This is a genomic window from Giesbergeria anulus (genome assembly GCF_900111115.1).
GTDB classification, from domain to species: domain Bacteria; phylum Pseudomonadota; class Gammaproteobacteria; order Burkholderiales; family Burkholderiaceae_C; genus Simplicispira; species Simplicispira anulus.
In genome coordinates, this window is the sequence record NZ_FOGD01000002.1 from 1 (window position 1) to 57,671 (window position 57,671).

The 57,671-nt window shown below is 56.5% G+C and carries 49 protein-coding genes and 3 tRNA genes (1 of these 52 running past the window's edge); 31 read left to right on the top strand and 21 right to left on the bottom strand.

Features of this window, described 5'->3' with window-relative positions:
* The 3 genes from BMX55_RS03910 to BMX55_RS03920 all read left to right on the top strand — a co-directional run.
* A partial coding sequence (locus BMX55_RS03910) for a transposase (RefSeq protein ID WP_091453231.1) occupies window positions 1–580 on the top strand: 580 nt, incomplete at its 5' end.
* A 53-nt stretch (window positions 581–633) separates the two neighbouring features.
* Window positions 634–1,170 carry a DUF2867 domain-containing protein gene (locus BMX55_RS03915; RefSeq protein WP_091453236.1) on the top strand — a complete coding sequence of 179 codons (537 nt, stop codon included), beginning with the start codon at window positions 634–636 and terminating at the stop codon, window positions 1,168–1,170.
* A gap of 69 nt (window positions 1,171–1,239) precedes the next feature.
* Window positions 1,240–1,671, top strand: a complete 432-nt coding sequence (locus BMX55_RS03920) for a GNAT family N-acetyltransferase (RefSeq protein WP_091453238.1) — start codon at window positions 1,240–1,242, stop codon at window positions 1,669–1,671.
* A 49-nt stretch (window positions 1,672–1,720) separates the two neighbouring features.
* Here the strand turns inward: BMX55_RS03920 and BMX55_RS03925 are convergent, their stop codons facing one another.
* The 6 genes from BMX55_RS03925 to BMX55_RS03950 form a co-directional block, all read right to left on the bottom strand.
* On the bottom strand, window positions 1,721–2,248 hold the full coding sequence (locus BMX55_RS03925) for a disulfide bond formation protein B (protein ID WP_091454776.1): 528 nt from the start codon (window positions 2,246–2,248) through the stop codon (window positions 1,721–1,723).
* 46 nt (window positions 2,249–2,294) lie between these two features.
* A complete protein-coding gene (locus tag BMX55_RS03930) occupies window positions 2,295–3,419 on the bottom strand; it encodes a sulfate/molybdate ABC transporter ATP-binding protein (protein WP_091453240.1) in 1,125 nt (374 codons plus the stop codon).
* A 13-nt stretch (window positions 3,420–3,432) separates the two neighbouring features.
* Window positions 3,433–4,347: a sulfate ABC transporter permease subunit CysW gene (cysW, locus tag BMX55_RS03935; protein WP_091453242.1), complete on the bottom strand. Its 915-nt coding sequence runs from the start codon at window positions 4,345–4,347 to the stop codon at window positions 3,433–3,435.
* Window positions 4,344–5,237, bottom strand: a complete 894-nt coding sequence (gene cysT, locus BMX55_RS03940) for a sulfate ABC transporter permease subunit CysT (protein WP_091453245.1) — start codon at window positions 5,235–5,237, stop codon at window positions 4,344–4,346. Before cysT ends, cysW begins: the two co-directional genes overlap by 4 nt.
* Window positions 5,238–5,240: 3 nt before the next feature.
* On the bottom strand, window positions 5,241–6,245 hold the full coding sequence (locus BMX55_RS03945; protein WP_091453248.1) for a sulfate ABC transporter substrate-binding protein: 1,005 nt from the start codon (window positions 6,243–6,245) through the stop codon (window positions 5,241–5,243).
* Window positions 6,246–6,363: 118 nt separating this feature from the next.
* A complete protein-coding gene (locus tag BMX55_RS03950) occupies window positions 6,364–6,936 on the bottom strand; it encodes an RBBP9/YdeN family alpha/beta hydrolase (RefSeq protein ID WP_091453251.1) in 573 nt (190 codons plus the stop codon).
* A gap of 176 nt (window positions 6,937–7,112) precedes the next feature.
* On the opposite strand from BMX55_RS03950, the gene BMX55_RS03955 reads away from it, so the two are divergent.
* The 4 genes from BMX55_RS03955 to BMX55_RS03970 all read left to right on the top strand — a co-directional run bounded on the left by BMX55_RS03955 (window position 7,113) and on the right by BMX55_RS03970 (window position 13,665).
* Window positions 7,113–7,352 carry a hypothetical protein gene (locus BMX55_RS03955; RefSeq protein WP_091453253.1) on the top strand — a complete coding sequence of 80 codons (240 nt, stop codon included), beginning with the start codon at window positions 7,113–7,115 and terminating at the stop codon, window positions 7,350–7,352.
* A gap of 3 nt (window positions 7,353–7,355) precedes the next feature.
* The gene (gene tadA, locus BMX55_RS03960; RefSeq protein ID WP_091453256.1) at window positions 7,356–8,516 is read left to right on the top strand and encodes a tRNA adenosine(34) deaminase TadA; all 1,161 of its coding nucleotides are present in this window, start codon (window positions 7,356–7,358) and stop codon (window positions 8,514–8,516) included.
* A gap of 129 nt (window positions 8,517–8,645) precedes the next feature.
* Window positions 8,646–12,617 carry an ATP-dependent RNA helicase HrpA gene (hrpA, locus tag BMX55_RS03965; protein WP_245751307.1) on the top strand — a complete coding sequence of 1,324 codons (3,972 nt, stop codon included), beginning with the start codon at window positions 8,646–8,648 and terminating at the stop codon, window positions 12,615–12,617.
* Between the two features lie 64 nt (window positions 12,618–12,681).
* Window positions 12,682–13,665 carry a Bug family tripartite tricarboxylate transporter substrate binding protein gene (locus BMX55_RS03970; RefSeq protein ID WP_177172816.1) on the top strand — a complete coding sequence of 328 codons (984 nt, stop codon included), beginning with the start codon at window positions 12,682–12,684 and terminating at the stop codon, window positions 13,663–13,665.
* Between the two features lie 46 nt (window positions 13,666–13,711).
* Here BMX55_RS03970 and BMX55_RS03975 read toward each other — a convergent pair whose 3' ends face one another.
* Window positions 13,712–15,127 (bottom strand): short-chain fatty acyl-CoA regulator family protein, encoded by a 1,416-nt coding sequence (locus BMX55_RS03975; RefSeq protein WP_091453262.1) that lies wholly within the window; start codon window positions 15,125–15,127, stop codon window positions 13,712–13,714.
* 151 nt (window positions 15,128–15,278) lie between these two features.
* On the opposite strand from BMX55_RS03975, the gene prpC reads away from it, so the two are divergent.
* From prpC to BMX55_RS04025, 12 genes are all read left to right on the top strand, one after another.
* Entirely contained in the window at window positions 15,279–16,439 is a 1,161-nt protein-coding gene (gene prpC / locus BMX55_RS03980; RefSeq protein ID WP_091453266.1) for a bifunctional 2-methylcitrate synthase/citrate synthase, read from the top strand.
* A 17-nt stretch (window positions 16,440–16,456) separates the two neighbouring features.
* Window positions 16,457–19,084, top strand: coding sequence for a Fe/S-dependent 2-methylisocitrate dehydratase AcnD (acnD, locus tag BMX55_RS03985; protein WP_091453269.1), 2,628 nt, complete (start codon window positions 16,457–16,459; stop codon window positions 19,082–19,084).
* Window position 19,085: 1 nt separating this feature from the next.
* A complete protein-coding gene (prpF, locus tag BMX55_RS03990; protein WP_091453272.1) occupies window positions 19,086–20,282 on the top strand; it encodes a 2-methylaconitate cis-trans isomerase PrpF in 1,197 nt (398 codons plus the stop codon).
* 14 nt (window positions 20,283–20,296) lie between these two features.
* Complete coding sequence (locus BMX55_RS03995) at window positions 20,297–21,157, top strand: isocitrate lyase/PEP mutase family protein (RefSeq protein ID WP_091453275.1); 861 nt, start codon at window positions 20,297–20,299, stop codon at window positions 21,155–21,157.
* A 27-nt stretch (window positions 21,158–21,184) separates the two neighbouring features.
* The gene (locus BMX55_RS04000; RefSeq protein ID WP_091453280.1) at window positions 21,185–21,607 is read left to right on the top strand and encodes a GntR family transcriptional regulator; all 423 of its coding nucleotides are present in this window, start codon (window positions 21,185–21,187) and stop codon (window positions 21,605–21,607) included.
* A gap of 219 nt (window positions 21,608–21,826) precedes the next feature.
* The gene (locus tag BMX55_RS04005) at window positions 21,827–23,071 is read left to right on the top strand and encodes a sensor histidine kinase (RefSeq protein ID WP_177172817.1); all 1,245 of its coding nucleotides are present in this window, start codon (window positions 21,827–21,829) and stop codon (window positions 23,069–23,071) included.
* A gap of 7 nt (window positions 23,072–23,078) precedes the next feature.
* A complete protein-coding gene (locus BMX55_RS04010) occupies window positions 23,079–23,609 on the top strand; it encodes a response regulator transcription factor (protein ID WP_091453287.1) in 531 nt (176 codons plus the stop codon).
* Window positions 23,610–23,702: 93 nt separating this feature from the next.
* Window positions 23,703–24,614, top strand: a complete 912-nt coding sequence (locus tag BMX55_RS04015) for an FAD:protein FMN transferase (RefSeq protein WP_091453291.1) — start codon at window positions 23,703–23,705, stop codon at window positions 24,612–24,614.
* 137 nt (window positions 24,615–24,751) lie between these two features.
* Window positions 24,752–25,459, top strand: a complete 708-nt coding sequence (locus BMX55_RS16085) for a hypothetical protein (RefSeq protein WP_143059572.1) — start codon at window positions 24,752–24,754, stop codon at window positions 25,457–25,459.
* A 17-nt stretch (window positions 25,460–25,476) separates the two neighbouring features.
* Window positions 25,477–25,923, top strand: coding sequence for a hypothetical protein (locus BMX55_RS16090; RefSeq protein WP_143059573.1), 447 nt, complete (start codon window positions 25,477–25,479; stop codon window positions 25,921–25,923).
* A 103-nt stretch (window positions 25,924–26,026) separates the two neighbouring features.
* A complete protein-coding gene (locus BMX55_RS16905) occupies window positions 26,027–26,137 on the top strand; it encodes a DUF4266 domain-containing protein (protein ID WP_218144458.1) in 111 nt (36 codons plus the stop codon).
* Window positions 26,124–28,778, top strand: coding sequence for a DUF3570 domain-containing protein (locus BMX55_RS04025; protein ID WP_177172818.1), 2,655 nt, complete (start codon window positions 26,124–26,126; stop codon window positions 28,776–28,778). The genes BMX55_RS16905 and BMX55_RS04025 overlap by 14 nt, the downstream gene beginning before the upstream one ends.
* 12 nt (window positions 28,779–28,790) lie before the next feature.
* Here BMX55_RS04025 and BMX55_RS04030 read toward each other — a convergent pair whose 3' ends face one another.
* Window positions 28,791–29,315 carry a TlpA family protein disulfide reductase gene (locus BMX55_RS04030; protein ID WP_091453302.1) on the bottom strand — a complete coding sequence of 175 codons (525 nt, stop codon included), beginning with the start codon at window positions 29,313–29,315 and terminating at the stop codon, window positions 28,791–28,793.
* 33 nt (window positions 29,316–29,348) lie between these two features.
* Window positions 29,349–30,257, bottom strand: coding sequence for a LysR family transcriptional regulator (locus tag BMX55_RS04035; RefSeq protein ID WP_091453305.1), 909 nt, complete (start codon window positions 30,255–30,257; stop codon window positions 29,349–29,351).
* A 101-nt stretch (window positions 30,258–30,358) separates the two neighbouring features.
* On the opposite strand from BMX55_RS04035, the gene metE reads away from it, so the two are divergent.
* Window positions 30,359–32,650 (top strand): 5-methyltetrahydropteroyltriglutamate--homocysteine S-methyltransferase, encoded by a 2,292-nt coding sequence (metE, locus tag BMX55_RS04040; protein WP_091453308.1) that lies wholly within the window; start codon window positions 30,359–30,361, stop codon window positions 32,648–32,650.
* A 24-nt stretch (window positions 32,651–32,674) separates the two neighbouring features.
* Here metE and BMX55_RS04045 read toward each other — a convergent pair whose 3' ends face one another.
* The 6 genes from BMX55_RS04045 to BMX55_RS04070 form a co-directional block, all read right to left on the bottom strand.
* Entirely contained in the window at window positions 32,675–32,875 is a 201-nt protein-coding gene (locus tag BMX55_RS04045; RefSeq protein WP_091453312.1) for a hypothetical protein, read from the bottom strand.
* A gap of 46 nt (window positions 32,876–32,921) precedes the next feature.
* The gene (locus BMX55_RS04050) at window positions 32,922–34,805 is read right to left on the bottom strand and encodes a GGDEF domain-containing protein (RefSeq protein WP_091453315.1); all 1,884 of its coding nucleotides are present in this window, start codon (window positions 34,803–34,805) and stop codon (window positions 32,922–32,924) included.
* An 80-nt stretch (window positions 34,806–34,885) separates the two neighbouring features.
* The gene (gene argG, locus BMX55_RS04055) at window positions 34,886–36,226 is read right to left on the bottom strand and encodes an argininosuccinate synthase (protein WP_091453318.1); all 1,341 of its coding nucleotides are present in this window, start codon (window positions 36,224–36,226) and stop codon (window positions 34,886–34,888) included.
* A gap of 29 nt (window positions 36,227–36,255) precedes the next feature.
* Window positions 36,256–36,573 (bottom strand): pyrimidine/purine nucleoside phosphorylase, encoded by a 318-nt coding sequence (gene ppnP, locus BMX55_RS04060; RefSeq protein ID WP_091453322.1) that lies wholly within the window; start codon window positions 36,571–36,573, stop codon window positions 36,256–36,258.
* Between the two features lie 90 nt (window positions 36,574–36,663).
* A complete protein-coding gene (locus BMX55_RS04065) occupies window positions 36,664–37,344 on the bottom strand; it encodes a glycine zipper 2TM domain-containing protein (RefSeq protein WP_091453325.1) in 681 nt (226 codons plus the stop codon).
* A gap of 88 nt (window positions 37,345–37,432) precedes the next feature.
* Window positions 37,433–37,804 carry an ArsC family reductase gene (locus tag BMX55_RS04070; RefSeq protein ID WP_091454782.1) on the bottom strand — a complete coding sequence of 124 codons (372 nt, stop codon included), beginning with the start codon at window positions 37,802–37,804 and terminating at the stop codon, window positions 37,433–37,435.
* 47 nt (window positions 37,805–37,851) lie between these two features.
* Here BMX55_RS04070 and folC point away from each other — a divergent pair, with 47 nt between their 5' ends.
* The 9 genes from folC to BMX55_RS04115 all read left to right on the top strand — a co-directional run bounded on the left by folC (window position 37,852) and on the right by BMX55_RS04115 (window position 45,292).
* The gene (gene folC / locus BMX55_RS04075) at window positions 37,852–39,177 is read left to right on the top strand and encodes a bifunctional tetrahydrofolate synthase/dihydrofolate synthase (RefSeq protein ID WP_091453328.1); all 1,326 of its coding nucleotides are present in this window, start codon (window positions 37,852–37,854) and stop codon (window positions 39,175–39,177) included.
* A 24-nt stretch (window positions 39,178–39,201) separates the two neighbouring features.
* Complete coding sequence (locus BMX55_RS04080; protein WP_091453331.1) at window positions 39,202–40,152, top strand: SPOR domain-containing protein; 951 nt, start codon at window positions 39,202–39,204, stop codon at window positions 40,150–40,152.
* A gap of 11 nt (window positions 40,153–40,163) precedes the next feature.
* Complete coding sequence (locus BMX55_RS04085) at window positions 40,164–40,655, top strand: CvpA family protein (protein ID WP_091453335.1); 492 nt, start codon at window positions 40,164–40,166, stop codon at window positions 40,653–40,655.
* A gap of 89 nt (window positions 40,656–40,744) precedes the next feature.
* Window positions 40,745–42,250, top strand: a complete 1,506-nt coding sequence (gene purF, locus BMX55_RS04090; RefSeq protein WP_091453337.1) for an amidophosphoribosyltransferase — start codon at window positions 40,745–40,747, stop codon at window positions 42,248–42,250.
* A gap of 36 nt (window positions 42,251–42,286) precedes the next feature.
* Complete coding sequence (locus tag BMX55_RS04095; protein ID WP_091453341.1) at window positions 42,287–43,495, top strand: O-succinylhomoserine sulfhydrylase; 1,209 nt, start codon at window positions 42,287–42,289, stop codon at window positions 43,493–43,495.
* Window positions 43,495–44,919: a glutamate--tRNA ligase gene (gltX, locus tag BMX55_RS04100; RefSeq protein WP_091453344.1), complete on the top strand. Its 1,425-nt coding sequence runs from the start codon at window positions 43,495–43,497 to the stop codon at window positions 44,917–44,919. Before BMX55_RS04095 ends, gltX begins: the two co-directional genes overlap by 1 nt.
* Window positions 44,920–44,982: 63 nt before the next feature.
* Window positions 44,983–45,058, top strand: a tRNA-Ala gene (locus tag BMX55_RS04105).
* Between the two features lie 31 nt (window positions 45,059–45,089).
* Window positions 45,090–45,165, top strand: a tRNA-Glu gene (locus tag BMX55_RS04110).
* Window positions 45,166–45,215: 50 nt separating this feature from the next.
* Window positions 45,216–45,292 (top strand) — tRNA-Asp (locus tag BMX55_RS04115).
* Between the two features lie 113 nt (window positions 45,293–45,405).
* On the opposite strand, the gene BMX55_RS04120 is transcribed toward BMX55_RS04115, so the two are convergent.
* The 5 genes from BMX55_RS04120 to ettA all read right to left on the bottom strand — a co-directional run bounded on the left by BMX55_RS04120 (window position 45,406) and on the right by ettA (window position 51,987).
* Window positions 45,406–46,167 (bottom strand): 3-hydroxyacyl-CoA dehydrogenase, encoded by a 762-nt coding sequence (locus BMX55_RS04120; protein WP_091453347.1) that lies wholly within the window; start codon window positions 46,165–46,167, stop codon window positions 45,406–45,408.
* Between the two features lie 128 nt (window positions 46,168–46,295).
* The gene (locus BMX55_RS04125) at window positions 46,296–47,348 is read right to left on the bottom strand and encodes an extracellular solute-binding protein (RefSeq protein ID WP_091453351.1); all 1,053 of its coding nucleotides are present in this window, start codon (window positions 47,346–47,348) and stop codon (window positions 46,296–46,298) included.
* Window positions 47,349–47,516: 168 nt separating this feature from the next.
* Entirely contained in the window at window positions 47,517–48,065 is a 549-nt protein-coding gene (locus BMX55_RS04130; RefSeq protein WP_091453354.1) for a phasin family protein, read from the bottom strand.
* A 203-nt stretch (window positions 48,066–48,268) separates the two neighbouring features.
* A complete protein-coding gene (locus BMX55_RS04135; RefSeq protein ID WP_091453357.1) occupies window positions 48,269–50,278 on the bottom strand; it encodes a DUF1631 family protein in 2,010 nt (669 codons plus the stop codon).
* Between the two features lie 47 nt (window positions 50,279–50,325).
* Complete coding sequence (gene ettA / locus BMX55_RS04140) at window positions 50,326–51,987, bottom strand: energy-dependent translational throttle protein EttA (protein WP_091453360.1); 1,662 nt, start codon at window positions 51,985–51,987, stop codon at window positions 50,326–50,328.
* A gap of 246 nt (window positions 51,988–52,233) precedes the next feature.
* Between ettA and BMX55_RS04145 the strand changes: the two genes are divergently transcribed.
* A complete protein-coding gene (locus BMX55_RS04145) occupies window positions 52,234–53,991 on the top strand; it encodes a DEAD/DEAH box helicase (RefSeq protein ID WP_091453363.1) in 1,758 nt (585 codons plus the stop codon).
* 144 nt (window positions 53,992–54,135) lie between these two features.
* On the top strand, window positions 54,136–55,893 hold the full coding sequence (locus tag BMX55_RS04150; RefSeq protein ID WP_245751271.1) for a M14 family metallopeptidase: 1,758 nt from the start codon (window positions 54,136–54,138) through the stop codon (window positions 55,891–55,893).
* Window positions 55,894–55,956: 63 nt separating this feature from the next.
* On the opposite strand, the gene BMX55_RS04155 is transcribed toward BMX55_RS04150, so the two are convergent.
* Window positions 55,957–57,671, bottom strand: partial view of an arginine/lysine/ornithine decarboxylase gene (locus BMX55_RS04155; RefSeq protein ID WP_091454785.1) — the 3' portion only. It continues 577 nt past the right edge of the window; only the last 1,715 of its 2,292 coding nucleotides appear in the window; its start codon lies off the right edge, out of view; it ends in the stop codon at window positions 55,957–55,959.

Genomic DNA, 57,671 nt, shown 5'->3' on the forward strand with positions numbered 1-57,671 from the left:
CTCGGATCTACGCTCCATCATTGGCGTCGCCCAAGGTAGACAAGGCCAGCCCAGCGCCGTGATTCTGGACGGACGCACTTTGCAGTCGAGCTGTGAGAGTGGCCCTCGGGCCGGTTATGACGGCTACAAGCGCAGGCGTGGCAGCAAGGTACATATGGCAGTCGATACGTTGGGGCATTTGCTGGCTTTGCATGTGACACCTGCCGATGAGCAAGAGCGTGCGCAGGTGCAGGTGCTGTGTGAAGCCGTGCAAGAGGTCACTGGGGAGACGGTGAAGTTAGCGTGGGCTGATCAGGGCTATACAGGGGAGAAGGCCCGCAGTGATGCCCAAACGCATGGTGTGCAGTTGGAAGTGGTCAAGTTGCCAGAGGCGAAGAAGGGCTTTGTACTGCTGCCTAGGAGCTGGGTGGTCGAGCACAGCTTTGGATGGCTGGCGAGGTTTCGCCGGTTGGCCAGGGACTACGAGCGGTTGCCACAGGTGTTGGGTGGGTTGCACTTTCTGGTCTTTGTAATACTGATGCTGCCAGCAGCGACCCGGATATTGGCTACCGCTGGGAGTTCACAACACGCTCTAACCTAGTAGTCAAGCCGACCCACCTTCGGCAGACAGCTTACTTTCAACGTTAGACTGCAATGAAACCACGCGCCATACTCTCCGATGTACCTCCAGAAAGTGCAATCAATGCACGACTATCCGGTGCATATTTTCACGATTCCTACGTTATTTCTGTTCACGACACTACGCCCACGGCACTCAACTATTTTTTAACTGCTCTGGCAAATACCCCATCTTGGGTTAATTTGCTCATGACGTTGCGAAACAAGATCGTTCGATTTTTCGGCTTAAAGGATCTTGGTGATCTCGGAAATTTGAATCTCTCAAAACCAGCGTCAACTTATACGTCAGGTGATCGTGTCGGCATCTTTACACTTATTTCCAATTCACCTAATGAGGCACTGCTTGGAGATCGCGACAAACATCTGGATGTTGTGCTGTCTGTCTACAAAAATCCGCTTGATCGAAGCGGCATTCAGTCCATCTCAGTGACAACAGTGGTTCATATCCATAATCTGTGGGGGCGGATTTATATGTTTCCGGTCACGCCACTGCACAGACTCATTGCACCAGCAGTGCTCAATCGCATCATAGATGGAAAAAATTCGGTTTAACGCCATGCTCTAACAAACAGCTTGCAGTTACTACTTGCTTTATTTCATTAGGTTTCATAGGAGCACACCGTGCCGCTCATTTGGTCACATTCAATCGAAGACATCGACTGGAATGAACTTGCTGCCCTTTACCATTCCGCACCTCTCAGAAATAAAAATCCGAGTGGGCTAAAGACAGCATTCACGAACAGCATTTTCAAATGTTTCGTCTACGAAGATGGAAAACTAATTGGCGCAGGGAGAGCACTGGCTGATGGAGCCGACTGCTCATACATCTGCGACGTCGCGCTGCTTCCCAGCCATCAAGGTCTTGGCCTTGGAAAGCAGATCGTTGCCAAACTGCTGGAGTTATCCAGAGGGCACAAGAAGATTATTCTTTACTCGGTACCCGGCAAGGAGTCGTTTTACCAGAAGCTGGGGTTTAAACGCATGAGTACTGCAATGGCTATCTTTGAAAACCAAGCTGGGGCGCTGGAGCAAGGGTATATCAATGAAACCTAGCCTTGCGCTCTAAGGGATGCTGTGCCAAAGAGCGGCGCAGCGTCCCTGATTAAGAAGCCGTAACGCGGCTATTGCGGCGCAGCAAGGCCACGAGCAGCGCCGTCAATACCACGCTGAAGCTGGCAAAAGCCACAAATGACCAGTTGGCAATGGAGCCGCCCAAAAATGTCCAGTCGATGGCGGTGCAATCGCCGGAGCCTCGGAAAATCATGGGCAAGGCGCGGCTGATGGGGTAGTTTTCGATCATGCCGTAAAAGTCGCGGCCACAGGTGGCTACCTCTGGGGGATACCATTGCAACCAGCTTTGGCGCGCAGCGGTAAAGGCTCCAAAATCAGCGGCCAGCAAGCCCGCCACCGACCAGCCCATCTGCCAGCCTCGGCCCTCACGCAAGCTGGCGATGCCGGTGGTGATAGCCACCAGCAGCAGCGCATAGCGTTGCACGATACACATCGGGCAAGGCTCCAGCCCTAAGCCATGCTGCAAATAAGCACCAAAAGCGAGCATAGCCACACAGGTGGCTGCCGTTAGCAGCAGCACGCGGCGGGAAAGCCCAGCCAAGCAGTTCAAAAATACCATATCCATCCTTGTGGCTGCCACTGGGCCGCCCAGCATGGCAGCAAACTCAGATATTGGCAGCTTGATCTAGAAAAACACGCGCACGCCGGGGAGTGACCACCAGCGTCTCGCCTTCACGCAGGCCCATCTCTTTGAACTGTTGCGCTGGGATTTGCGCTTCAATCAAGGCTTCGGGGGCTGCATTGTCTGCGGGTTTGGCATCGTCCACCGGAATAAGTTCCAGCCGGGCAATCGGCCCGACCACAATGGCCCGGCTTAGTTGCGCCACAATGCCCCGTGGGCGGCCCTGCGCATCCAGCCCAGCGCCAACGGCGTAACGCTCCACATCCAAATCATGTGGCCGCACATAGGCAAACGCCTTGGCATTTTGCGCCGCGCTGTGCTCTGGTGAATCGAGTTCCATGCCCTCCAAATGCACCAGCCCCTCATGGGCGCGGCCATGAAACAGGTTCACATCGCCCAAAAAGCCATAGACAAACGGACTCGCAGGGTGCTCCCAGACTTCTTGCGGCGAGCCGCTTTGTTCGATTTTTCCTTGGTTAATCACCACCACGCGGTCAGCCACTTCTAGCGCTTCTTCTTGGTCGTGCGTCACAAAGATGCTGGTGACGTGCAGCTCATCGTGCAGGCGGCGCAGCCAGCGGCGCAATTCTTTGCGCACCTTGGCATCGAGGGCACCAAAAGGCTCATCAAGCAGCAGCACCTTGGGTTCTACCGCCAAAGCACGGGCCAGAGCAATACGCTGGCGTTGGCCGCCAGAGAGCTGCGAGGGGTAGCGGTCGGCAATCCAATCGAGTTGCACCAGCTTAAGCAGATCGGTGACTTTTTTCTTGATCTGCGCTTCGCTGGGGCGCTCGTTGCGTGGCTTGACGCGCAGGCCAAAGGCGACGTTCTCAAACACCGTCATGTGCCGAAACAGCGCATAGTGCTGGAACACAAAGCCCACGCCCCGGTCGCGCACATGGACATCGGTGGTGTCTTCACCCGAAAAATGGATGGTGCCAACATCGGGCGTTTCTAGCCCGGCAATGATGCGCAGCAAAGTGGTTTTGCCACAACCTGACGGCCCCAGCAGGGCGATCAGCTCGCCGGACTCGATGTCTAAGCTGACGTCGCGCAGGGCTTGAAAGGTGCCAAACTGCTTGCTGATATTGCGGATTTCAATGCTCATGGTGGGTTCTCTTTCAGCGCGCCGTCGGGGCTGTGGCCGGTGTGGGCCGCTCAGGGGGCAGTTCTGCCGCTGCTTTCATGGCCTGCTCGTTGCGCCATTCGGCCACGGATTTGATGACCAAGGTAATCAACGCCAGCAGCGCCAGCAGGGAGGCCGCAGCAAAGGCCGCTACCGATTGGTACTCGTTGTACAAAATTTCAACATGCAAGGGCAGGGTGTTGGTCTGGCCCCGGATATGGCCCGAGACCACCGATACCGCGCCAAACTCGCCCATGGCACGGGCATTGCACAAAATCACGCCATACAGCAGCCCCCATTTGATGTTGGGCAGGGTGACATACCAAAAGGTCTGCCAGCCGCTGGCCCCCAGCACAATGGCGGCTTGCTCTTCATCGTTGCCTTGGGCCTGCATCAGCGGGATCAACTCGCGGGCAATGAACGGGAAGGTGACAAAGATGGTCGCCAACACAATGCCCGGCACCGCAAAGATGATTTTGATATCGTGCTCTTGCAACCACGGGCCAATCCAGCCTTGGGCACCAAACATCAGCACATAGACCAGCCCGGCCACCACCGGCGAGACTGAAAACGGCAGATCGACCAGCGTGGTTAAAAACGCCTTGCCTTTGAATTCGTACTTGGCAATGCACCACGCTGCCGCGACGCCAAACACCAAATTGAGCGGGAGGGCAATGGCCGCTGCAATCAAAGTGAGCTTAATGGCTGACCAGGCATCCGGCTCGGTCAGGCCCGCAAAATAGGCACCAAAGCCTTTGCGCAGGGCTTCGGTAAACACTGCCGCCAACGGCAACACCAAAAACAGCAGCACAAAGGCCAGCGCCACGCTGATGAGCGTATAGCGCACCCAAGCGGCTTCGGTGGTGCCCGCCTTGGCGCGGCGCACGGTACGGGTAGGGGCGGCACTCATGCGGGGGCTCCGGCGTGGCGGCGCTGCCAAGCTTGCAGCGCATTGATAACGAGCAACAAGGTGAACGAGATGACCAACATCACCACCGCCACGGCGGTGGCACCAGCGTAGTCGTACTGCTCTAGCTTACCGATGATGATGAGCGGCGTGATCTCCGAGATCATGGGCATATTGCCTGCAATAAAGATCACGGAACCATATTCCCCTACTGCACGGGCAAAGGCCATGGCAAAGCCGGTCATCAGCGCTGGGGTCACGGTGGGCAAAATCACTTTGTAAAAAATCTGCCAGCGCGTAGCACCCAGACTGGTGGCGGCTTCTTCGAGTTCTTTTTCTGCGTCTTCGAGCACCGGCTGCACGGTACGCACAACAAACGGCAGGCCAATAAAGATCAGTGCAATCACAATACCTGCCGGTTTGAAGGCCAACTGGATACCCAGTGGCTCCAGATACTGGCCCACCCAGCCATTGCCTGCCAACAGCGCTGTGAGCGAGATACCCGCCACCGCCGTGGGCAGGGCAAAAGGCAAATCAACCAGCGCATCGACGATTTTTTTACCCGGAAACGGGTAGCGCACCAGCACCCAAGCAATCAGCAGGCCAAACACCAGATTGACCAGTGCCGCCAGCAGCGAAGCCCCAAAGGTGAGCTGGTAAGAGGCCACAACGCGGGGCGAACTGATGGCTTCCCAAAATTGGGGCCAAGTGAGGGTGAAGGTTTTGAACAGCAGCGCCGACAGCGGGATCAGCACAATGATGCTGAGATAAAAAAGTGTGTAGCCTAGGGTCAGGCCAAAGCCGGGCAGCACCCGTTTGGCTTTGCCAGATGTACGGCGGGGCGCAGCAGCCCCCGCCGCACCCAGCGGTGCGGAAGACGTGGCAGTGTTCATAGCTTATTTAGCGCCGGGCGTGTAGAGCTTGTCGAACTGGCCGCCGTCGTTAAAGTGGACTTTTTGCGCTTCACCCAAAGAGCCAAAATACTTGGCTACCGTGAACTGCTTGAGCGGCTTGAACGTGGTGGCGTGCTTTTTAAGCACGGTTTCAGAGCGGGGGCGCAGCGCGTGTTTGGCGGCGATTTCTTGCGCTTCGTCTGAGTAGAGATAGTTCAGATAGGCTTTAGCCACATCGCCCGTGCCCTTCTTGGCTACCGTGCGCTCGACGACAGCCACTGGGTTTTCTGCAACGATACTGGCGGATGGGTAAACGGCATCCACCTTGCCCGCACCAAACTCGCGGTCAATGGACAGCACTTCGGATTCAAAGGTGATGAGCACATCGCCAATGTTGCGTTGCAAGAAAATGGCCGTAGCATCGCGCCCGCCCTTACCCAGCACCGGCACGTTTTTATACAGTTTGCTCACAAACTCCGCCGCTTGGGCATCGGTGCCGCCCTTTTCACGCACGGCACCCCAAGCAGCCAGATAGGCATAGCGGCCATTGCCGCCGGTTTTGGGGTTGACCACAATCACTTGCACACCGGGCTTGGTCAGGTCATCCCAATCTTTGATATTTTTGGGGTTGCCATTGCGCACCAAAAACAGCATGGTGGAGGTGGTGGGCGAGGCATCGTGCGGAAATTTTTTCGCCCAGTCTTTGGCTACGACGCCATTGGCGGCCAGAAACTCGATGTCAGTCGTGGTGTTCATGGTGACGACATCAGCGGCCAAACCATCGTTCACCGCCCGCGCTTGGGCGCTAGAGCCACCGTGGGCTTGGTCAATTTTGACGTCCTTGCCGGTGGTTTTTTTGTAGTGGGCCACAAAGGCCGGGTTGTAGTCTTTGTAAAACTCGCGTGCTACATCGTACGAGGCGTTGAGCAGCGTTGTCTGTGCCGAGGCCATGCCACCGACCGCCAGCGCGGCTGCCGCCAAAAGGGACTTGAGTTGGAAAGAGGTCATGGTTGCACTCACAGGAAAAACAAAACAGACAAGATGGCACGATTTTGCCGCAGCCACCCTCAAAACCAAAAGAACATATTCTTGTTAATTTATCTATCAAAAAGAATATAAAGGATGCTTACCCACACGCAGTGGACACCGCAGAGCTACCGCCCCAATCGAGCTCTCCGGTGAGCGATTGCAACAAGGCCATGCCCAACGGCCACTCGCCATAACCCGACTCAATGTTGATATGACCCGCGTTTTGCAGGCGCACAAACTCGCTACCCCAAGCACGGGCATAGGCACCGGCCAAACGAATCGGGCAGTAGGGATCGTTGCTGCTAGCCACCACAATGCTGCGGTAGGGCAGTGGCGCATAGGGCACCGGGGCAAAATCGCTCAAGATAGCACGCCGCTCTGGATCAGCTGGGGCCACCAACAACGCCCCACGCACCCGTGCTGCGGCTTCGGCCCCGATATGGATGCTGGCGATGCAGCCTAGGCTGTGCGCTACCAGCACTACCGGATGCGGTGCGGCCAGCACGGTTTTTTCTAGTTGCCCGACCCACGCCGTGCGCGATGGGGTGATCCAGTCGTCTTGCACCACACGCGAGGCACCATCCAAGCGCTGCGCCCACAGGGTTTGCCAATGGCCGGGGCCTGAGTCGCGCCAGCCCGGAACGATGATGGTGGAGGTACGGGAAGTCACGCTTGCAGTCTCGGGAAGGTTGCCATATGGTTGATTCTGCGGCGCACTCTTTAAAACCCAAAAGAATATATTTCTCTTAATTCATACTTAAAAAATCTAACACCAGCCGCAGCAGACCCACACAGCAACCGCTGCCGTTAGGGCGGCTAGGATGTCTCATCTCAAAAATTTGAACTATGCGTACCCTTTTTACTATCGTGGCCTTGGTGCTGGCGCTGGCCGTGGTTGGCTTGCTGGCACGTCAGCAGTTGTCCGGCTCCCACAGCGCCGTATCCGGGTTGCCCACTGCACCCGGCGTCGCCCCTGGTGCCAATATGGGCCATGCTGCGCCACCCGCCCAACAGGTGCAGCAAGTCAAGCAGACCGTCGATGCGCTGATGCAGCAGCCCCGCGTCCTACCCGACGACACCAAATAAACCATGCAAGCACCTGATGACGCCTACTGGATGCGGCTAGCGCTAGAGCAGGCGCAAGCCGCTGCGCAGGCGGGCGAGGTACCAGTGGGGGCGGTGGTGGTGCGGGCGGGCCAGTTGATTGCCACCGGGCGCAATGGGCCGGTGGCGGGCCACGACCCCACCGCCCATGCCGAGATTGTTGCCCTGCGCGCTGCGGCGCAGCAGTTGGGCAACTACCGGCTGGAAGATTGCACCCTGTATGTCACGCTAGAACCCTGCGCTATGTGCAGCGGGGCCATGCTGCACGCACGCCTGCCCCGCGTGGTGTTTGGTGCCGCAGACGCCAAAACTGGCGTCGCTGGCTCGGTGCTGGATTTATTTGCCCAGCCCCAGCTCAACCACCAGACCCAAGTGCAAGGCGGTGTGTTAGCGCAAGACTGCGCGCAATTGTTGGGAGAATTTTTCCGCCAGCGTCGCCAGCAGCAGCGTGCTGCGGCCCTCGCCGCCCACCCCTTGCGCGATGACGCCTTGCGCACCCCGGATGCACGTTTTGCCCGTTTGCCCGATTGGCCTTGGGCAGCCCACTACTGTAGTGATTTGCCCGCACTGGCCGGACTGCGCTTGCATTATCTGGACGAAGGCCCGCCCGACGCCGCCATCACTTGGCTGTGCCTGCATGGGCCACAGCACTGGGGCTATAGCTATCGCCATTTGCTGCCCGCCCTGACCGCCCTAGGCCAGCGCGTGCTGGTGCCCGATCTGATCGGCTTTGGCCGCAGCGACAAGCCGAAAAAAGAGCGCTGGCACACCCCAAAACAACACAGCCAAGTGTTATCTGAATGGCTGCAACGCCTCAAAATCGAACAACTGGTGCTGGTGGTGCCTAGCCACACACCCAACGTACTGACATTACTGCCTGAATGGTGGCCCGGACGCTGCCTAGGACAGTGGGTATGGGATGAACCGCCTGCGCCGCACCATGCCACTGATGCCAGCGTGGATGCATGGCAAGCCCCGTTTCCAGATCGGGGTTTTCAGGCCGGGCCACGGGCTTGGGCTAGATGGGCCACAACACCGGGCCGCAGCGCCAGCGGCCTACCCTTGCTGCATACCCAGACGAATGATCGCCCCCCGGCACAGCTGGCTAGCTTGGTGCGGCAGGCGGTGGAATGCTTTACTCCCTGAGTTCTTTGCGGGCTGGGATAATTAGCGATTCTCTAAAAAGTCGCTGCCTTGACCGCTTGCACCCCCGCCTCCCCCCTGAAAATCACCTTCCCTGAGTCACTGCCGGTATCAGCCCGGCGCGACGAGATCATGGCTGCCTTACAGCAGCACCAAGTCATCATCGTCTGCGGCGAGACCGGCTCGGGCAAAACCACGCAGTTGCCCAAAATCGCCCTCGCTTTGGGCCGGGGCAAACTCAATGCACCGCCCGGCCAAAAAGGCCAGCTCATTGGGCATACCCAGCCCCGGCGCATTGCTGCCAGCAGCGTCGCCAAGCGCATTGCCGAAGAGCTCAACACGCCACTAGGCGATGTGGTCGGCTACAAGGTGCGCTTTCAAGACCGCCTGAGTCGCGATGCCTCGGTCAAGCTGATGACCGACGGTATTTTGCTGGCCGAAACGCAAACCGACCCGCTGCTCAAAGCCTACGACACCCTCATCATTGATGAGGCGCATGAGCGCAGCCTGAACATTGATTTTTTGCTGGGCTATATCCGGCAAATTTTGCCGCGTCGGCCTGATCTCAAGGTGGTGGTCACATCGGCCACCATTGACGCCGACCGTTTTGCCAAGCACTTTGCCAGTGCCAAGGGGCCAGCGCCAGTCATCATGGTGTCGGGGCGTACCTTTCCGGTAGAGCAACGCTGGCGGCCTTTTGAAGAAAGCCGCGATTACAGCCTCAACGATGCCATTGCCGATGGCGTGGATGAACTCTGGCAAGGCAATGCCGGTGGGGATATTTTGGTGTTTTTGCCCGGCGAGCGCGAAATCCGCGAGGCCGCTGACCACCTGCGCAAACACTTGGCCCACCATCCCGTCACACGCAGCGCGGAGGTACTGCCGCTGTTTGCCCGCCTCAGCCAAGCCGAGCAAGACCGCATTTTTGACGGCCACACCGGGCGGCGCATTATTTTGGCTACCAATGTGGCTGAAACCTCACTCACGGTGCCGGGCATCCGCTATGTGATTGACGCGGGCACAGCGCGTGTGAAACGCTACAGCCTGCGCAGCAAAGTCGAGCAGTTGCTGGTGGAACCCATCAGCCAAGCCGCCGCGAATCAGCGGGCGGGCCGTTGTGGCCGCGTGGCTAACGGCATTTGCATCCGCCTGTACAACGAGCAAGATTTTGCGGGCCGCCCGCGCTTTACCGACCCTGAAATTTTGCGCAGTTCGCTGGCAGGGGTGATTTTGCGCATGAAATCCTTGCACTTGGGCGTGGTGGAGGATTTTCCGTTCATTGATGCGCCTTCGGGCCGGGCCATTGCCGATGGCTACCAGTTGCTCAACGAATTAGGCGCAGTGGATGAGAAAAACGACCTCACCCCTACAGGCCGCGAGCTGGTCAAGCTACCGCTAGACCCGCGTGTGGGCCGCATGATTTTGGAGGCCCGCGCCAGAGGCGCTTTGAACGAGGTGCTCATCATTGCCAGCGCCTTGAGCCTGCAAGACGTGCGCGACCGCCCCTTGGAGGCGCAGCAACAGGCCGACCAACAACACGCCAAGTTTGATGACGACAAGAGCGAGTTCAGCGGCTACCTGACACTGTGGAACTGGCTGCAACAAGCCCGTGGCGGCACACCGCCCACCTTGCCATCGGCGCGGGTGCAGCAAATACAAGCCCGGCGCAAGGGGCCATCGCAGGCGGTGCTGCCGGTAGCGCAGCGCCTAGCCGCCCCAGCGCCAGCAAATGCGCCCGCCGTGGCCGTGGCACCGACGCACAAACTGAGCAACCGCCAATACGAGCAATTGCTGCGGCAAAATTTTATCAACGTGCGCCGGGTGCGCGAGTGGCGCGACGTCCATAGCCAGTTGCTCACTGTGGTGGCTGAACATGGCTGGACGCTCAATCCACAACCGGCCAGCTATGAGCAGTTGCACCTGTCCATGCTGTCGGGCTTGCTGGGCAATATCGGCTTTAAGCCAGAGGAAGAAGATGTTTACTTGGGCGCACGCGGTATCAAGTTCCATCGCCATCCGGGTGCGCATCTGCGCAAAAAGCCGGGCCGTTGGATTGTCTGTGCCGAGCTGGTCGAAACCACGCGCCTGTTTGGCCGGGGCATTGCCGCCATTGAGCCGCAATGGCTGGAAGAAGTCGGCGCGCACCTGCTGAAAAAACAATTATTAGACCCCCACTGGGAGAAAAAAGCCGCCGAAGTGGTGGCCTTTGAGCGCGCTACGCTCTATGGCATCGTCGTCTATAGCGGGCGGCGCATGGGTTACGACAAAATTGACCCCCACGCCGCACGCGAGATGTTTATCCGCCAAGCGCTAGTGGCGGGCGAAGTGCCAATCGATTGGGACAAGCGCCTGCCGTTTCTCAAGGCCAATGAAAAGCTCATCGCCAAGGTCGAGGAGCTAGAGCACAAATCACGCCGCCAAGATGTGTTGGTAGATGAAGAGCTGATTTTTGCTTTTTACGACCAGCAGATTCCGCAAGACCTGTGTAACGGTCGCAATTTTGAGCAGTGGTACCGCGCTGAGAGCAAAAATCGCCCCGATCTGCTCAAACTCTCACGCGACGAGCTGATGCGCCACGAGGCGGCAGGCATTACCACCAGCGCCTTTCCACGTGTCGTGCGGCTGGGGGGCGTCGATTGCGCTGCCAGCTACTTGCACGAGCCGGGCGACCCACGCGACGGCCTGACCGTGGCCGTGCCGCTGTTTGTGCTCAATCAGGTTCAAGATGAGCGCTGCGAATGGCTGGTGCCGGGGATGCTCAAGGACAAAATCCAAGCCCTACTCAAAAGCCTGCCACAGCGCCCGCGCAGCCGCTTCGTGCCGCTGCCTGAATCGGCTACCCGGCTGGCCGAATTACTCGGTACGCCGGATCGGATTGGTCATATCGGGCTGGTAGATGCCTTGCTCAAACAGGTGCGCGATGAAACCTCATTGGATGTCAAACGCACCGATTTCAAGTTGGATATGGTGCCTGCGCATCTGTTTATGAACTTCCGCATTGTGGATGAGCATGGCCGCCAATTGGGGCATGGCCGCAATTTGGGCGCGCTCAAGGCCGAACTGGGGGCCAAGGCGCGTGGTGCGTTCCAAGCGCTGGCCGGGTTAAAGCTGGCCAGCCAGTCTGGCGCTGCGGCCAACCCGGAGCCAGAGGCCAGCAGCCCCGCCACGGCCAAGAAAACCAACGCCAACGCGACCCCCACACCACCAGAACAAACCGCTGGCCGCCAAAGTTCAACCACAGCCCCAGCCAACGCCGAGCAGCGCTACACCGCTTGGACGTTTGGTGAATTGCCCGAACTAATGGAAATGGGCCGACGCGGCCAAACCCTGATCGGTTTTCCGGCCCTGATCGACGGCGGCGATGCCGTGACCATCGAAGTGTTTGATGAGCCGGAAGTGGCGGCGGCCAAACACCGTTTGGGCCTGCGCCGCTTGTGTGCGCTGCAAATCAAAGATGCGCTCAAATACCTCGAAAAGAACATCCCCGATCTGCAAAAAATGGCTGTGGCCTATATGGCACTGGGCACCCAAGAAGAGCTGCGCAGCCAAATCATCGATGTGGCGATGGATCGGGCATTCTTGCTAGAGCCATTGCCGACTACTGCGGCGGAGTTTCAGCGCCGCATTGACGAAGGCCGGGGCCGCCTGACGCTGATTGCCAATGAAGTAGCCCGGCTGGCAGGCACCATTCTGGCCGAATACGCCGTGGCGGCACGCAAAATCAAAGACACCAAAAGCGCACCCGAGGCCACTGCCGATGCGGCGCAGCAATTGCAACGCTTGGTGCCCAAAAACTTTTTGGCGATGGCCCCGTGGCCGCAATTGGCCCATTTTGCGCGCTACCTCAAGGCCATCACCTTGCGGCTGGACAAGTTCCGCGCCGACCCGGCCCGCGATGCCACCAAACTGGCTGAGTTACGCCCGCAAGAGCAACGCTATTGGCGGCTGGTGGCCGAGCGCAAAGGGCAAGTCGATGCCCGAATGCAGGAGTTGCGTTGGCTGCTAGAAGAATTGCGCGTGAGCTTCTTTGCCCAAGAATTGCGCACGCCACAGCCGGTCAGCATCAAGCGACTGGACAAGTTGTGGGTGCAAATCAACAGTTGATGGCGGTGGCTGGCTCTATCCGCTATCCTGCAATGCCCGTTATCCGCTCAAAGAAGGAATTACCATGCAATCTTCCGTTTGTTCACTGACACGCCGTGCCACGGTCTTGGCTCTGGCTTCCTTGGCACTAGCTCCGGCAGTACAAGCGCAAGATGCTTGGCTGTCCAAGCCCATCGTTTTGGTCTCGCCCTACGCTCCAGGGGGCACCACCGATGTGTTGGCACGACTGCTGGCCCAGCAACTGCAAAAGCGCCTAGGCCAGAGCGTGATTGTGGACAACCGCGCCGGTGCCGGTGGCAACATCGGCACTGACTTTGTCAGCAAGGCCAAGCCTGATGGGCACACCTTTTTGGTGGCCTCCAGTGGCCCGATTGTGATTTCTGGCGCGCTGTACCCCAAGCTGCCCTACAAGCCCGCCACCGATTTCACCCCAGTAGCCCCATTAGCACGCGCCTCCTTTGTCTTGGCCGTGCATGAAAAATCGGGCCTCAATTCAGTGGCCGATGTCATTGCCAAGGGCAAAGAAGGCAAACTCAATTTTGGCTCGGCGGGTTCTGGTACGCCCCAGCACATCATTGGCGAGATGTTCAATGCTGCCACAGGCAGCCATATCCAGCATATCCCCTACAAAGGCTCTGGCCCGGTAGTGACCGATTTGGTCGGCGGCCAGATTCCGATGGCCTTTGAAAACCCGTTGCCGATCATGCCCCAAGTCAAGGCAGGTAAAGTCAAAGTGCTGGCCGTGACCAGCGCCCAACGTTCGGCAACGTTCCCACAGGTGCCCACTTTGGCCGAAAGCGGCATCAAGGGATTTGATGCCACACCGTGGTACGGCTTGCTGGCTCCCGCTGGTTTGCCAGCAGCCATCACTGCCCGCATGAACACTGAGGTGCAGGCGATCATGAACTCCGCAGAAACCAAAGAGAAACTGGCGGCTTTGGGGGCTGAACCGATGGCGATGAACCCTGAGCAATTCAAGACCATGATTGCCGCTGACATTCAGAAATGGTCAGCGGCTGTCAAGTCATCAGGGGCCACGGTTGACTGAGCTGTGCTTTAGCGCATAGCCAAAAGCTCTTGGGCCGAAACTGCCGTCAAACCGTAAATCTGTAGGGTGCAAATCGGCTCTGATTTTCATTGACATCCAACGGACGACCAATGAAAGGGAAGGCCCGTTGTAGGCAACTTTCGCGCTCACAGACCTTACACCCCATGCCAATGGGTATAGCCGTATCGGGATCGTTCAAGGCTAATCCTTTGGCATAGACCAGCCTATGTGCATGGCGAATGTCGCATCCCAACCCAATCGAGAAAGTCCGGCGTGGTGCGCCATAACCGCCCTGACCTCCAGAAACAGTGCTGGCAATCCAAAGGTATGTGCGCCCATCGGGCATCTGTGCCAGTTGCCGCAGGATATGCCCCGGCTGCCCAAATGCCTCATAGACATTCCACAGCGGACAGGTACCGCCAGTGCGGCTGAAATGGAAATGCGTTGCCGATTGCCGTTTGGAGATATTGCCAGCACGATCAACCCGCACCAGAAAAAAAGGCACCCCTGGTGCTCCCGGACGCTGCAAAGTGCTCAAACGGTGGCAAACCGTCTCCAACCCCACACCGAAGTGCTGTCCCAACAAATCAATGTCGTAACGCAGGGATTCAGCCGCCCCCAGAAAGTTGCTATAGGGCAGCAGCAAAGCGCCAGCAAAATAATTGGCCAGTCCAATCCGGGCCAAACGGTTAAAAGCTACCTCTTCAGTAGGGGAAGCTGCTTGGATCAAGGCGTTGATCTGTGTACCAGCTTCGAGCAGGGCCAGTTGTGTGCCCAATTGGAAGGCTTGCTGCCCTGGCTCGAGCAGAGCTGAAAGATACAGAATGCGCTGCTGCGGATCGTAGTGACGTTTACTGCTCTGTGTGGTGCCGTTGGTATAGACCACCCGAATGCCGTGTTTGACGTCTAAGCGCTCCATGAGCCAATCGCCCAAGCGTTGGCCCTGCGCGCTGGCCTCCAGGGCTAACATCTCAGCGCTGCGGTCTAAAGCATCAAAATAATTCTGTTGGGCAAAGAAAAAATCACGCACCCGCTCAAACGGCATTGCCCTAGGGGCCACCATGTCGGAGCGATCATCCCCGATCCAGTCGGCCATGGCCTGCAAACGCTCTAAGGTTTCTGCATGGCGCTGATGCAACGCCACCAACGCTCGCCCCACGGCAGGCATTTGGGATGCCACCTCCTGCAATTCAGGCAATGTGACCGGCTGTTGTGCATCAGCCAGGGCTTCACGCATAGCTGCCACCAGCCGCGTCTCTTCATCTTCAGAGAATTGTTGGATATCGACGCCCAGCGTCCGGTGAATCTTGAGCAACACCTGTACGGTCAGTGGCCGCTGGTTCTGTTCGATCTGGTTCAAATAGCTGGCAGAGATACCCAAAGTTTGGGCCAGTGCGATCTGCGATAGGCCCCGCTGCGCCCGTAACCGACGCAGCCGCACCCCCATATAAGTTTTCTTCATACGCTCTCCAGTAGTACCGTTTTATTTGCAAAATTTGCAATTTGCATGGATTTCATTCACAAGAATTTGCTTTTTCAGTGCTTTCTAAGCAGCCTTATTTTGCGTAAATTGCGAATCTTCACAACCCCAATCATCACCAGGAGACGAGCGTATGAACACCCCCCATGCCGAAGGCAGCACCTTCAAACCCAAAAAATCGGTGGCACTGTCAGGTGTTACCGCTGGCAATACGGCACTGTGTACTGTGGGGCGCACGGGCAACGATCTGCACTACCGGGGCTATGACATTCTCGATCTGGCCGAACTGTGCGAATTTGAAGAAATCGCTCACCTGCTGGTACATGGCAAGCTGCCTACCCGTGCCGAACTGAAAGCCTATAAAACCAAGTTGCGCGCCATGCGGGGTCTGCCCGTCAATGTGAAGGAGGCACTGGAAAAGCTGCCAGCCAGCGCCCACCCAATGGACGTAATGCGCACCGGTGTTTCGGCCTTGGGCTGCGTGCTGCCTGAAAAAGACGATCACAACCTGCCGGGGGCGCGCGATATTGCCGACCGGCTGCTGGCCTCCCTCGGCTCCATGCTGCTGTACTGGTACCACTGGAGCACCCAAGGCAAACGCATTGACGTCGAGACCGATGATGACTCTATCAGCGCCCATTTTCTGCACCTGTTGCATGGTCACACACCCAGCGAAAGCTGGGTGCGTGCAATGCACACCTCACTCAATCTCTACGCCGAGCATGAATTTAATGCCAGTACCTTCACGGCGCGTGTCATTGCTGGCACTGGCAGCGACATCTACTCTTGCATTGCGGGTGCTATTGGTGCCTTGCGTGGCCCCAAGCATGGCGGTGCTAACGAGGTGGCTTTTGAAATTCAGAAACGCTACGACAACCCAGACGAGGCTGAGGCTGATATCCGCCGCCGGGTGCAAGCCAAAGAAGTGGTGATCGGTTTCGGCCACCCCGTCTATACCGTGAGTGACCCCCGCAATGAAATCATCAAGAGGGTAGCCAAGCACCTATCCGAGGAAGCAGGCAGTACCAAGATGTACGACATTGCCCAGCGGCTGGAATCGGTGATGTGGGAAGAAAAAAAGATGTTCCCGAACTTGGACTGGTTCAGTGCCGTCAGTTACCACATGCTGGGGATACCTACCGCCATGTTCACCCCTCTGTTTGTCATTGCACGCACCAGCGGTTGGGCTGCCCATGTGATTGAGCAGCGCACCGACAACAAGATTATTCGCCCCAGTGCCAACTATGTTGGCCCCGAAGATCAAGTATTTGTTCCGATTGAAGCACGTTACTGAACGCCTGACCTCACCCCATGAACACACCCTACCGCAAACCCCTGCCCGGTACTGCACTGGATTATTTTGACGCCCGCACTGCCGTGGATGCTCTGCAATCTGGCGCTTGGGCGCAACTGCCCTACACCGCTCGCGTACATGCAGAAAATTTGGTGCGTTGCTGCGCGCCGTCAATTCTTGATGAATGTTTACAGCAGCTCATCGAGCGCCGCCGTGACCGTGATTTTCCTTGGTACCCCGTCCGTGTGGTGTGCCACGACATTTTGGGCCAAACAGCACTGGTTGATCTGGCGGGCCTGCGTGATGCCATTGCCAAAGAGGGAGGAGACCCTGCCAAGGTCAATCCGGTAGTGCCAGTGCAGTTGGTTGTCGATCATTCACTGGCCGTTGAATGTGGCGGCTTTGACCCCGATGCCTTCGAAAAAAATCGGGCCATTGAAGATCACCGCAACGAAGACCGCTTTCACTTTATCGAGTGGACGAAAAAAGCTTTTGCCAACGTGGAGGTGATTGCGGCAGGCAACGGCATCATGCACCAGATCAACCTCGAAAAGATGTCACCTGTGGTGGCGGTTCGAGATGGCATTGCCTTTCCCGATACCTGTATAGGAACTGACAGCCACACCCCGCATATAGATGCGCTGGGCGTGATTGCCATCGGTGTTGGCGGCCTAGAGGCAGAAAGCGTGATGTTAGGCCGTGCTTCATGGATGCGCTTGCCCGACATTGTGGGCGTAGAGCTGACGGGTCGATGCCCCCCCGCAATCACGGCCACCGACATTGTGCTGGCCCTGACCGAGTTCTTGCGCCAAGCAAAGGTAGTGGGTGCCTATTTGGAGTTTTTTGGCGATGGCGCACGCAGCCTAACCATTGGAGACCGCGCCACCATCTCCAATATGTGCCCTGAGTACGGTGCCACCGCAGCACTGTTTTATATTGATGAGCAAACCTTAGCGTACCTCCAACTCACAGGCCGGGAGTCGTCGCAAATTGCATTGGTAGAGACTTATGCCAAGAGCGCTGGACTCTGGGCTGACACACTGCAAACCGCCCGTTATGAGCGGGTGCTACGGTTTGATCTGTCTACAGTGGTGCGCAATATGGCGGGGCCATCCAACCCACACCGCCGCCTACCCAGCGCTGCGCTGGCCGAGCGTGGCATTGCCGTGGGACTAGACACCGCACGCAGCCAAGAAGCACAGGGCCTGATGCCCGATGGTGCGGTCATTATTGCCGCCATCACCAGTTGCACCAATACCTCCAACCCACGCAATGTGATAGCCGCTGCCCTGCTGGCGCGCAATGCCAACCAATTGGGGCTAGTACGCAAACCTTGGGTCAAAACCTCGTTGGCTCCGGGATCAAAGGCAGTAGAGCTGTACTTGAAACAGGCGGGGCTATTGACCGAGCTGGAAAAGCTAGGCTTTGGCATTGTCGGTTTTGCCTGCACCACCTGCAATGGTATGTCGGGGGCACTCCATCCAAAGATTCAACAAGAGATCATTGACCGGAACCTGTACACCACCGCCGTGCTGTCGGGCAACCGCAACTTCGATGGCCGCATCCACCCTTACGCCAAACAGTCTTTTTTGGCCTCTCCGCCGCTGGTTGTAGCCTACGCCATTGCTGGCACCATCCGCTTCGATATTGAAAACGATGTGCTGGCGCTGATGAATGGCCGGGAAATCCGCCTCCAAGATATTTGGCCATCAGATGAAGAAATTGATGCCGTGGTGCAGGCGGCGGTGAAACCAGAGCAATACCGCGCCGTGTACGAACCGATGTTTGCGCTGCACCCCAACGATGGCGAGCAAGTCAGCCCGCAGTACGCTTGGCGAGCACCATCGACCTATATCCGCCGCCCCCCTTATTGGGACACCGAGGGCATTGGTGCGCTGGCGGCCCATCCGCGCACCCTAAAGGGTATGCGCCCACTGGCTATCCTGCCAGACAACATCACCACCGACCACCTGTCGCCATCCAATGCCATCTTGGCAAATTCGGCTGCCGGTGAGTATCTGGCTTCTATGGGGCTGCCAGAGGAGGATTTCAACTCTTACGCCACCCACCGGGGCGACCACCTGACCGCCATGCGCGCCACGTTTGCTAATCCCACGCTCCAAAATGAAATGGTGCGCGATGCAGACGGCAAAGTCAGAGCCGGATCTCTGGCCCGTGTCGAGCCAGAAGGGCAGGTGATGCGAATGTGGGAAGCCATCGAGACCTATCTTCACCGCAAGCAACCGCTCATCATCATTGCGGGTGCCGATTATGGTCAAGGCTCATCACGCGACTGGGCGGCCAAAGGCGTACGCTTGGCGGGTGTAGAAGCCGTGGTAGCTGAAAGTTTTGAACGTATCCACCGTACCAATTTGATCGGCATGGGCACCTTGCCACTGGAGTTCAAACCCGGCACCAACCGCATCTCGTTGCAACTCGATGGTAGCGAAATTTTCGATGTGGAAGGAGCGCTAGAGCCACGCACCGACCTCACCTTGGTGGTGCAACGCCCAAATGGTGATGTGGTGCATGTGCCCGTCACCTGTCGTCTGGACACCGCAGAAGAAGTGTCAGTTTACAAAGCCGGTGGTGTACTCCAGCGTTTTGCCCAAGATTTCTTGGCATCCAACCAAAAGGTGGCATGACATGTCCTTTACTGCACAAATCCGTATTCCCGCTATCTATATGCGCGGCGGCACCAGCAAGGGCGTGTTTTTCTCTCTTAGGGACTTACCTGTATCTGCCCAAGCACCCGGCCCAGGCCGCGACCGTTTGCTGATGCGCGTCATCGGCAGTCCAGACCCTTATGGCAAGCAAATTGATGGTCTGGGCAATGCTTCATCAAGCACGAGTAAGGCCGTCATCCTCTCACGCAGCAGCCGGGCAGACCATGATGTGGACTATCTGTTTGGTCAGGTATCCATCGATCAGGCTTTAGTCGATTGGAGTGGCAATTGTGGCAATCTGTCGGCTGCAGTAGGGCCTTGTGCCATTCATATGGGCCTGATCGATCCGGAACGCATCCCACAGCAGGGCAGTGTCATGGTGCGTATCTGGCAGGCCAACATCGGCAAGACCATCATTGCCCATGTACCCATCAGCAACAGCTTAGTACAGGAAACAGGAGATTTTTCACTCGATGGCGTCACCTTTCCGGCAGCTGAAATTCCACTGGAATTTCTCGATCCGGCTGCCGAGAGTGAGGGCGACGGCAATGGCGGTGCCATGTTCCCTACGGGCCATGTTGTCGATGAACTGGAGGTGCCCGGTATGGGCACCTTCAAGACGACACTGATTAATGCAGGCATTCCCACCATTTTTATCAACGCCCAAGATATAGGCTACACCGGTACTGAGCTACAAGAAGCCATCAATAGCGACGCCCAAGCCCTGGCGCGTTTAGAAACCATTCGTGCTTGGGGGGCTGTCAAGATGGGCCTAATCGGCGACATCACTGAGGCGGCCCAGCGCCAACACACACCCAAAATTGCCTTCGTTGCCCCGCCCAGAGACTATGTCACATCCAGCGGCAAGACCGTGCAGGCCACCGATATCGATCTACTGGTGCGCGCCCTGTCTATGGGCAAGCTACACCACGCCATGATGGGTACTGCTGCCGTGGCCATTGGTACGGCGGCAGCTATCCCCGGCACCTTGGTTCACCAAGCCGCAGGTGGTAGCGAGCGCCAGTCTGTGCGCTTTGGCCACCCATCAGGCACGTTGCGAGTCGGGGCACAGGCACAACAGATCAATGAGCAATGGCAAGTGACCAAAGCATTGATGAGCCGCAGCGCCCGCATTTTGATGGAAGGCTGGGTACGTGTCCCCGGCAATAGTTTTTGAATACAGGAAACAACATGTCTACTCGCAAACAACTTCACTCGCTAGTAGAAGCCCGCTGTGGCTTGCTGGTACCGGGGGCTTTTAATGCACTGTCGGCCAAGGTGATTGAGGATTTGGGCTTTCAGGCTATCTACATCACCGGTGCTGGAGTCACCAATATGTGGTTTGGTATGCCCGACCAAGGCTTCATGGGCTTGCACGAAATTGCCGATCACACGGCACGCATTCGTGATGCTGTGGAGGTGCCGCTAATCGTGGATGCCGACACTGGCTTTGGCAATGCGCTGAACGTTCACCACACTGTACGCACACTAGAGCGTGCAGGGGCCGACTGTATCCAGTTAGAAGATCAGGTGGCTCCCAAGCGTTGCGGTCATTTCTCGGGCAAGGAGGTGATCTCCACCGAGGAGGCCGTGGCCAAAATCAAGGCGGCTGTTGATGCCCGGCACGACCCCAACCTCCTCATCATGGCTCGCACCGATGCCGCTGCCATCCACGGTTTTGAAGCCGCTGTGGAACGAGCGCAGAAATTTGCCGAAGCTGGAGCCGATATTTTGTTTGTGGAAGCCGTCACTCAAGCGGAACAGGTGCGTACGCTCCCCCAGCGACTCTCCAAACCCCAACTGATGAACATGGTTATTGGTGGCAAAACACCCATCTTTAATGCGCAACAGTTGGGCGAGTTGGGCTACGGTATGGTGCTTTATGCCAATGCAGCATTGCAGGGAGCCGTAGCCGGAATGCAAAAAGCCCTCACTGTATTGCGCGACGAAAAAGAGGTACAGGAATCCAGTGGCTTGGTCACTTCGTTTACTGAACGCCAACGTCTGGTGGGTAAACCCGCTTGGGACTTATTGGAGAAACACTATGCCTAAACACACAACACGCTCGGAGGCTCCTTGATGGGCACACAGTTTCTTCAGCCCCGCGCATTGTGCGAGGCCATTGCAGACCGGGTGCGTGAGCGCATCTTGTGCTACGACCTGAAACCCGGTGAGGCCGTAAATGAAGGTGAACTGGCCCAAGCCTATGGCGTCAGCCGTACCCCCGTACGGGAGGCGCTAAAACTACTGCACCACGAAGGCTTACTGACAGCCCACCCGCGCCGGGGCATGACCGTCACCGTACTAAGTGAGCCACAACTGGCTGAGGCCGTACAACTGCACCACCTGCTATGCGCCTATGCCCATCAACACGGGGTGCCTAGCGTGGCTGCCTCTTGGAATTCCATGCTCAACCGAATGCTGGAGATGACAGAGCGGCGCTTACAGTTGGGCTATGGGCCAGAATTTAGGCACCGGCTGCAAGCAATACCCTCACAGTGAGCACCGAAGAAGTTTGTTCACAAGATATGAGTTAGCATCGCACCGTCTCAAAAAACGGCTTTGGGAAGGAGTGATGCCGACTATCCGATTTCGCCGCTTTTTCGAAAATTGATTACGAACCCATTCGAACAATGCAATTGATCCTGTTCACTACCGCACATACAGCACATTTCTCTGGGTGGCTACATGCGTAGTACAACAGGCCCGGATACTGATGGAATGGTTCCATTAACTTTGGTAGCGCTGGTGCTGGGGCGGTTAACCGCCGTGCGATGGGGATTTATCGGATCTGTAATTGCAATACTATTGGTGTCAAAAGAAATTATCGGCATCCAGCTTCCCCTCCGCCCTATACTGACGATCACTACACTATTGCTGCTGTGCAACGTGATTACTATTTGGCGTGTCCACTGTGGGCAAGCTAACAGTAAAGATATTTTGATCGGTATTTGGCTAGATCTGATGTGCCTGACCGGCCTGTTATATTTCTCCGGTGGGGCTACAAACCCTTTGGTCTCGATACTATTGCTGCCCGTGGTTGCAGGGCTGTTAAGCTTGTCACATACCCAGTCCATCTGCATAGCACTGGCTGCCATCGTCAGTTACTCGTGGCTCATGACCCACTTTGTGGCGCTTCATGTACATGATCCAGACAATGCGAGCAACCTCCATCTCTCGGGAATGTGGATCACTTTTGTCGTATCAACCATCTCGATTGTTTGGCTGGTTTTACGTCTGTGCCATGCTTTGCAGGAACGAGCCACTGAACTGAGCCAAGCGCGAGAGCAAGCATTACGAGATGAGCGTATCGTCGCCATTGGAACCTTGGCTGCAGGTGCAGCCCACGGGCTTGGTACTCCGCTGTCAACCATGGCGGTAATCATTGAAGATTTGCGAGATTTTCCCAATATTGGGCCAAAGATCGAACAGGAGCTCGATTTGCTGGAAAGTCAGGTAACAAAGTGTAAACAAATCATTGGGAGCCTTACCGATAGTGCTGAAGTTTCTCGTTCTGCTGGTGCCCAATCTGTAGTGGTAGGTGAATGGCTGATAGAAGTTCTGGCACGCTGGCGTGCTATGCGTGCCTTGCCCGACAGTGCCGTTGAGCTAAATATATCTGAGGCCCAGTATGCCACCATTGTCTGCGAGGCCACCTTAGAACAGGCATTGGTCAATATTTTGGATAATGCATGGCGTGCTGGAGGCCCTATATTGGTCTACTGCATGGCCCCCAGTAAACATCAACTCCTACAAATCAGTATTTCTGACCACGGCCCTGGCTTTATATTAGCAAGCCAAGGTTGCACCTCCACTGGTATCATCGCTACCCCCCCGTTGGGACAAGGCTATGGTTTGATGCTAGCACGAGCAACCATAGAACGCATGGGAGGAAAGTTAAATCTGGGTAACCGGCCCAATAACAAAGGTGCCCAGGTTGATATTCTGCTGCCAGTGGCCGGATGAAGACCCAATGACTGAACGTATTTTGGTGGTAGATGATGACCCAACATTCAACGCTGTCTTGGTGCGTTCGCTCGCCCGACGCGGCTGGGATGCCTTGGGCTGCTATGCACATGATGATGTGTTGGCAATGACTCAAAAATTTGGTGCACAGCGCGTTGTTCTTGATCTAAATCTGGATGGCCGGTCTGGGTTAGGTTTAATTCAACCTTTACTGAATATTGTGCCCCACTGTAAGATCGTGGTGCTTACCGGTTATGCCAGCGTAGCAACGGCTGTAGATGCCATAAAACTTGGTGCGGTGCAGTACCTTGCAAAGCCAACCAATGTGACGGCGATACTCAATGCCTTTGTGTCGGAGCTTCCCCAACCCGAACGGATACCATTACCTGCACCGATGTCAGTGAATCGAATGGAGTGGGAACATATCCAACGTGTGCTACTGGAGCATAATGGAAATATATCTGCCACGGCACGTGCATTAAAGATGCACAGGCGTACCTTGCAACGCAAACTTTTGAAGCGTCCGGCAAACGAATAGCTTGGTATATGACGATACAAAAAACCAACTTATTCCAGAATAAAGATAAGGCAACTGCTATGCAAAAGAACCCTGTTGCTTTGTATACTCTCCATGCACTGTATTGCACGTAATTTCACAGCTCTAGGAACTCCTTGCAGCTTTACCATACACGGCACTTCGCAAGAAAATTTGCACACGCTTGCTCATGATCTTTTGGCCGAGCTTGAACGATTAGAGGCGAAATATTCACGATATCGCGCTGATAGCATCCTGAGTAAAATTAACAAAATAGCAGCTTTCGGAGGTATGGTAGTAGTCGATGATGAGACCCGCACATTGCTAAACTATGCCCAAACATGCTACCATGAAAGCCGAGGCCTGTTCGATATCACTTCTGGTACATTAACAGAAGTGTGGCACCGTGGTCTAAATCATTTGCCATCTCAGGCACATATCAATCAAGTCTTGTTAAGAGTAGGTTGGCACCGCTTAAAATGGGATGAACACTGCTTGGACTTCCCAACACCTGGTCTAACTCTGGATTTAGGAGGTATTGTCAAAGAATACGCGGTAGATCGACTAGTCACACTATGCCGAAATTCAGGTATTACATCGGGTTTTGTCAATCTGGGAGGTGATTTGGCCGTTATCGGCCCCCAGCCCAATGGAGAGCCATGGCAAGTTGGCATTCGTAGTCCATGGGATAAGGACTACCCTCTGACGCAAATCTCCATATCTTATGGAGCATTGGCCAGCAGTGGCGATTACGAACGTTGTGTGTGGTTAGAAGGTAAAAGATATGGACATATCCTAAACCCTTTGACTGGCTGGCCAACCCGTGTTATGGCTGCTGTTTCCGTGTGGTCTCCGTTATGTGTCATGGCAGGCAGTGCTGCCACTATAGCTTTGCTCAAAGAAGAAGAAGGCCCTGCTTGGTTGCGAGATATTGGTTGGCCATGCTGGTGGGCCACCACCGATGGCGCTGTAGGTAGCAGCTCTGGGCTTGCTCATCAAGGCGTTTGATCCACACCGACATGCGACAATTTGCCGCACCTGTGCCAGCCCAGTATCCCTTACCATTTGCCACTGCGACGCAGAGCTAGCTTCTGTAGACATTGCGCGCGCCACATTTGCACTCACCGCTACCCAAGGATTCCTTTATGTCCCAGTTTTCTGCTTCTGTTCGTACGTTAGCTGTCGTTGGTGCCTTTGTCGCCCAGAGTGCTGTAGCACACACCACGATCCAAGCTCAAGCAACAGAAGGCACGACCACCTACAACAATGTAGTCATTGGTCATGGCTGTACCGTCAACGGCGTTTCTATCCCTGTTATTGCGCAAAGTGTATTGTTTCCTACTGTCAACCCAATCGTAACAGTCAGTGGTGCTGTATCTGAAACAATCACAGAAAATCCCCTATCTATTGAGTCTTTCGCTAATATTGCACAACTCATTCAAAACCGCAATGTTTTCTCAAAGCAAGCTGAGAAAAAGAACGCTGCTGGACAAGTTATTGGTTTTGCAAACACTGAAGGCTCGTTGGATCCGAGTTTGCATGGCCTAGTTCCTTTCCGCACCGCAGGTGTCACATTTAAATCCAACTCCTGCGCCAAGCAATTGCTAATTAAGGTGGCCATCGCTGATATTTGCACACCAAATGGCGCGGCCAACCTTTGGATTCCTTCCGTCACAACCAAGTACTCCAACCCTAATATAGACGGCATTGGCTCTCCTGCCACACTGACTATCAATCGTGATTTAACTAAGAATCCTCTGCCCAGCTCCTGTGGAGCAGGGTACACTATCACCCTAACGCCATCTCCTGCGGACATTGATGCCAACCTAGGCATCCCTGGATATCTACCTTAATAATTTTATTGGCTTCCGTGACTACACACATTCTCCGCCGTTGGAATCAGGCTTCATTCGTTGCGGCCTTTTTATTATCACCACTATTGGCAAAAGCACATTCTTTCGATGTACCTATGAGTGCTGCACCAGGCATCACCCATTATGTCGGAGTTATTTGCTCCAACGATGCGGGGTATGACTCAGATCACCTTATAGCCAATGTCAGAAATAACACACTCAATGCTCCTTTATTGAATGTGCAAATAATTAAGGGACAATCTGCTGCTCACGCTACCGACACCATCAGTGGTGATAACCAAGCCAGCCCATCTATTCAAGTGCGTGGCGGAAATGGTGTTTATCAACTGCTAATCAACAAGGCTGGTGCAGGTGCTCTGCAATACACCTTGACGGTTCACTGCATGGATGCTAGTGGTCAGATTCACACCGGTACCGATGGCATCGTTTATCAATACGAGTAGATTTTTTTGGCGGATAGTGTGGGCATGCAGTTTGGCTTGCACTCTGGTAGCCTGTAGCACCACGGTTGCACCTTGGGAGCGCGGGCTGCTAGCCAAACCCCATATGTCACTTGAAGGAGACCCCGCGACGGCTCTGCGCTCGCATGTGCAGTCGAGCCGTGAGGCGGGATTTTCAGCCCCCGCTAGCGAGGGTGGTGGATGTGGGTGCTACTGACAAGTTCAGACTGTCGTGCAAATCTTCTATGTGTTCAGATACTGATAGCATCCCCCCTAACTCGGTTTTGCCATCGTTCCACACTGGGCGGTTTCTGGAGACGCTGACAGCAGCTGCCTTAGCTCTACCAGGTATTGCTTGGCATGAGCCTGTACAGGCTAAAGATGATCAATTCACTGTGCAGGGATCGCATCTGCGCGAGCAAGGACGGGATGCAGTAGGTGCTTGGAACGCAACGCCTCTCAAAGTCGATACCCTTCAGGCCCAAGGATGGATCACACTGGGCGAGAACATAGATTTGGGCATTCGTGCCACACAAGACACATGGTCAGGTGCCACCCCTGTGGCAACAGCTCCGAGCAGCGCACGCAGCAATCGACCAGTACAAACGGGCCTTCCTGGACAATTGATTACGGTGGGCGCATCACCCATGGTGACAGGGCGAGTGTTGGTAGACCACCAACTTAGGCCATTGGCTGTGGATGCCATGACAGGCCAAGTCACAGGACTACTGGATCAGCCCGTTCATACGTATAGTTCTGCATCCCCAGAGACACGGCGACAACTAGACCTTGACCTGCGCACGCGTAGCAACACAGATGTACACCAAGTGGGTTTGGGCTTGTCACAGGAGCGTGACTACGCATCTGGCACTGTGCGTGGTAGCCACAGTTGGAGCCTTGGCGAGGATCAACAGACCACGTTCACGGCAGCGCTTCAATTCACACACCAGCGCGTCAATGCCACGCTCGATCATGATGCAACCCCCTACCTGAACACCACTGCTTGGCGCAACAGTATTCGGTCTAATGGCAGCTACAGCGTTCTACAAGAACAGCGCAATGATACAGGTGCGTCTTTGGGCATCGTGCAGGTAATGAATGCCACATCGGTGTTGCAGGCCAATATAGGGGTCATTAACCAACAAGGGTACCTCTCTAACCCTTACAAAGCAGTGAGCGCGCTGTTTATCGACCCAGTTGCCCTAAGCCATAGTTCAGGGCCAGTGCCAGCCAATTTACAAGCGCTGATGGAAAAGAGGCCTTCACATCGGCGCCAGTGGCAATTCGGACTTCAATGGCTACGTTACATCGAAAACACTGACGCCGCACTACGTTTAAATTGGCACCATTCGCGGGACAATTGGGCCGTTCGATCTCATTCACTAGAGGGGCAATGGGCACAGCCGTTTTCAGATGGCTGGCAAATCACACCAAGGCTGCGTTACTACACCCAAACTGCTGCCCAGTTTTATACACCTTGGTTGGTGTCGCGGCAAGCCTACCGATCAGTCGCTTTCGGCGGGGATGGACAACCTATTGTCACTTCGTTCAACCCAGCGCTGCTACCAACCCACTACTCCAGCGACACACGATTGGCAGGCTTTGGCAATCTATCGTTTGGGCTGGGGGTGTCGCGCCAGTTGGGCAAAGGAGTGCATTGGTATGCGGGGCTGGACTGGACGCACCAGTCGGGAAAGCTCAAGGCGGGCGGTGGCGGGCTGGGATCTTTTGCCGATTTGCGATGGATGGTAGCCTACATGGGACTCACTGTCCGTTTAGATGATCCGCTGGATGCACGCCATAATAATCCCTCCGATAAACCAGCCCATCACACATCGCTCGACGCCCATTCCCATACCCATACCCATACCCATACCCATACGGATGTGGCAATGCCTCCCGGAGTGCATTTCGGACATTGGATGGAGCCTGGCCAATGGCGGATGGGGCATCAAATGCAAGTGGTACACCAAGGCCCTAGACTACTCAATGCAGGGGGAGCAAGCATCAGTGATACACAACTGCAAGCCCAAGGTTGTGGTTCAATACCCTGTCTGCAACGCCCTGAGAGTATGCGCATGAACATGCATATGCTGGAATTCATGACGGGTATTAGTGAACAACTCAATATTATGGTGATGTCGCATTACATGGACATGGCAATGAGTTCACGCCGCATCGGTTCAAGTATAGCTACCCTAGAGCAACCCCAAATACATGAAGGCCGCCATGAAACAGGTGGATTAGGTGATACCCACATCTATGCCGTAGTTAAGGGTAGTAGCAGTTTGCAATCACTCAACACCTGGGCCGTGGGACTGAGTGCGCCAACAGGTGCCAGTGGACTACGAATGCGCCGTACACACCAAGTAGATCCCCCTCTAGTAGATTACAGCATGCAATTGGGCAGCGGAACTTGGGATTTGTTGGTTGCCTCCACTTGGAGTTGGACGCATGGCCCGTGGGGCTGGGGTGCACAGATACATGGAGCACAGCGCCTACAATCGTCCAATGCACAAGGCTATGCGTTAGGCAATACCTTACAACTTAATGCGTGGGTTACACGTCAAATCATACCCTCTTTAACCTTGACGGGCCGATGGCAACACACACGTCAAGGCGCTATTCAGGGAAAGTACGCAGACGTAAAGGTAACCACCTCGCCTACAGATAATCCTATCAACTACGGCGGACGCCTCAACCAGCTGGGTTTGGGTGCCGTATACAAGATATCTTCTGGAATCTGGCAAGGCAGTGAATTTCATCTGGAATGGATGCAACCATTGCGCAATACCTATAACGGGGTTCAATTGGAGCACCGCACTGGTTTAGCATTAGGCTGGGCCTATCACTTCTGACAGCCTTTACAACTACTTCCCGATCCACTGGATTATCAGTTGACTCAAGTCTGCGCCATCTGAATCCTTGAACCCTGTATGGATGTGGCGTACCACGCCCTGCCGATCAATGAGAAATGCCGTAGGCATCACCTTGACTTGATAACTGCGGGCCGTGTTCCCTTGAGCATCAAACGCGACGGCCAATTGCGAGCCAAACTTCTTTAAAAAACTCAGTGCATCCTCGGCTCGCCGATCCACATTGATGGCAATCACCTCCAAACCTTGTGCGCCCCATTGCGCTTGCATAGATTGCATCCAAGGAAACGAGCGTGCGCAGGGGGGGCACCAGGATGCCCAAAAGTCCAACCACACCACGGCCCCACGCAACCGCTCTAATGCAATGGTTTGTCCTTGGAGACTGGGAAGAACAAAATTGGGGGCATTGGTAATTGAGGTGCCTGTAAGTGCATGGGCATAGCTACCGCAGCCTGTGGCTGCCAAAGCTGCCAAAGCATGGCGACGAGTAAGAGCGAGACCTGTGGACGTGAACTGCATGTAGGTCGATCAAAATACCATACAAAGTACTGATTAAACAGTTTTTTCGGTTTGAGGCATGGTCAATCCTCGGGCCAGTGCAATGAAAGCCTGAAGATAGTCAATCTGTGAATCAACTATGCGTGTACCAAGAAATATCTGCTTGGCAATGCCATGCGGCCCCAGTTGCATAGGCACGATATTAACTTTACTCACATATTCCAGCACCAGCCAGCGGGGCAAGGCAGTTACGCCCCGACCACTGGCTACCATTTGCAACATGATATCGGTGGTCTCTATGGTTTTATGCCGGTAGGGTGTGACGCCAGCGGGCATCAAAAAACGGGTGTAAATGTCTAGGCGCTCTAAGCCCACGGGGTAGCTGAGCAGTACCTCGCGTGTCAGTTGTTCTGGCTCTACATAGGCTTGTTGTGCCAAGGGGTGCTCGCGCCCTACCACCAACACCTGTTCATAATCGAATACCGGCTCAAATTGCAGTCCGGGCCTATGCAAGGGGTCAGGCGTGACCAGTAGGTCAATCTCATACCCAAACAGGGCACCCACGCCCCCAAACTGGAATTTTTGCTTCACATCTACGTCCACATCCGGCCAAGAGGCCAAGTAGGGCGAGACCAACTTCAGCAACCACTGGTAACAAGGGTGGCATTCCATGCCAATGCGCAGTGTGCCACGCTCGCCTTGGGCAAATTGTTGCAATTGTGTTTGGGCCAACTCCAGTTGCGGCAGTACCCGATGGGCCACGGCCAACAAATATTGCCCGGCCTGGGTCAAACGCAAGCTGCGCCCCTCACGCAGCCAGATAGCCGTACCCAATTGCTGCTCGAGCTTCTTCATGCTGTGGCTCAAGGCCGATTGCGTTAGGCACAGCACCTGAGACGCAGCAGTCAGTGACCCTTGCTTTTCAACTTCCCGCACGATGGTCAGGTGGATGCGCTCCAGCATATTAATGAATATTTTTCATGTATTGTTGAAATAATACCATTTTACTTCATAGATCATCTTACCTACGATCCGGTGCTTCTCTGTTTTGAAGGACGATCCCTATGACAACCATCCACAATCTTGGCTTTCCCCGCATTGGCGCCCAGCGTGAACTGAAATTCGCACTGGAGTCTTACTGGCGGGGCGAGTCCTCGCTGGATGCTCTGCAACAGTTAGGGGCGCAATTGCGCCAACGCCACTGGGAAAACCAAAAAGGTCTGGATCTGGTGCCGGTCGGTGATTTCTCGTTCTACGATCAGGTGCTGGACATGGGCTTCACGCTGGGCCATCTGCCCGAACGGGTACGCGGGTTTCAGGGCGATGCCTTGGACAATTACTTTCGTGTGGCTCGTGGGCGTTCGGCACCTGTGAGTGAGGCATCGAGTACCTGCTGTGGTGGTGTGGCTGCTGGCGAGATGACCAAGTGGTTTGATACCAACTACCACTACATCGTCCCAGAATTTACCGCTACTACCCCGTTCCAGCTCGACACTTCGCGCCTGCTGGCACAACTGGCCGAAGCGCAAGCCCAAGGCGTCCAAGCCAAGCCAGTCATCATTGGCCCTGTCACTTATCTGGCGATTGGCAAAGCCAAAGACGGCTGCGACAAACTGGCCTTGTTGCCACGCCTGCTGCCGGTCTATGCCGAGTTGCTGGAGACGCTGGCAGCCCAAGGGGTGGAGTGGGTTCAGGTAGATGAACCCATCCTCGTGACCGAGTTGGATGCCGATTGGCAACATGCCTTCAATACGGCATACCACCAACTCAAAAGCTGCCGTGTCAAATTGCTACTGGCTACTTACTTTGGCCCGTTGCAAGAGAATTTGTACTTAGCAGCACATTTGCCTGTGGCTGGACTGCATCTGGATGCTGTCAATGGACGAGACGACATTGTGCCGCTGTTAAATTTGTTGCCAGCGCACAAGGTGTTGTCCTTAGGCGTCATCAATGGCCGCAATATCTGGAAAACAGATCTGAACGCAGTGCTTGACTGGCTCGAGCCTCTGGCTCAACGGTTGGGGAGCCGTTTGTGGCTGGCACCGTCGTGCTCTTTGCTGCATGTACCTGTGGACTTAGCGAACGAACAAAAGTTGGATACCGAAGTTCGCTCTTGGCTGGCTTTTGCGCTCCAAAAGCTCGACGAGCTGCAATTATTGGCTACGGCTTTGCGCGATGGTCGCCATGCTGTCAAAGATGCTTTGGCAGCCAACCAAGCCGATATGCTGGCACGGCGTACATCGGCTCGTGTTCATAATCGAGCCGTCCAATCTGCCGTGGCGCGTATCAGCCAGCACATGGGGCTGCGTGAAAGTTGTTATGCCCAGCGCGCCCCCAAGCAGGCCGCCTTGTTGCAGTTACCCCTCTATCCAACCACTACTATCGGCTCCTTCCCACAGACTGCAGCCATCCGCCACACCCGCAGCGAGTTCAAGGCAGGTCGATGCACCACAGAAGCCTACAAGGCCGCCATGCAGGCTGAAATTGCTCGCAGCGTGCATGAACAAGAAGCCCTTGGACTGGATGTGCTCGTGCATGGTGAGGCCGAGCGCAACGACATGGTGGAGTATTTTGGTGAACAACTTGAAGGCTATGCCTTCAGCCAGTTTGGCTGGGTGCAGTCTTATGGTTCACGCTGTGTGAAGCCACCGATTCTGTTTGGTGATATTTACCGACCCCACCCTATGACAGTAGAGTGGATTGGCTATGCCCAATCACTGACTACAAAACCTATGAAAGGTATGCTAACCGGGCCGGTAACAATGCTCAATTGGTCATTTGTGCGTGACGATCAACCCCGGTCTGAATCTTGCAAACAGTTGGCACTGGCCATTCGCCAAGAGGTGCTGGACTTGGAGGCCGCAGGTGTGCAAATTATCCAGATCGACGAAGCAGCACTACGCGAAGGTTTGCCGCTGCGCCAATCCCTCTGGCAAGAATATCTGAACTGGGCGGTGGAGTCGTTCCGCATCACTGCCAACGGCGTGCGGGACGAAACACAAATTCATACCCATATGTGCTATTCAGAGTTCAATGACATCATCGCTGCCATTGCCGCAATGGATGCGGATGTGATCACGATTGAGACGTCACGCTCTGATATGGAACTGTTAGAGGTATTTAAGCATTTCAACTACCCCAACGAGATCGGGCCGGGCGTCTATGACATCCATACGCCCAATATCCCCACACAGGAGCACATCATTCATCTCATGCGCAAGGCTGCAGAACATATTCCTGCCCAACGGCTTTGGATCAACCCCGATTGTGGCCTCAAGACGCGGCAGTGGGCCGAAGTGATTCCGGCCCTGAGCAATATGGTGGCTGCCGCCAAAACTTTGCGCGCAGTGACTTGATACCATAACGCCTTACATGCAGCCTCAGCACATCGCAAAAAGCTCTTGGTGAAAGCGGTGCGCGGGCCAGCCCAGCGCTATCAAGTCTTGGCACAGAGCTTTGCCAAAACCTGCCGGACCGCAAAACCATACATTAGCATCGCGCTGATCCCACAGCACACGCAGGCGCACATTCGCGGCTTGGGCTGCCTGTGCTAGCAGGGCAATAGCTTGGTCTTCATACACTGCCGTGCTATGGAACAGATCAATCTTAGACTGCGTTGGATATTTTTCATGCCTGCACCACTTGGTTGCGTCCAGCTTCTTTGGCCCGGTAGAGAGCAGCATCCGCCTGTTGGAGTAAATCGGTGGGCTGGTCACTGGGGAGCGGCACCGTGGCTGCCATACCAATAGTCACAGTCACAACGCCAAAGGGCGACAGCAAATGTGGCAATTGCAACGCCTGCACCGCTTGGCAAATCGATTGCACCAACGCCTGCGCCCCGTCTGGATTAGTGCTGGTGACGATCAACACAAACTCCTCGCCACCATAGCGCGCCACTAAATCACCTACCCGGCTGGCATGGGCTTGGATGCTGTGGGCCACACACCGCAGGCATTCATCGCCAGCTTGGTGACCATAATGGTCGTTGTACTTTTTGAACCAATCTACGTCCAACATCGCCAGCATGATGTAGCTGCCGCTGCGCATGGCACGACCCCATTCCTCGCCCAGTACCTTGTCAAAGTGGCGTCGGTTGGCTAGACCTGTCAGGCTGTCCGTGATGCTCAAAGCGGCGAGCTTTTGATTGGCTTCTTCCAAGGCCAGTGTGCGCTGTTGCACCATCGACTCCAAGCGCTCATGGGCCTCGTAAATACGCTCCGACATGCGGGTAAAGTCGCGAGCCAATTCGCCAATTTCATCCTCAGATTGCACCGGAAGATCGTATTTTTCTAGCTCGGCGGTGGCCCCCACCGCGCGTGTGGCCCGCATCAGCCGCTGTAGCGGGCGCGTGACCTGATTTTGCAAGATGGAGCGCAAAAGAAACACTTCCACCAACAAAGTGACCAACCCCAAGGCGGCAACCACGGCCAAATTCTGCAAAATAGCTGGCTGCATCAAGGCACGGGGGTAGTGGATCGTCAAGATGGTGGGGGTTTCTGGAATCCGGCCCACAGCCACGATGTCATCCGGGGTGTCCACCAACACCACTTTGCCCGGCTCCAATTGGCCCCCGGTGTGCAACAAGGGGTGATACGCCCCAAGATGCAGAGACTGGATCGACGCCTTGCCCTCGGTTTGCTTGATGGCCTCCATCTGCTGCGGATGGAACATCAATGTGCCTTCGGCATCGGCCAAAAACAAGGTGCTGTAAGCCCCTTCAATCGAAGGGCGCGCCAAACGCTCCATCAGGTCATCAAGCAAGATATCCACACAGGCCAAAATCCGGTGCTGACCATTTGCCTCAACGACATCAGGTGTCGCCATCGTCGTCATCCAAGCATTGTTGGAGGAGTCAAAATACATCCGCGTTAAGAACGTATCGGACTTGCTCGACGTAAAGCCACGGGTATAGAACTCATAGGTTTCAAGTTGGAGTGCTTGCGGGCCGCTATAGCTAAAGACTTTGGCGATGTCGGCAGCCTGATAAATCGGAAAGCCCTTTTCCGGGAGCACGCCATAAAAATTGAACAAGCGGCCTTGGGTCACTGAGCCGTATTTGTGCGAGAGCAGATAAGACAGAACAAAACGCGCCTTCACATCGTCTGAAGGCGGAATATCTGGCGCATAAGTAGCCGACATATGGGCAAAGCGCCTGCCATCGCCCAACGGCTGGCCCTCAAACAGGCCAGGACGTTGTGTATAAGAACCATCGTCATGGCGGTAAAAGATATCGTCAAAACTGCGCACCAGCGCCAAACGCTGCAAGGGATCGCGATCAATCGCCTGAAACTCGGCCAGAAAATTTTGCTGTAGTTCGCGAATCTCCCGAAAGGGCAGGGATTCGCGTTGGATGGTTTTTTCAGTAGACAGCAGCAGTTGGGCACGCACTGCGTCTTCGATCAAAGAACGGTTGAGAACATAAGAGATCACGCTGGCGCAGACCACGACCATGCTGATCCGCAAGACAGCCAAACGCAGGGTTCGGCCCGCCAAAGAATGTCTCAAATCCATGTCTTGCCCGTAAATTTTGCAGTATGGCAAAAAAAAGCCACCGCAGGGGTGGCTTCTGAAGCAGTGGTGGGCTAAGCCGCTTATTTGCTCTCGCTGCTACCCAGTTGTGCCAGCGCGGCATTGCCACCCAAAGACAGCAAGCCCGCGTCTGCGTAAATACCCAGCTTGGCGCGGGTATCCACAATGTCGAGGTTGCGCATGGTCAGTTGGCCAATACGGTCTAGCGGCGAGAACGGTGCGTCTTCTACCTTTTCCATGCTCAAGCGCTCAGGGTGGTAGGTCAGGTTGGGCGACTCGGTGTTCAAAATCGAGTAATCGTTGCCCCGGCGCAACTCCAGCGTCACCGTGCCAGTGATAGCACGGGCCACCCAGCGTTGTGCCGTCTCGCGCAGCATGATGGCTTGGGGATCAAACCAGCGGCCTTGGTACAGCAGGCGGCCCAATTTCAGGCCATTCATGCGGTATTGCTCAATGGTGTCTTCGTTGTGGATGCCCGTCACCAAGCGCTCGTAGGCAATGTGCAGCAGCGCCAAGCCGGGGGCTTCGTAGATGCCACGGCTCTTGGCCTCGATGATACGGTTTTCGATTTGGTCGCTCATGCCCAAACCGTGGCGGCCACCGATGCGGTTGGCTTCCAAAATCAGCTCGACCGGGTCATTGAACTCGACACCGTTGAGGGCCACGGGCTGGCCTTCTTCAAAGCGCACCGATACTTCTTCGGCCTTGACCACGACGTCATCTTTCCAGAACGCCACGCCCATGATCGGGTTGACGATACGGATGCCGCTGTTCAAGAACTCCAAGTCTTTGGCTTCGTGCGTAGCGCCCAGCATATTGCTGTCGGTGCTGTAGGCTTTTTCGGCGCTCATTTTGTAGCCAAAGCCGTGCTGCGTCATGAACGCAGACATCTCGGCGCGACCACCCAGCTCGTCAATAAACAACTGATCGAGCCAAGGCTTGTAGATTTTCAGGGCTGGGTTGGTGAGCAGGCCATAGCGGTAAAAGCGCTCAATGTCGTTGCCCTTGAAGGTGGAGCCATCGCCCCAGATGTGCACATCGTCTTCCTTCATGGCGGCCACGAGCATGGTGCCGGTGACAGCGCGGCCCAGTGGCGTGGTGTTGAAGTAGGTGATACCAGCGGTGCTGATATGGAAGGCACCCGCTTGCAGCGCAGCAATGCCCTCGTGGGCCAGTTGCGTGCGGCAGTCAATCAGGCGGGCCTTTTCAGCGCCGTATTCCATCGCTTTGCGGGGGATGGCGTCGTAGTCTGGCTCGTCGGGCTGGCCCAAGTTGGCGGTGTAAGCGTAGGGCAGAGCCCCCTTGAGCTTCATCCAGTGCAGTGCAGCGCTGGTATCCAAGCCGCCAGAAAAGGCGATACCGACCTTTTGGCCGACGGGAAGGTTTTGGAGAATGGTGGCCATAGGCTTCAATCTTGTCGGAGGAAAAGGGTTTAGCCGAAATGGCAGATGTAGTGGTAAGCCTCAGTGACGCGGATGTCAAAGCTGGAGTTGCCCGGAATGCTGAATTTGTCGCCGGGCGCGCTCTTGAGCCAAGCGTCGCTGCCTGCGAGCTTGTATTCACAACTACCCGCCACGCATTCCATGATTTCTGGCGCGCCGGTGTTAAAAGTCAGGGTGGCGGGCAGCACCACACCGACCGATTTTTTCGTGCCATCAGCAAAAGTGATGCCGTGGCTCACGCACTTGCCATCAAAGTACACATTGGCTTGGGTAGAAACGGAAACGCCGTCGATTTTTTCGGTGGTCATGGGCAACAAACGCAAAGGGTAAAGCTGCAATTTTAGGCCGCCACACAGACAGCCCCCAGACGGGGACGTAAAAAACCACAGCGGCAGGGCTTAACGCCAATCTTCACGGTGATGACGGTAGGGGCGTGGCGGGGGCGGTGGGGGGTAATAATCGCGCTGGCGGTCGTATTCAATCACCGTCACGGGGGGCGTGATGATGACTGGCGTCAGTGGCGTTGGCTCGTCACGGTAGAGACGGTTGACTACCCTGCCTGGCTGGCTAGGGCCGTCAGGCAGGGTGGAATAAGTCCGCCCATGCCGCCCTTCGGCCAGCGGTTGCACACTGACTGAAATCCAGCCGCCCGGATCGCGGTCGGTGCGCGTGGTGTACTGGTGGCCTGCATACTCATACAGCACGTTGTAACCCACAGTACGGTTTTCGTAAAAAGTCTCGGTGGTGCAGCGCTGCACCTCTTGGTATTGGGGCGGGCGGCCTTGGCCTTCAATTTGGTTGCCGAGCAAAGCGCCGCCAATCAAGCCAATCGCCGTAGCGGCTGCCCGGCCCGTGCCGCCACCAATGGTATTGCCCGCAGCGCCCCCGGCAATCGCACCGAGCACGGCACCACCGCCCGTGGTGCGCGGTGCCGTGGCGATGGTTTGGTCTTGGCAAACTTGCTGCGGTACCGCCACCTGCTGCACGATGGGGGTAGAAGAAATGACGCGCGCCTGCTCCTGCGCTGTGGCCAGTCCGGCCATACCCCACAGGCCCGCCAGCAGTAGCAATCGTTTCATGAAAAATCCTTTCAAATCCGTTCAGTCTTTTAACGTTCCAAGCACACCTGTGGTTGCCTTACTGGGTGGTAAAACTGCGTAAAGAAATTTAAGCCAGCCGCTGCGCCCAGCTTGGGGCATCAAAGCCCACCGTCACGTCGATGGTAGCGCCTTGGTGCCATTCGACCACAGGGCGCTTGATGGCGCTACTGTGCTCCAGCAACACCTCGCTGGCGCTGGCCGTATCGCAAACGGTGTTTTGCTGTGCAGGCTCCAGCTTGCGCCAAGTGGTACCTTGGCGGTTGAGCAAGCGCTCCCAGCCCACAGCGGCCAGCCAAGCCTGCAAACGCTCGGCGGGCACGCCCTGCTTTTTAAAATCGTGAAACTGGTAGTCTAGGCCCTGTGCCGTCAGCCAAGCGCGGGCCTTTTTGACTGTGTCGCAGTTCGGGATACCGTAGAGAATAATGTGGGTAGTGCTCATGGGTACCATCATGCGCCACAGTCGTCTGGGCGACAATAGCGGCCTGTATGCACACCAAAATCCACACCCTTGCAGGCTGGCTGGCGCATTGCGAGCGTCTGCATCCGCAATCTATCGACATGGGCCTAGAGCGCGTGCGCGAAGTCTCGCGCCGCATGGGCCTGCGCTTTGACTGTCCGGTCATCACCGTGGCGGGCACCAATGGCAAAGGCTCTACCTGCGCCATGATCGAAGCTATCGCCCTGCAAGCGGGCTGGCGCACCGGGGTGTATACGTCGCCCCACTTGGTGCATTTTGAAGAGCGCTGCCGCATCCACGGCGATATCATCCCAGCGGCTGATTTACTGCCCCACTTTGAGGCGGTAGAAAACGCCCGCACGCAAAACGGCAACGAGGTCTCGCTCAGTTACTTTGAGTTCACCACGCTGGCTATTTTGCGTTTGATGAGCCACTCTTTGCTCGATGTGGCTATCTTAGAAGTTGGGTTGGGCGGGCGGCTAGATGCCACCAATATCATCGATGCCGACTGCGCCGTCATCACCAGTGTGGACATTGACCACACCGAATACCTCGGCCCCGACCGCGAAACCATAGGCCGCGAAAAGGCCGGCATCATGCGCACTGGGCGGCCTGTCATCGTCAGCGACCCAGTGCCGCCCCAAAGCGTGATAGACCACGCCCGCGAAATTGGTGCTGATTTGTGGCGTTTCGGCCAAGACTTTAATTATTCTGGCGATAAGCAGCAATGGGCGTGGAGCGGACGCGGACGCCGCTATGGCGGTCTGGCCTATCCAGCCTTGCGCGGCGCCAACCAACTCATGAACGCCTCCGGGGCCTTGGCGGCACTCGAAGCCCTGCGCGAGCGCATTCCGGTCACAGCGCAAGCGGTCCGCAATGGCCTAGGGATGGTGGAGTTGCCGGGGCGTTTTCAGATTGTGCCGGGCCAGCCCACGCTGGTGCTGGATGTGGCGCACAACCCGCATTCGGTGGCCGCTCTCACTGCCAACTTGGATGCAATGGGCTACTTTCCCACCACCCATGCCGTGTTTGGTGCGATGGCCGATAAAGACTTGGCCCCGATGCTAGCCAAAGTCGGGCCACTGATTGACCACTGGTATTTCACCGACTTGCCCACGCCGCGTGCCGACACCGCAGTGAACTTGCAGCAAAAGTGGAACGCTGTACACCTAGCAACTGGCCGGGGCCGCCAAGTACCCACCAGCACCCATGCCAACCCGCAAGCCGCATTAGAGGCCGCCGTCGCGGCAGCCGACCCCGCTGATAGAATCGTCGTCTTTGGCTCCTTCTATACGGTCGGTGCTGTTTTGCAAAATGGTACGCCCCGTTTGCAAGCCAAACATCTGGACACTTGATGTCCGCCCCGTGGTTGCTCATTCATGGCATTTTTCAAGTTTCGGTGGCCTAGTTCCTCTGCTTCTGCTCCCAGTGACACGGCAATGAGGCCCTCGCGCGCGCCCCGTGCCGAGAGCATCGAGGTCATGCGCCGCCGCGCCCGCCACCGGCTCATTGGCGCTGCGGTGCTGGTGTTGCTGGGCGTCATTGGTTTTCCGATGCTGTTTGATACGCAGCCACGCCCCATCCCGGTCGATATCCCCATCGAGATGCCCGACCGCAACAAAGTGGCACCTTTGGTAGTGCCTGCCGATGGCTCTGCTGAAGGCGGCACGACGGTAGCGGCCAACAGCACAGCACAGGCGTCTGGGCTGATTGATGGCGAGCAGGTACTGTCCTCCACCCGTGGGGCTAACCCAATGGCATCGGTGCTACCAGCGCTGCCCACCATAAGCACGCCAAACAAAGCAGCGCTCAAACCAGAAGCCAAACCTGAGCCTAAGCCAGAACCAAAACCAGAACCCAAGCCAGTGGCAAAACCAGAACCCAAACCGGTTCCTAAGCCAGAACCAAAACCTGAGCCTAAGCCCACCAAACCTGAGCCTAAGCCAGAACCAAAACCAGCCCCCAAGCCAGAGGCCAAACCAGAACCCAAACCGGAGACCAAGCCCCGCACTGATGATGCCGCCCGTGCCCGTGCCTTGCTAGAAGGACGTGCCTTCGAGTCACCCGCAGCAGCAACCAGCCCAGCACGCACTGACGAAGGCAAACGCTTTAGCATCCAAATTGGAGCCTTTGCCGATAGCAGTAAGGCTGTAGAAGTGCGCCAAAAGCTCGAAAGCGCCGGGCTGCGGGCCTACACCCAAGTGGTAGACACCAAAGACGGCAAACGCACACGGGTGCGGGTGGGGCCTTTTACTGGGCGCACGGATGCTGACAAAGCCGCAGGCCGTATCCGTGGTTTGGGTCTTCCAGCTTCTGTGGGTGCGTCTTAAACGCTGCCGTCATGGCCGTATTGGATTGGTGCGTACTGGCGGTGCTGCTGGCCTCTATGGCCTTGGGGGCTGGGCGCGGCTTGGTCTTTGAAGTGCTTTCCCTGCTAGCTTGGGGGGTAGCGGCTGTGCTGGCGCGCCTGTTTGCTGCGGATGCCGCAGCCTATTTGCCGTTAGGGGCCTTGCAAGGCAGCCTGCGCTACGCCGCCAGTTTTGTATTGGTATTTATTGCTGCTGCTTTTTTATGTGGCTGGGTAGCAGCCTTAGGGCGTCAGTTGGTGCAAGTGGTAGGGCTGCGGCCTGTCGATCGCACGCTGGGCGCTTTGTTTGGTGCGGTGCGTGCCGGGTTGCTGCTGATGGTGGCCACCTTGGCCGTCGAGTCGCTGCAAACGCAACGCCAGCTGCTCTGGTGGCAAGAGTCAGTCACGGCACCTTGGCTATCGATGGCCTTGCGCACCATCGCGCCGGTCTTGCCGATGGAACTGCTGCAAAACCTGCCTTGGTAAAAAAATCAAATCCCTGGGTGGTTGGGCCAATAGCCTAGCCACAGCCTCAAAGTATGCGGGCCAACCCCGTCAACAGATGAAAGTCAATTATGTGTGGAATCGTCGGTGTCATCAGCAACGCTCCAGTCAACCAACTCATTTATGACTCCTTGCTGCTGTTGCAGCACCGAGGCCAAGATGCAGCTGGTATCGTCACGCAGCAAGAACGCAAGTTCTTTATGCACAAAGCCAAGGGCATGGTCAAAGATGTGTTTCGCACGCGCAATATGCGCGCTTTGCCGGGCAACTGCGGTTTGGGCCAAGTGCGCTACCCCACCGCAGGCAACGCATTTAGCGAAGAAGAAGCACAGCCCTTCTACGTCAATGCGCCGTTCGGCATCGTGCTGGTACACAACGGCAACCTGACCAACGCCCAAGCACTGCGCTTGGAGCTGTTTACCACCGACCACCGCCATATCAACACCGAGAGCGACTCCGAAGTCTTGCTCAATGTGCTGGCCGATGAGATCGACAAAGCCACACGCGGCAAGGCGTTGGATGTGCAAGACGTGTTTGCTGCCGTGGCCGCCGTACACCGGCGCATCCGTGGCTCCTATGCCGTCATTGCCCTGATTGCGGGGCATGGTCTGCTGGCTTTCCGTGACCCCTATGGCATTCGCCCACTGTGCTTGGGCCGCAATACCGATGGCACCATCATGGTAGCCAGTGAATCTGTGGTGCTCGAAGGCTCCAGCCATGTACTCGACCGCGATATCGCCCCCGGCGAAGCCGTGTTCATCGACTTGGAAGGCAACATCAGCACCCAGCAATGCGCACAAAACCCGCATTTGTACCCATGCATTTTTGAATTTGTCTATCTGGCACGGCCCGACTCGGTGCTCGATGGCATCTCGGTCTATCAGGCCCGCCTCAACTTGGGCGAAACACTGGCCAAGCGCGTGGTGTCTGCCGTACCGCCCAGCCAAATTGATGTCGTTATTCCGATTCCAGAATCGAGCCGCCCCAGCGCCATGCAGTTGGCACAGTTGCTAGGCCTGCCCTACCGCGAAGGCTTTGTCAAAAACCGCTATGTCGGTCGTACCTTCATCATGCCGGGGCAAGGCGTGCGCAAAAAATCGGTGCGCCAAAAGCTCAATGTCATTGGCAGCGAGTTCAAGGGCCGCAATGTGCTGCTGGTCGATGACTCCATCGTGCGTGGCACCACCAGCCGCGAAATCGTGCAAATGGCCCGCGAAGCCGGAGCCAACAAGGTCTATATGGCCAGCGCCGCGCCGCCCGTGCGCTACCCCAATGTCTATGGCATCGACATGCCCACCAGCAGCGAACTGGTGGCCCACGACCGCACCATCGATCAAATACGTGACCTCATTGGCTGCGACGCCCTGATCTACCAAGATGTCGATGCCATGAAGGAGGCCGTGCGCAGCCTACGCCCTGATCTGGATGGTTTTGACGCCTCTTGCTTTGATGGCGTGTATGTCACTGGAGACATCACCTTGGCCGATATTGAGCGCATGAACGACGAGCGCCCCAACGCACAAGAAGATGAAGAAGACACCTCACGTCTCGCCCTGCCCAATGCCCGGCATGGCTGACCGCGTTTTTCAATGGTTTGCCCTCAGGCCCTGAAAATGACTCCAGAATTACTCGCTACCCTGCACCCCGACACCCTAGCCGTGCGCCAAGCCATGCCGCGTAGCGCCTACGGTGAGCACTCCGAGGCGCTCTACCTGACCAGCAGTTTTGTCCAGCCCGATGCGGCCACGGCAGCACGCCGCTTTGCTGGCGAAGAAGAAGGCTATACCTACTCACGCACCTCCAATCCCACCGTCAGCAGCTTTGAGCGCCGTTTGGCCGCCCTAGAGGGCACCGAAAGCGCGATTGGCACCGCCAGCGGTATGTCAGCCATCTTGCTGATGTGCATGGCCCTGCTCAAGGCGGGCGACCATGTCATTTGCTCGCAATCCATGTTTGGCTCCACCCTCAACCTGATTGGCAAGGAGCTAGCCCGCTTTGGGGTGCAATCGAGCTTTGTGGCCCAAACCGACGCCACCGCTTGGCAAGCCGCCCTGCGGCCCGAAACCCGGCTGATGTTTGCCGAAACCCCCACCAATCCCCTGACGGATTTGTGCGACATCCAAGCCTTGGCCGATATTGCCCATGCCGCTGGAGTCTTTCTGGCGGTAGACAACTGCTTTGCCTCTCCGGCCTTGCAGCAGCCTGCTAAGCTGGGGGCTGATTTGGTCATCCACTCTGGCACCAAATTCTTGGACGGCCAAGGCCGGGTCATGGCCGGTGCCGTCTGTGGCCCCCGTGCATTGATTGATGACAAGCTGGCCCCACTGATCCGCAGTGCGGGCATGAACCTGTCACCGTTCAATGCATGGGTGGTGCTCAAGGGCATGGAGACCCTGTCTTTGCGCGTCAAGGCGCAAAGTGCCAACGCGCTGGCGCTGGCCCAGTGGCTAGAACAGCAGCCCCAAGTCGCGCGGGTGTATTACCCCGGACTGGCTTCGCATCCACAACACGATTTGGCCATGCGCCAGCAATCGGGTTTAGGCGGTGCCGTACTCTCGTTTGATGTGCGCGCCAATAGCCCCGAAGAAGGCCGCACCCGCGCCTTCCATGTGATTGACCACACCCAAGTGTGCAGCATCACCGCCAATTTAGGTGACACCAAAACCACCATCACCCACCCCGCCAGCACCTCGCATGGCCGCTTGACCGAAGCCCAACGCCAAGCGGCGGGCTTAGGCCAAGGGCTGATCCGCGTGGCCGTGGGCCTAGAACATATTGACGACTTAAAAGCCGACCTCGCACGCGGCCTGGACACCCTGTAATGACTGAGCAAAATCTCTCTACCCCCGCCCGTGTGCGTACCCGCTTTGCGCCCTCGCCCACCGGCTTTATCCACTTGGGCAATATCCGCTCGGCCCTGTACCCTTGGGCCTTTGCCCGTGCCACCGGCGGCGATTTCATCCTGCGCATTGAAGACACCGATTTAGAGCGCTCAAGCCAAGCAGCGGTCGATGTCATTCTGGAGGGCATGGACTGGTTGGGCATGAACCCCGACGAAGGCCCGTTCTACCAAATGCAGCGCATGGCGCGCTACAAAGAAGTGCTGGCCCAATTGCAAGCTGCCGGTCATGTTTACCCTTGCTACACAAGTGTGGCCGAGCTAGACGCCCTGCGCGAACGCCAAATGGCCGCCAAAGAAAAACCCCGCTACAACGGCACATGGCGGCCAGAACCGGGCAAAGTGCTCCCCCCAGTGCCTGAAGGCGTGCAGCCAGTGTTGCGCTTCAAAAACCCGCAAGAAGGCGTCGTGGCTTGGGACGACAAGGTCAAGGGCCGCATTGAAATCCGCAACGATGAGTTGGATGATCTGGTCATTGCCCGCCCCGACGGCACCCCCACCTACAACTTCTGCGTGGTCGTAGACGATATGGACATGGCTATCACCCATGTTATTCGGGGCGATGACCACGTCAACAACACGCCGCGCCAGATCAACATCTTCAAAGCCTTGGGCAAAGAGCAGCCGGTCTATGCCCACCTGCCCACCGTGCTCAATGAGCAGGGCGAGAAGATGAGCAAGCGCAACGGTGCCAAGCCCGTCACGCAATACCGCGATGAAGGCTACCTGCCCGAGGCCATGATCAACTATCTGGCCCGCTTGGGCTGGAGCCACGGTGATGATGAAATTTTCAGCCGCCAACAATTCCTAGAGTGGTTCGATCTGGATCATTTGGGCCGCAGCGCTGCCCAGTTTGACGAGGCCAAGCTGCGCTGGGTCAACGCCCAACACCTTAAAGCGATGAGCGATGAGGCACTGGCCGCTTTGGTGGCACCACAACTCGAAAAGCGCGGCATCGCTGCTGCCGATCTGGCCGATGGCCGCCTGCCACGCATCTGCGCCCTGTTCAAAGACCGCTGCGACACCACCGTCGCCTTGGCAGATTGGGCCTATGTCTTCTATGCAGATGCCATCAGCCCCAGCGCCGAAGAGTTGGAAAAGCACGTCACTGGCGCCATTGCCCCCGCTTTGGATGCCTTAGCTGCCGCCTTCCAGTCCTGCGATTGGGAAAAATCAGCCATTGCCGCCACTTTCAAGCAGGTACTGACGGCGCAAGGGCTTAAAATGCCGCAACTGGCCATGCCGGTGCGCGTGTTAACGGTGGGCACAGCCCACACTCCTTCCGTTGATGCCGTGCTTGAATTGGTCGGAAAAGAAAAAGTTTTGGCACGTTTGCAAAAACGCTAAAAAATCGTTCTATAATTCAAGTCTCAGTTAAACAGCAGCAAGCAAATGTTTGTTGCTAGATGTGGGGGTATAGCTCAGCTGGGAGAGCGCTTGCATGGCATGCAAGAGGTCAGCAGTTCGATCCTGCTTATCTCCACCAAGTTTTTCTGCCGGATTAGTTCCAAGGTTTTGACCCTATCGTCTAGAGGCCTAGGACATCACCCTTTCACGGTGAGTACCGGGGTTCGAATCCCCGTAGGGTCGCCAAGTTATAGCGCTTGGCTTGCAGTCATACTGTAAGTAAAAGCTATCTACCAGGAGTGGTAGTTCAGTTGGTTAGAATACCGGCCTGTCACGCCGGGGGTCGCGGGTTCGAGTCCCGTCCACTCCGCCAAAATTCAAAGCCCTATCAGTTCGCTGGTAGGGCTTTTTGGTTTTCTAATCCACCCCTATCGTGCAATCTCCCCTGTGGTGTTCTGCCCCACAGGGGATTGCTTTTGTCTGTGCTTAACGTGGAGGCATACGAATAGCACCATCCAAGCGAATCACTTCGCCGTTGAGCATATCGTTGTCCAAAATATGCCGTACCAGCTTGGCGTAATCCTGCGGTGTACCCAAGCGGCTAGGGAAAGGCACACCAGCGGCCAAGCTGTCTTGCACCGCTTGGGGCATACCAAAAATCATCGGGGTGCCAAAAATGCCGGGGGCAATGGTCATGTTGCGAATGCCATTGCGCGCCAAATCGCGTGCAATGGGCAAAGTCATGCCGACAATACCACCCTTGGAGGCACTATAAGCTGCTTGGCCCATTTGACCATCGTAGGCCGCAATGCTGGCGGTCGAAATCAACACACCACGCTCGCCGGTGCTGGCGGTAGGCTCGTTCTGGCACATGGCTTCGGCAGCCAAGCGCAGCATGTTAAAAGTGCCGATCAGGTTGATTTGGATGGTTTTGCTAAACCCTGCCAAGCTGTGCGCACCTTGTTTGCCCACCATTTTTTCCGCTGGAGCCACGCCTGCACAGTTGACCAAACCCGACAAACGCCCCAGTGCCACCGCTTGAGCCACCACCGCCTGAGCGTCAGCCTCTTGGCTCACATCACAGCGCACAAAGGTAGCGCCAAGCTCTTGGGCCAGTGCTTGGCCTTTTTCGGTTTGCACATCGGCAATCACTACCTTGCCACCTTGTTCGGCCAGCATGCGGACGGTGCCTTCACCCAACCCAGATGCACCGCCCGTGACAATAAAAACGTTGTTCTTGATTTCCACAGTTTGTCTCCTTGATTTAACGTTGACGTAAACGTAAATTATGCCCTGCTGCGATACCCAGCCCGGCACAGATGCAAAAAAGCCCGGACAAGCCGGGCTAGGATCAAGACGAGCAAGGGTCGCGCTATTTATGGAAAGCCCACACGGTCAAGCATTTGCTGCACTTTACCCATATTGGCACCCACCGCACTGATCGGGATGGTTTCGCTTTTGAACGGCACGCCACCGGTCATGGCCTTAAGGGCCGAATTTTCTACCTGAACACCTTTGGCAGCTGGCCACTCATTGTTGCCATTGGCAAAATAGTTTTGCGCTTCTGGACTGGCTAAGTATTCAAGAAATTTGACAGCGTTGGCTTGGTTTTTAGCATAACGTGCCACTGCACCACCCGCAATGTTCAGATGTGTGCCCCAAGTTTGCTGGTTTGGAAACACCACCCCCACCTTGTTGGCGATGGTCACTTCTTCGGGCTTGCTAGAACGCAGCAGGCGGGCCAGATAGTAGCTGTTGGTGACTGCAATGTCGCACTCTCCAGAGGCCACGGCTTTGATCTGATCGGTATCGCCCCCTTTGGGCGGACGCGCCAAGTTGGCTACCACACCCTTGAGCCAGGTCTCGGTGGCCTGTTCTCCCAAGTGTTCTAGCATAGAACCAAACAGGCTCAGGTTGTAGGGGTGGGAACCAGAGCGAATACACAGCTTACCCTTGTTCTTCGGGCTGGCCAGTTCTTCATAGGTATCTACATCGCTTTTTTGTACCTTGACCTTGTTATAAACGATCAGGCGAGCGCGGGTGGACAACCCAAACCAAGCAGTGCCACCATCGGCACTGGGCTGGCTGCGCAGAGTAGCTGGAATCAACTCCTCTAGCGTTTTGGATTTGATGGGCTTGAACAGCCCATCGACTTCACCACGGTACAGGCGGGCTGCATCAACCAGCAAAATCACATCGGCGGGGGAGGCACTACCTTCTGCCTTTAAGCGCGCCAAGATGCCAGTATCGTCGGCATCCACCCGGTTGATCTTGATGCCTGTGGCTTTAGTGAAGCCAGTATAGAGTGCTTCATCCGTGCTGTAGTGGCGGGCCGAGTACAGGTTGAGCACCTGTTCTTGGGCTTGTGCAACGCCAGTAGCCATCAAGGCAAAACAAGCCGTTGCCACCGCAGAAAAAATGTGTCGCATTGGAAGATCGTGTAGATAGAAGATAGTCCATCATATCGAAAACGCGAACCATTCGCAATAAGTGGCAGACAAAAAAGAAGCCCAGTAACGACTGGGCTTAAAGGACTCCAAGAACCGATGTCGAGAAGCCCAAGGAGACAACAGGGCCGAAGCGAATGTCTGGAAAAATTAACGCTTGCGCGGCGTGGCCGACTTGGCAGCATCAATAGCCGAGGCAGTCACAGCATTGAAATTGGCTTCTGCCGCTTCAGAGGCTTGCTTGACCGCCTTTTGCACCGATTCCAAGGCATTGGTGGCCGCAGAGATGGCGTTCTTAACCACGGCGACCGCAGGCTCAGTACCAGCAGGGGCATTCTTGGTGGCGTTATCAACCAAGGTAGCAAAGTTCTGCTGTGCTTCTGCAGTTTGGGCTTCCAAGGTTTTGGTAAATTCAGCGTTGGTACCCGAAGCGATATCGTACAAATGACGGCTGTAGGCAGCAGCTTTTTCGGCCAAAGGCTGGAACAGGCCCGCTTGCAGCGCCAGCAACTCTTGTGCATCTTTGACGCTAAGCAACGCTTGGGAGTGGCTAGCAGCCTCATTCAAAGCAGCACGGGAGGCAGTAACATTGAGCTCCACGAGCTTTTCTACGCCTTCAAATGCTTTGCTGGTCAGGCCAAACAGGGTTTCAATGTTGGCCTTGTGGGCAGCCAGAATTTGTTCGTTGGTCAGCGACATGGAGTCTCCAAAAAATATGAATAAAAAGAGGGGAATAGGGGGCGCAGGGCCAAAAATATAGGCACCGCACTGCCTGCACCAGACAGACAAGCAGCTATGTTGCGACGCAGCATTCATTGCATTCTAGGCAAGGTGATTGCAAATGCAAGTGCTATTTTTGTATGATCTGTTACGAGATGATAGGTTTACATCTCGCCATGTTTTTACGGCGCTGGCAGTGGCCGTAAAGTGCCTTCGGTCAGTAAGCGATCACGGATACGCCGTGTCATAGATTGTGTGCTGCCGTCAGAGCCGGTAAACAAAAACAATGTGCCTTTGGGGCTGGCCCAAGTCAGCTGGGTACGCATCGCCTGTCGGTTGCTTTGCAACTCAAACCAGGTACCAATAGAAAAGTCCCCATGTGCGACGACCGCAGCCGCTGGCACTGGGTTCGGTATGGCTGCCAGTTCGGCGGGTATGCCGTGGGCCGACTCCAACTCAATATCCAATTCGATATCAACGTCTGGGCTCGCTTGCACTACAGGAGCTGGAGAACGGGCCACCATGCTGGCGTGGCTGGGCACAGGGGGCGAGGCACTGGCCAACGTTTGCCGATGGAGTTGTTGCAGTCTGGCCAGAAAGCGGTCTGTTTCTTGAGCAGGGTAGCCAAACCGTGTCAAACCGTGTTGCAAGGTGTGCAACATCTCAGGCACAGCTTGGGTGATTTGCCGACGCTCATCTATAGCAATGCCTGGCCGTACACTCCAAAATAGCAAAGGCACTAAAGCGAGGTAGCCATGCGGATCTCCATCTCTGCTATCGGGCTGTGCCAGTTGTGCTTTGGCAATCACTTGGGCCCAAGGGCCGGTGGCAAATTGCATGATGTCGGTGGGCACCAAGCCAATATTTGGCAGTTTGCGGATATTGGCCGCCACCTCTTGGCTCAGGCGCAGGCATGGGTTGGACCGCCCAACTGCGGTGGTTGGAGTCACTTGAGGCAGCTTGTCTTGCTGTGCCCATTGGGCATAAGTCTGCTCTAGGATTTGCAGTGCCGTGGCAAAGGGAGCTGATTGGCGCGTATCCTGCTGGGCCAGATAGAGATTAATGTGCTGGAGCAGTGCGATAAAACGGCTGCATGTTGGTGTGTTATCAGCCTCTAAGGTCAGGCTGCGTTCAGTGACTTCATCCAACAAACGCCGTGCCGGATGCTGGGGATTGCTAAAAAACGTGGAATCATGCCCTGCCAGTTGGCCAACCGCAGGTTCCATGCCCTGCAAAATCTGCCGCACAGCAGGGAGCAAACGACCATCTTGGGCGATGTTGTCCATCATCTGGGCCACTACCTGCGCAGCCTGCACAGCAGGATGGGGGGATGACATACCACTGGGTAGCTCCCAAGTGGGTGACAACGTACTGTAAGGCTCTGCACCGCCTTGCAGCAATTGATGGAGGATACTGGCAGTTAGTGCATCTTCTTGCGCTTGGGCTGCTTGTTCGTTCAGGCTGGCTTGGGCCAAGCCAGCACCGTGACTGCTGGGGCCATACTGGCTACTACCATAGCGGCTTGATGCCACGCTATAGCCCACAGGAACAATGCCTTGTTGGCGCAATATCTGGCTGGTTTGTTGGTACACCTCGCGCAAAGCCCCCCCCAGCGCGGGCAGCAGGTGCTGCATCCAAGTTTCGCGCACAGCGGCTGGCACATCGGCGCATTCTTTCAGTACCCGTTGCAAGGCGCGCAGATAATTTTCTGGCCGCAAAGGGTTGCGCTCGACCTGTACACGGGGCAATCCCTGCGCTGCACTGACCAAGGCGTTAAGCTCTGCCAGCACGGCATCAGTGGCATGGGTAACCTGCTCTTGGGCACACCGTAGCTCGACTTGGGCGTGGTGTTCTTTCTCATCAACCAAAGACAAGCTGTCGATGTTGAGTAGGGCGGCGCCGGATGACCGGGGTGGGGTTGAACCACTGCCGGGGATGCGATCCTGCGCGAAGCATTCGAGCAGGGCCAAAGGGTAAGCACGGTGCAGGGTAGCCTCGTGGGCTTGGAGCAGACACAAGGCATCACCCGCTTGCTGGCGGGCCGACGCACTGGCGCTGCTGCTTTGTGCCTGATCGCTCAGGCTTTGGCTGGCGGCAGCTAACAGCTGCGCTAGCAAGGCGGGGCTGTGCTGCACGGCCTCAAGAACACAGGCTTGGAGCACGGGCTGGGAGTTGAAAACGGGTACCGACATGGCGTGTCACAAACTCTCAGTCCGGGCTCCTGCGAGCAACAGAGGATTTACTTCAGTGCCTTGAAACGCATACGGTGGGGCCGTGCACCTTCATCGCCCAAGCGCTTTTTCTTGTCGGCTTCGTACTCTTGGTAGTTGCCATCAAAGAACGTCCATTGGCTGTCGCCTTCAGCGGCCAGAATGTGCGTAGCGATGCGATCCAAGAACCAGCGATCATGGCTGATAACCAGCACGGTGCCCGCAAACTCCAGCAGTGCGTCTTCAAGGGCGCGCAAGGTTTCAACGTCCAAGTCGTTGGAAGGCTCGTCCAGCAGCAGCACGTTGCCGCCTGCAATCAGGGTTTTGGCCAGATGCAAACGCCCGCGTTCACCACCCGACAACATACCCACCTTCTTTTGCTGGTCACCACCGTTGAAGTTGAAGCGGCCACAGTAGGCGCGGCTGGCCATCTGGAACTTGCCAACATTGAGAATGTCCAGACCGCCCGACACATCTTCCCAAACGGTTTTTTCGTTCTCTAGTACATCGCGGTGCTGATCGACGAAGGCCATTTTGACGGTAGCGCCCACCACCACCTCGCCGCTGTCGGGCTGCTCTTTGCCTGCCAGCAGCTTGAACAGAGTCGATTTACCGGCACCGTTGGGGCCGATGATGCCGACGATAGCACCCGCTGGGATGTTGAAGCTCAGGTTGTCAATCAGCAGGCGGTCACCGAAGGACTTGCTGACGTTGTGGAACTCAAACACCTGATTGCCCAAACGATCGGCCACAGGAATAAAAATTTCCTGGGTTTCGTTGCGCTTTTGGTATTCAAAATCGCTCAATTCTTCAAAGCGGGCCAGACGGGATTTGCTCTTGGCTTGGCGGGCCTTGGGGTTCTGACGCACCCAGTCAAGCTCTTTCTTGAGGGCTTTGGCACGGGCTTCTTCGCCTTTTTGTTCGGACTCAAGGCGCGACTGCTTGCCTTCGAGCCAAGTGCTGTAGTTGCCCTTCCAAGGGATGCCGTGGCCCCGGTCAAGCTCCAAAATCCACTCGGCGGCGTTGTCGAGGAAGTAGCGATCGTGGGTAATAGCCACCACGGTGCCGGAAAAACGCTTGAGAAACTGCTCCAGCCAATCGACCGACTCAGCGTCCAAGTGGTTGGTTGGCTCATCGAGCAGCAGCATGTCGGGCTTGGACAGCAGCAAACGGCACAGCGCAATACGACGCTTTTCACCGCCCGAGAGTACGCCCACTTTGGCATCCCACGGTGGCAGGCGCAGGGCGTCGGCGGCAATTTCTAGTTGGTGCTCAGAATCGGTGCCTGCGGTGGCGATGATGGCTTCGAGGCGGGCTTGCTCGGCAGCTAGAGCGTCAAAGTCGGCATCTTCTTCACCGTAGGCGGCATAGACTTCTTCGAGCTTGGCTTTGGCGGCAAACACCTCGCCCATCGCCTCTTCTACGCTCTCGCGCACCGTGTGCTCAGGGTTGAGCTGCGGCTCTTGCGGCAGATAACCGATTTTCAGGCCCGCCATAGGGATGGCTTCGCCCTCGATTTCCTTGTCTACGCCCGCCATGATCTTGAGCAAGGTAGATTTGCCCGAGCCGTTGAGGCCCAGCACGCCAATTTTGGCACCGGGAAAGAAGGACAACGAGATGTCTTTCAAGATCTGCCGCTTGGGCGGCACGGTCTTGCTGACATGGTTCATGGAATAGACGTATTGGGCCATCGGTACTGGTTGGGTCTAAAAAAAGGGGCAGAAGCTTCTGCGAATAAGCCTCCATTATCGGCCCATGCGACAATAGCCGCCGTTGCGCACTCCAGTTGTGGGCAATATCAGCAGTTTGCTGGGGACGACGCAAGCCATTGCCGGCTCCCACCCTTGAACCTCATTGGCCTAAAACACTGGCTCGGCAGCTCTTAGGTTGCCACGACAGGCCGATACCCGGCGCCCGGATGGGCGCGTCTGACATCCATGACATTTGACGAATTGAATCTGGCCCCGGCCATTCTGAAGGCCGTACACGAACAAGGCTACGATACCCCCACGCCTATTCAGGCCCAGGCTATCCCCGCTGTACTGGCTGGGCACGATCTGCTGGCAGGTGCCCAAACCGGCACCGGCAAGACGGCGGCTTTTACCCTGCCCCTGCTGCACCGCCTGTCGCTATCGAGCGCACCCAAGAGCAAGTTTGGCAACAAGGGCGTGCGCGCCTTGGTGCTCACACCCACCCGTGAGCTGGCCGCGCAAGTGGAAGAATCGGTGCGCCAATATGGCAAGTACCTCGACCTCAACTCCACCGTGGTTTTTGGTGGCGTGGGCATGAACCCACAGATTGACCGCATCAAGCGTGGTGTGGATGTGCTGGTAGCCACCCCAGGGCGTTTGCTCGATTTGCAGCAACAGGGCTTTTTGGATTTGTCCACAGTCGAAGTGCTGGTGCTGGACGAAGCCGACCGCATGCTCGACATGGGCTTTATCCACGATGTGAAGAAAATTTTGGCACTGGTGCCCAAAGAAAAGCAAAGCCTGCTGTTCTCGGCCACCTTCAGCGATGAAATCCGCGAACTGGCCGCCACGCTGCTCAAAGACCCGCAAAGCATCCAAGTGACACCGCGCAACACCACCGTGCAGCGCATCTCGCAAGTGATTCACCCAGTAGGCCGGGGCAAGAAAAAGCAAGCGCTGCTGCACATCATCCAGCAAAACAACTGGAGCCAAGTGCTGGTGTTCACCCGTACCAAATTTGGTGCCAACAATGTGGCCGAGTTTTTGACTAAGCACAATGTGCAAGCGATGGCACTGCACGGCAACAAGAGCCAAAGTGCGCGCACGCAGGCGCTGGCAGGCTTCAAGAGCGGCGACATCCGCGCCTTGGTGGCCACCGACATTGCCGCGCGCGGTATCGACATTGACGATCTGCCACACGTCGTTAACTACGAAATCCCCAACGTGGCCGAAGATTACGTCCACCGCATTGGCCGCACGGGCCGTGCTGGTGCCAGCGGTGAAGCCGTGAGCTTGGTCTGCATGGACGAAGAAGGCTTCATGATGGACATTGAGCGCTTTACCAAACAAACCATTCCCGTGCAGGTGGTGGATGGCTTTGGCCCTGAAGAAGATGAAAAAGCCGAACCCATTGCTATGGGCCGCCAAACCATTTGGGGCGGCGCAGGCAAGCCCCCCAGCCGCGACGTGATGCAAGCCGCAGCCAAGGCGGCACGCGGCGAGATGATGGAGCGTATGCGGGCTGGTAAAACCGGGCAGGGCGAGCGTGCCGCTGGCGGCAAAGCGGGCGGCGGCGGTGGAGGCAATGGTGGTAGCGGCCCCCGTGGCGGCGGTAATGCGGGCGGCGGTGGTCGTGGCGGCCCGCGCAATGCAGCCGCAGGGCATCCGGCGGGCGGTGGAGCGGGCGCGCGTGGCCCAGCACCGGGCCGTGGTCGTCCCGGTGGAGGCAACCGATTTAACAGCGACGCCCAGCCCCCACGTGAAAATGCCCACTTGGGCACCCACGGCGGTCACAGTATGCCGTCTAGCCGGAGTGCGGGTGGCTCAGGTCAACCCGACCCGATGCGCACCAGCGTCGATAGCATGTTAGATCGTGGACGCCGGGGCGGTGGTTTCCGCAGCGGTGGTGGCGGTGGTGGTTACGCCGGTGGCGGTCGTGGTGGTTCGCGCAGTGGCGGTGGTGGTGCTGGCGGCGGTTCACGCGGCGGCTCTTTCAACCGTTAAGGCCAGTGTAGAGGGGTGAGGTGGCCTCTCTTACTGCGGTTAGGGCGGCGGTGCGGTAGTAATATCACGCTGCCATTTCTGGCCCCATTTGCTTGGCGGCTTTTGCAACCCCTTGCCTGTAATACACACACCATGACCTTGCCGATGCCTCCTCGCCTCCAATGGCTGCACAATCGCTCTATGGGTGCAACTGCCGGGCGTTGGCGTAGCAGCGGTGCTTCTTTGCTGCTAGCCACCCTGCTGACGGGTTGCGCCACCACACCGCTGCCGCCGTGGCCCAATCCCTTTAAGCCCTCGGCCACCAAGCTGCCACCACCGCTGTATTCAGGGGCTACCCCTATGGCGTCTGTGAGACCTTTGTTGCCCTCAGAGGCAGTATCGCCTCGCACCACAGTAGTGGCAAGCCCCGAAGAGGCCAAAGTTGCGGCACACTTTCCCGATCCTGCCCAGCGCTACCATACCCCCGGCTTGGCTGCGCAGCGCGAAACTTTTACCAGCAATGCCGAATTAGCGCAGTGGCTGCGGGCGCTTGCGGGGGCCTCCTTGTCGGGGGGCACCCAAACCACCTTATTGACCCCCGGTGCCTCGCAGCGTGGCGAGCCTGTCCATGCCTTGGTGCTCACCCGCGCTTCGGGCACCGACCCCGACACGCTGGTGGCCAGCAAACGGCCCACAGTGTTGCTGATCGGCCAACAACATGGCGATGAGCCTGCCAGCAGCGAAGCCTTATTGGTCTTGGCACAAGAGCTGGCTTATGGCCAATTGGCACCGCTACTAGACAAAATCAATGTGCTAATCGTGCCACGGGCCAACCCCGATGGTGCCGATTCTGGCAGCCGGGCCACCGCCAATGGTGTCGATTTAAACCACGATCACCTATTGCTACAAACGCCCGAAGCACGGGCGCTGGCGGTGCTGGTGCGGGACTTCCGGCCCACCTTGGTGCTCGATGCCCACGAATACAACCCGGCAGGCGATTATTTAGCACAATGGAGCGCTTTGGCTTACGACGATGTGCTGCTGCAATACGCTAATGCTGCCGGCACCCCCGAATTTCTCTCCAAAGCGGCCCGCGAGTGGTACTACCCGGCGCAGGTCAGTGCCTTACAGGCCCAAGCCCTGCGCAGTGACTGGTACCACAAGCCCACCACACAGGGTCAAGAGGCCCGGATGGTTATGGGGGCCACCACCCCCGACAATAGCCGCAACGCCAACGGACTCAAGCACGCCGTCAGTGCCGTGGTGGTAACGCGTGGTGTGGGTTTGGGGCGGGCGCATGTGCAGCGTCGGGTTCATGCCCAAGTGACGGCTATCAGCAGCGCCTTGCGCACCACGGCAGAGCGGGCAGCCAGCCTAGAGCAGGTGCGCTCGTTTGTCGTGCGCGACAGCATGGCGCAAGCCTGCCGTGACCGCATCGTGCTAGAGACCGCCACAGTGCCAGAAAACCGTGATATCTCTTTGCTAGAGCCTGCCACTGGGGCGGTACGTACACAGCGTGTCAGTTGGGAGTCGACTTTGCAGCCGCGTGCTGTACAAACGCGGGCGCGGCCCTGCGGTTACTGGCTGGCCCCCAGTGCAGCAGACGCTGTAGAGCGTTTGCGCCTGCTGGGCGTGCAGGTGCTGCGCGTGGCCGAGCCGGGGGGTGTGGTGGCTGAGACTTTTAGCGCCACTGGCGATGGGGCAGCTCCCGAACCCAAGCCGATTACGCTAGTACGTGCGGCATTGGATATACCTACAGGCAGCTACTACGTCTCACTCAGCCAGCCCTTAGCCAATTTGGTGTCTGCGGCACTAGAGCCTGATACCCACTACAGCTATTTTGCCCACCAGTTGATTGGTGGGCTGCCAGAGGTGGCGCGGGTCGTGGCCCGACCCACTCTGGTGTTTGAAGAAGCCGAATAGCAGCGCCAGCAGCTTCTGCGCTCCAGTACCCTACCTGATGGCGGGGTGCTGGAGGTTAAGCGTTTAGGGCTGCTTGGCCACGCAATCGGCGTAGTAGCGCACCACGCCTTCGCTGTCTTCCACTTCTACCAAGCCGTGGATATCGGTCTCAAAGCCGGGGCAAATTTTGGCAAACTCACGGGCAAACTTGAGGTAATCGACAATTTTCTTGTTGAACACTTCGCCCGGAATCAGCAGCGGAATGCCCGGTGGGTAAGGCGTGACCAAACCCACGGTAATGCGCCCTTCCAAATCATCAATGGCCACGCGCTCGGTGGTGCGGTGGGCAATGTGGGCATAAGCATCCGAGGGCTTCATGGCGGGCTTGAGATCCGAGAGGTACATCTCGGTGGTCAGGCGGGCAATGTCGTACTTGGCGTACATCTCGTGCACATGCTGGCACAAATCACGCAAACCCATGCGCTCATACACTTTGTGCTGCTGGCAGAACTCCGGCAGGATGCGCCACATGGGCTGGTTCTTTTCGTAATCGTCCTTGAACTGTTGCAAGGCGGTGAGCATAGTGTTCCAACGGCCCTTGGTGATGCCGATGGTAAACATGATGAAGAACGAATAGAGGCCGGTTTTTTCAACCACCACGCCATGCTCGGCTAGATACTTGGTGACGATAGAGGCCGGAATGCCGGTTTTATCAAACTCGCCATCGAGGTTCAGGCCCGGCGTGACGATGGTCGATTTGATCGGGTCGAGCATGTTAAAGCCATCGGCCAGCGCGCCAAAACCATGCCACTTGCTGTCGTTCTTTTTGCCTTTGCCCTTGCTATCGCTGCGGATGATCCAGTTTTCGGCGCGGCCAATGCCCTCCTCGACCAGCTTTTCTGGCCCCCAGACCTTAAACCACCAGTCGTTTTTGCCAAACTCCTCTTCAATTTGGCGCATGGCACGGCGGAAATCCAACGCTTCCAAAATGCTCTCTTCCACCAGCGCCGTGCCGCCGGGCGGCTCCATCATGGCAGCGGCCACATCGCAACTGGCAATGATGCTGTACTGCGGGCTGGTGCTGGTGTGCATCAGATAGGCCTCGTTGAACAAGTGCCGATCCAGCGGAGTCGATTGGGAATCTTGCACCAGCACATGGCTGGCTTGACTGATACCAGCCAACAGCTTGTGGATGGACTGCGTGGCATACACCACCGAATGCTTGGGGCGCGCACGCTTTTTGCCCATCGCGTGGTAGCTGCCATAAAACGGGTGGAAAGCAGCGTGCGGCAACCAAGCCTCGTCAAAGTGCAGGTTGTCCACATAGCCATCAAGCATCCCCTTGATGGTCTCGGTGTTGTAGAGCACGCCGTCGTAGGTAGATTGCGTGAGCGTCAGCACACGCGGCCTGACCTTGCTGGCATCCACACCTTGGAGCAAGGGGTTGGCGCGAATTTTCTCTTGGATGGTTTCTGGCGCAAACTCGCTTTGCGGAATCGGGCCAATGATGCCAAAGTGGTTGCGCGTGGGCTTGAGGAACACCGGAATCGCGCCCGTCATGATGATACTGTGCAGCACCGACTTGTGGCAGTTGCGATCCACCACCACCACATCGCCCGGTGCCACGGTGTGGTGCCAAACGATCTTATTGGAGGTAGAGGTGCCGTTGGTGACGAAGAAGCAGTGGTCGGCATTAAAAATGCGCGCTGCATTGCGCTCTGACTCGCCAATAGCGCCGTTGTGGTCTAGCAGTTGGCCCAGTTCTTCTACGGCGTTGCACACGTCGGCGCGCAGCATAT

Excerpts from the sequence above, each read along its gene's own strand:
- BMX55_RS04085 (WP_091453335.1), top strand. The coding sequence starts at position 40,164 with ATGGCCGTATTGGATTGGTGCGTACTGGCGGTGCTGCTGGCCTCTATG.
- BMX55_RS03945 (WP_091453248.1), bottom strand. The coding sequence starts at position 6,245 with ATGACCTCTTTCCAACTCAAGTCCCTTTTGGCGGCAGCCGCGCTGGCG.
- BMX55_RS03970 (WP_177172816.1), top strand. The coding sequence starts at position 12,682 with ATGCAATCTTCCGTTTGTTCACTGACACGCCGTGCCACGGTCTTGGCT.
- BMX55_RS04095 (WP_091453341.1), top strand. The coding sequence starts at position 42,287 with ATGACTCCAGAATTACTCGCTACCCTGCACCCCGACACCCTAGCCGTG.
- metE (WP_091453308.1), top strand. The coding sequence starts at position 30,359 with ATGACAACCATCCACAATCTTGGCTTTCCCCGCATTGGCGCCCAGCGT.
- prpC (WP_091453266.1), top strand. The coding sequence starts at position 15,279 with ATGAACACCCCCCATGCCGAAGGCAGCACCTTCAAACCCAAAAAATCG.
- tadA (WP_091453256.1), top strand. The coding sequence starts at position 7,356 with ATGCAAGCACCTGATGACGCCTACTGGATGCGGCTAGCGCTAGAGCAG.
- prpF (WP_091453272.1), top strand. The coding sequence starts at position 19,086 with ATGTCCTTTACTGCACAAATCCGTATTCCCGCTATCTATATGCGCGGC.
- BMX55_RS04010 (WP_091453287.1), top strand. The coding sequence starts at position 23,079 with ATGACTGAACGTATTTTGGTGGTAGATGATGACCCAACATTCAACGCT.
- cysW (WP_091453242.1), bottom strand. The coding sequence starts at position 4,347 with ATGAGTGCCGCCCCTACCCGTACCGTGCGCCGCGCCAAGGCGGGCACC.
- BMX55_RS04000 (WP_091453280.1), top strand. The coding sequence starts at position 21,185 with ATGGGCACACAGTTTCTTCAGCCCCGCGCATTGTGCGAGGCCATTGCA.
- BMX55_RS04030 (WP_091453302.1), bottom strand. The coding sequence starts at position 29,315 with ATGCAGTTCACGTCCACAGGTCTCGCTCTTACTCGTCGCCATGCTTTG.
- BMX55_RS04050 (WP_091453315.1), bottom strand. The coding sequence starts at position 34,805 with ATGGATTTGAGACATTCTTTGGCGGGCCGAACCCTGCGTTTGGCTGTC.
- BMX55_RS03930 (WP_091453240.1), bottom strand. The coding sequence starts at position 3,419 with ATGAGCATTGAAATCCGCAATATCAGCAAGCAGTTTGGCACCTTTCAA.
- hrpA (WP_245751307.1), top strand. The coding sequence starts at position 8,646 with ATGGCTGCCTTACAGCAGCACCAAGTCATCATCGTCTGCGGCGAGACC.
- BMX55_RS04080 (WP_091453331.1), top strand. The coding sequence starts at position 39,202 with ATGGCATTTTTCAAGTTTCGGTGGCCTAGTTCCTCTGCTTCTGCTCCC.
- gltX (WP_091453344.1), top strand. The coding sequence starts at position 43,495 with ATGACTGAGCAAAATCTCTCTACCCCCGCCCGTGTGCGTACCCGCTTT.
- BMX55_RS16085 (WP_143059572.1), top strand. The coding sequence starts at position 24,752 with ATGTCCCAGTTTTCTGCTTCTGTTCGTACGTTAGCTGTCGTTGGTGCC.
- BMX55_RS04145 (WP_091453363.1), top strand. The coding sequence starts at position 52,234 with ATGACATTTGACGAATTGAATCTGGCCCCGGCCATTCTGAAGGCCGTA.
- BMX55_RS04150 (WP_245751271.1), top strand. The coding sequence starts at position 54,136 with ATGCCTCCTCGCCTCCAATGGCTGCACAATCGCTCTATGGGTGCAACT.
- BMX55_RS04065 (WP_091453325.1), bottom strand. The coding sequence starts at position 37,344 with ATGAAACGATTGCTACTGCTGGCGGGCCTGTGGGGTATGGCCGGACTG.
- purF (WP_091453337.1), top strand. The coding sequence starts at position 40,745 with ATGTGTGGAATCGTCGGTGTCATCAGCAACGCTCCAGTCAACCAACTC.
- BMX55_RS03975 (WP_091453262.1), bottom strand. The coding sequence starts at position 15,127 with ATGAAGAAAACTTATATGGGGGTGCGGCTGCGTCGGTTACGGGCGCAG.
- BMX55_RS04135 (WP_091453357.1), bottom strand. The coding sequence starts at position 50,278 with ATGTCGGTACCCGTTTTCAACTCCCAGCCCGTGCTCCAAGCCTGTGTT.
- BMX55_RS03955 (WP_091453253.1), top strand. The coding sequence starts at position 7,113 with ATGCGTACCCTTTTTACTATCGTGGCCTTGGTGCTGGCGCTGGCCGTG.
- BMX55_RS04005 (WP_177172817.1), top strand. The coding sequence starts at position 21,827 with ATGGTTCCATTAACTTTGGTAGCGCTGGTGCTGGGGCGGTTAACCGCC.
- BMX55_RS04035 (WP_091453305.1), bottom strand. The coding sequence starts at position 30,257 with ATGCTGGAGCGCATCCACCTGACCATCGTGCGGGAAGTTGAAAAGCAA.
- ppnP (WP_091453322.1), bottom strand. The coding sequence starts at position 36,573 with ATGACCACCGAAAAAATCGACGGCGTTTCCGTTTCTACCCAAGCCAAT.
- BMX55_RS16905 (WP_218144458.1), top strand. The coding sequence starts at position 26,027 with ATGTCACTTGAAGGAGACCCCGCGACGGCTCTGCGCTCGCATGTGCAG.
- acnD (WP_091453269.1), top strand. The coding sequence starts at position 16,457 with ATGAACACACCCTACCGCAAACCCCTGCCCGGTACTGCACTGGATTAT.
- BMX55_RS03925 (WP_091454776.1), bottom strand. The coding sequence starts at position 2,248 with ATGGTATTTTTGAACTGCTTGGCTGGGCTTTCCCGCCGCGTGCTGCTG.
- folC (WP_091453328.1), top strand. The coding sequence starts at position 37,852 with ATGCACACCAAAATCCACACCCTTGCAGGCTGGCTGGCGCATTGCGAG.
- BMX55_RS04125 (WP_091453351.1), bottom strand. The coding sequence starts at position 47,348 with ATGCGACACATTTTTTCTGCGGTGGCAACGGCTTGTTTTGCCTTGATG.
- argG (WP_091453318.1), bottom strand. The coding sequence starts at position 36,226 with ATGGCCACCATTCTCCAAAACCTTCCCGTCGGCCAAAAGGTCGGTATC.
- BMX55_RS03915 (WP_091453236.1), top strand. The coding sequence starts at position 634 with ATGAAACCACGCGCCATACTCTCCGATGTACCTCCAGAAAGTGCAATC.
- BMX55_RS03995 (WP_091453275.1), top strand. The coding sequence starts at position 20,297 with ATGTCTACTCGCAAACAACTTCACTCGCTAGTAGAAGCCCGCTGTGGC.
- BMX55_RS04015 (WP_091453291.1), top strand. The coding sequence starts at position 23,703 with ATGCACTGTATTGCACGTAATTTCACAGCTCTAGGAACTCCTTGCAGC.
- BMX55_RS04130 (WP_091453354.1), bottom strand. The coding sequence starts at position 48,065 with ATGTCGCTGACCAACGAACAAATTCTGGCTGCCCACAAGGCCAACATT.
- cysT (WP_091453245.1), bottom strand. The coding sequence starts at position 5,237 with ATGAACACTGCCACGTCTTCCGCACCGCTGGGTGCGGCGGGGGCTGCT.
- ettA (WP_091453360.1), bottom strand. The coding sequence starts at position 51,987 with ATGGCCCAATACGTCTATTCCATGAACCATGTCAGCAAGACCGTGCCG.
- BMX55_RS04070 (WP_091454782.1), bottom strand. The coding sequence starts at position 37,804 with ATGAGCACTACCCACATTATTCTCTACGGTATCCCGAACTGCGACACA.